The organism is Serratia sp. CY27727 (assembly GCF_052169275.1).
In the GTDB taxonomy this organism is placed as follows: domain Bacteria; phylum Pseudomonadota; class Gammaproteobacteria; order Enterobacterales; family Enterobacteriaceae; genus Serratia; species Serratia sarumanii.
In genome coordinates this window covers 54518-112188 of sequence record NZ_JBJNLB010000013.1, presented here as the reverse complement: position 1 = coordinate 112188, position 57671 = coordinate 54518, and the positions used below count along the sequence as shown (strand labels likewise).

The window sequence follows — 57671 nt, the reverse complement described above, 5'->3', positions numbered from 1 at the left end:
CTGCCATAAAGCCTATAGTTAATTCACGGTAATTGAGCGGTATTCCCGTGTTTCCAAGGAGACTGAATGAAAATAACCATTCTTGGTTGCGGCGCGCTCGGACAACTGTGGCTCTCCCGGCTGTATCAACAGGGCCACGATGTGCAGGGATGGCTAAGAGTGCCTCAGCCTTTTTGCGCCGTGAACGTGATAGAGCCGGAAGGCGTCTCGTTCAATCGCAATTTGCCCACCAACGATCCGGAGCACCTCGCGCAGAGCGAGCTGCTGCTGGTGACGCTGAAAGCCTGGCAGGTGTCCAGCGCGGTCAGCGCGCTGCTGCCGAAGCTGAACCCCCAGTGCGCCATTTTGCTGCTGCACAACGGCATGGGCACCCAGGAGGAGCTGCCGCCGAACGGCCAGCCGATCCTGCAGGGCACCACCACCCACGCCGCGCGCCACGAAGGCAGCACCATTATTCACGTCGCCACCGGCATCACCCACATTGGCCCCACCTCGCCGGCCGCCCAACACCTCAGCCACCTGGCGGAAGTGCTGCATCAGGCGCTGCCCGACGTCGCCTGGCACAACAACATCGCCTCGGCCAACTGGCGCAAGCTGGCGGTCAACTGCGCGATCAACCCGCTGACGGCGCTGTACGGCTGCCGCAACGGCGATCTGCAGCGCTACCCGGAGCAGATCGAAACGCTGTGCCGTGAAGTCGCCAGCGTGATGGCGATGGAGGGCTACCACACCTCCTGCGAAGGTCTGATGCAATACGTGATGGACGTGATCCACAGCACCGCCGACAACGTTTCGTCGATGCTGCAGGATATCCGCAGCCAGCGGCACACCGAGATCGACTACATCACCGGTTACCTGCTGCGCCGCGCACGCAGCCACGGCCTCACGCTGCCGGAGAATGCGCGGCTGTTTGAACTGATTAAACGAAAGGAAAATGAATATGAGCGTATCGGCGCTGGTCTGCCTGGCACCTGGTAGCGAAGAAATCGAAGCCGTCACCACCCTCGATCTGCTGGTGCGGGCGGGCGTAAAAGTCACTACCGCCAGCGTTGCCGGCGACGGCGAGCTGACTATCGTCTGTTCGCGCGGCGTCAAGCTGCTGGCCGACGCGCCGCTGGTGGCGATCGTCGATGAGCCGTTCGACGCCATCGTACTGCCCGGCGGCCTGAAAGGCGCAGAATGCTTCCGCGACAGCCCGCTGCTGGTGGAAAAGGTGCGGCAGATGCATCTGCAGGGCAATATCGTCGCCGCCATCTGCGCGGCGCCGGCGCTGGTGCTGCAGCATCACGATCTGTTCCCGATCGGCAACATGACCGGCTTCCCGGGCCTGAAAGACCAGATACCGGCGGATAAATGGATGGAGCGCCGCGTGGTGTACGACGCGCGCGTCAACCTGCTCACCAGCCAGGGGCCGGGCACCGCGATGGAGTTCGCACTGAAGCTGATAGACCTGCTGCTCGGCAAGGCCAAGGCGGCGGAGATCGCCGCGCAGCTGGTGCTGATCCCCGGGATGTACGATTATCGCGACAGTGAAGAAAACTGAATCAGCGATCGTAAACACGGGGCGCAGATCCGCGCCCCGTATCGCGTCAAAAACTGAGCTGGCTGGAGAAGCCCAAAACCAGACGCTCACTCGGCAGCGCGCCGGGTTTGATCACCGGCGTGCCGGCGAAAATGTCCGCAGCAAAACGCCCCTGATTCACCTTCAGGCCAATGACGCTCCCCGCCAACTGGCCGCCTTCCCCCTGTTGTTGGGCCAACTGCCCGTAGTCGAATCCAATATAGGGTTGCAGCATGTCACGTTCCAACGTCAGCGTATTGCGCAGATACCCTCCGCTGCTGCCGATCAATTTGCTGTCGCCGCTAAACCCGCGCACCGTAGAACGATCGCCGATAAACGACTTATCCTGGATCGGCTGTGCGGCGCTTGCCCATTGCCCCGATAACTCCCCGAGATAACGCAGACGATGACCAAATGCATTGAAGGGTTTCAGCATACTGCCGCCCGCTCGCAGCTGCTGTTCGGCATGTGAGCTCCCCTTCCCGACGCCGGCAAGGGCGTCGGCGGTCAGCGCGATTTGCGCACGGGCGCCATAATAAAGATGGCTGACGCCCAGCTTCAGGCTGGTTAGCCGTGCGCTCTGCAAGGCAATCTCCGTGTCATTGAGGTAATAGCGGTAATGACGTTGCAGCAGTTGCGCATTCAACGACGTTTTCTCATTCATCCCGCGCGCCAACGTATAGTCAACCTGCAGCCCCCAATACTGCGAACGGCCGTTATAGCGATAATCGGTGAAGTTGCCGGCGAAAGTCTGGTGATAGCGGCTGTCTCCGCCCAACGCGCTGAAGCGCCAGTATCCCCAAGGCAAGCTATAGTACAGGGCGCGGCTTTCATTGCCTTTGCCCGGCGGCGCCAGAATGCTGCGCGCCATCGACAGGTAAAAAACGTCGCCCAATGCGGTCAGATTATCGAGATACAGCGCGCCGCCGGTCTGATAACGCCCCGTAGAACGAACGCCGGCGTCATCCGCCCAGGCGGTAAAACGCCAATATTTATCCTGTTGGCGCAGGATCTCGATATCGCTTTCGCCAGCTCGTTCGCCCGGAGCAATGCGGATATCGCTGATGACGCCCGGTATCCCCCCCATGTTCTCCAGCCCTTGCTCGATACTACGCAAATTCAGCACATCGCCGGCCGCAATGGGAAAAAGCACATCGGGGCGGAAATAGGCGCTGCTGCCCGCCTGCATTTTCAGCTGACCGATGCGGCCATAATGCACACGAACCTTCAGTATCCCTGCCGGTACCTCTTGAACGTCGAGCTGCACCCGCGAAGTGATATAGCCTTGCGCTATCAGCGCGTTTTGCAGCTTTTTGCGCAACCTCGCCAACCCTTTCTCCCCCATACAGCGGCCACGGGCCGTATGCGCCAACTGTTTGAAAGCCGTGAGGCGTAGCGGCGCCGTCGCCGTTTCGACTTTATCGATCATCCAACACGGAGATTCGCTGATAAATATGTCCGCTTGCGCGTTTTGCTCCGGCTGCGGCGACAAAACAGGAGGGGTGGACGGTAACAGCTTGCGTTGCGTATCGCCGATGAGGCTTTCCTGGCTAACGCGTTGTTTGGCCGGCGCCGGCGTGGCTTCAGCGCGGCTGCAACAGCTGAACAGCACGCCCAGACAAAGAATAAGACATTCCCTTTTCATGCTCTCTCATCCATTCCCCCACCCTTGGGTGGGGGAAACGTTTGTCACATCCAATAAGACCAACCGTAAGGCCAGCCGAAACCGCCGTATCCCCAACCCCAGCTATTCGCGGGCTTGTTGATGTCGCGGCCGTTGTTGGTGACCGCGCCGGACGTGGAGCGCATCGTGCCTGAGTTGTTGAAAGAGACGCCGCGATGGCTGATATCGCCATAGGCTTCAATCCTGCCGTAGTTGCTGAAACTGGTGTCCGACAAGCTGATGGAAGAGGCGCGAGAAACGATGCTCCCGCGGTTGGTGATGGACGTTCCCTGGATCGCCGCGCCGTTTTGGGCTTCGATCACGCCATTGCCGGCGTTGAACAAGCTGGTGGCGTTGAGTTGTAAAGCCTGCGCGGATTGAATGCCGCCGGTATTGTCGACGCGGGTCGCCCGCAGTGTCAGCGCGCCGTTTTGCGTTTTGACGCTGCCGCGATTGTTCAGTTGGGTCGCATTCAGCCGTATTGCCCCGCCCTCGATGCGGCCGATATTGTCCAGCTGCGTTGCCGTCAGGGAGGCCGAACGCGCACTCACGTTCTTTTCATTTTGCAGCCGGGTAGCGCTGATGTTCAATTGCCCCTGTGAAGCGATATTTCCTTGATTGACCAGCGAGTCGGTACTGATGTCGGCGCCACCGTTTTTCGCCTGAATCTGACCGCGGTTGGCGATACCGACGGAAGCGCGAGATACGTTTTGAGCACCGTTGCCGATTTGCACGCGTTCATCACTTCCCGCGTCGGTTTGGATACTGACGATGCTGACATTGTTCAACGAGGCGCCGGCGTTGGAGCCCGCCCCATTGGCATTGCCGCTATTGACGCCTACGCCGTTTTCATTGGCGACCAGCCTAATCTTGTTGGCATACATTCCCCCCAACTCGGCGACGTCGATCAATACTTCAGGCTTATCTTTAGACGCTTCAACGCTATTGAAGCGGGATAGATCTGCCGAAACCGTTTTTTTCCCCGCCGAGACTAACAGGGCGTCCGCATGAACCGCCGCGCTGATTTCCGCCGTGCGCGCAATAACAGCCGTATAATCGACATCGCCCTTCGTCAAGCCCTCCCCCTCGACTCGAATATTGCCTTGATTAACGTGGTAGCCGTTAAAAGCACCGTCCTTGAACTGCAAATCGGCGGTAGTTAATACGCCGTTGCGGGCATTAATAAAACCGCAACCGTTGCAGGTAATGCCGGATTTATTGGCAATGACAACATCGGCACGTTGCCCGGCGACTTCTACCATCCCCTTCAAAATACTTTTATTTACCGAATTCACTTCATTCAGAATTACCTTAGCTGCACGGCCTTCTAACTGAGCGTTCCCCGCAACGGTTCCGGCCAATGACGTATTCGCGCCCGCAAGGCTGTTATTTAAAATAGCGCCCTGAGCGCCAACGTCGAACTGCGTGTAAACGTTATGCGAGACACCGTCCGCACCCGCACGATTGATATTCACCACCGGCACCTGATTGATATGGTCAACCGATGCGACCCCCGCCTGAGGTGCTATTTGCGCCAACAGCGGCGCGCTGGGCAACAGCAACGCCGCTGCCGACAACAGCAATGTCGTCTTATTCATTTTCATTAATCGCTCTCCTTAAATAACGTTGTCCATCCCTGCCAACCATTAACTGACGTTCAGACTAATAGCGAAAAACATTAATGGCCATAGGGATATCCTCCTTTGCAATGTGCATTACCCTGATAACCATAAAATACGAATGGCCTATGCTCAGCAAAAATATAATTTGCACGGTAAGAGAAAAAATATGCACAATCAAATGCCAAAACACAATTTCAATAGGGAATCTGCAGATAAACGCCGACAGGGCTGCCAGCGTTCGATAACAATAATATCCATACCATCAAATAAAAAAATCAATAGATATTTAATATATTGACCAAAGTTATTTTAATAAAAACAAAAACCAAGTTAAGTGTATTATTTAAAAACGGCGTAATAAGCAGGGTTATTTGGCGGGAAAATGCGCTTTGAAAGAAAACGGCCGGCGTCTGGCGACGCCGGCGGATAAATTACGGACGATAAACCTTCACGTTGCTGAAGCCTTGCTCCAGCAGGTACAGCGCCTGCAGGCGGCTCATCACGCCGCGCTCGCAGTACAGCAGGTAGGTTTTGCTCTGATCCAGATCGCCGAACTGGGTGCTCAGCTTGTAGAACGGCAGCGCTTTCACTTCAACCTGTTCCAACTGCAGCGGCTTCTCTTCCTGCTCGTCGTTGGAGCGGATATCCAGGATCACTTCGTCGGCACCGAAGGCCGCGACGGTTTCCACCTCGGTCACCTGCTCCTGAGCCTGCTCGGCGATGGAGCGGATATCGACGTTCTTCGCTTCGCTCACCACCCGGTCGAGAATGCTGAAATCGAAGTGGCTCTCTTCCTCTTCGATCTTGGCCTTGATGGCTTTCACCGTCGGGCTCTTCGAAATCACGCCGCAGTATTCCGGCATGGTTTTGGCGAAGTCTTCGGTGCCGATTTCGCGCGCCAGCTTGATGATGTGCTCTTTATCGTGCGAGATCAGCGGACGCAGGATCAGGGTATCGGACGCGTTGTCGATCAAGCGCAGGTTGGTCAGCGTCTGGCTGGAGACCTGCCCCAACGCTTCGCCGGTCACCAGCGCCTGCACGCCGTAGCGTTCGGCCACTTGCGAAGCGGCGCGCACCATCATGCGCTTGAGCACCACGCCCATCTGGCCGTCGTCAATCTTCTCCAGGATCTCACCCACCACCGGCTCGAAATCGATGGCGACGAAGCGCACCTTGTGCGAGCTGGCGAAGCGATTCCACAGGTAGTGCGCCACCTGCTTCACGCCGATCTCGTGCGCGGCGCCGCCCAGGTTGAAGAAGCAGAAGTGCACGCGACAGCCGCGACGCATCAGCATGTAGCTGGACACGCCCGAGTCGAAACCGCCGGAAATCAGCGACATTACGTCTTCCTGGGTGCCGACCGGGTAACCGCCGATGCCTTCGAGGCGGCGTTTGACCAGCATCAGCTTGTCGTCTTCGATCTCCAGGTTTACCGTAACCTGCGGGCGGGTCAGGTTAACGCGCGCGCTCTCGATATGCTGGTTCAGACCGCCGCCGACATAGCGCTCCACGTCCTGCGAGTTGAACGCCTGCTTGCCGCGGCGCTTGACGCGCACGCAGAAGGTTTTGCCTTCCAGCTGGGCGCGGTAGGCTTCCAGCGTCTGCTCGAAGATGTGGTGGATATCGGTATAAGCGCGATCTTCCACTTCCAGAATATGGTGGATGCCGGGAATGCGCGTCAGGGCGTCGGCGATGACCGGCCGCTGGTTTTCATCTTTGGCGCGAACTTCGATATGATCCCAGTGACGGACGACCGCCAGCGTTTCATCATACTGCTTCAGGACGTTGCGAATATTGGTCGAGAGAATCTTGATAAAGCGCAAGCGCACAGATTGGCTCTTGATGGTGATTTCCGGGAACAATTTAATGATAAACTTCATGGCGGTCTTTGTTGTCAGATAAGAATTACGGCGCGGAGTATATCACCATATCGCCGCGCTCTGCGCACAAAACCATACATGAGCGCCATGATTTGCTAATCAAGATCCGCTAGGATAGGCTCTGGCGCCACGGTTCACATGATGACGTAAAAAGAAAATTATGCCGAAAAAACCAGCACAATCAGCCAGTACAGAGCAAACAGCCAGCTTTGAAAGCGCCCTCGGCGAGCTGGAAAGCATCGTGACACGTCTGGAATCAGGCGAACTGCCGCTGGAAGACGCGCTGAACGAGTTCGAACGCGGCGTACAGCTGGCGCGTCAGGGCCAGCAGAAACTGCAACAGGCGGAACAGCGTGTGCAGATACTTCTTAACGACAGCGCCGACGACGCGGCGCTGGCGCCTTTCACACCGGATACCGAGTAACCGACATGTCTGAGATCGCCCCAGCGGCCGCTTTTGCCGATCAACTGCAGATTTTCCGCCAGCGCGCCGATCGCGCGCTGCTGGACTTCATCGCCCCACTGCCGTTCAACGACGGCAACATGGTGGCGGCGATGCGTCATGGCGCCTTGCTGGGCGGCAAGCGCCTGCGCCCGTTCCTGGTCTACACCACCGGCCAGATGTTCGGCGTGTCGTTGGCCAACCTGGACGCGCCGGCGGCGGCGGTGGAATGCATTCACGCCTACTCGCTGATCCACGACGATCTGCCGGCGATGGACGACGACGATCTGCGCCGCGGCCAGCCGACCTGCCACATTAAATTCGGCGAAGCCAACGCGATCCTGGCCGGCGATGCGCTGCAAACGCTGGCGTTTTCGATCCTGGCCGATGCCGAAATGCCCGACGTGGCCCTACGCGATCGGCTGTCGATGGTCTCCGAACTGGCGACCGCCAGCGGCGTAGCCGGCATGTGCGGCGGCCAATCGCTGGATCTGGAAGCCGAAGGCAAGCGCATCGACCTGCAGGCGCTGGAGCAAATCCACCGCCACAAAACCGGCGCGCTGATCCGCGCGGCGGTGCGTCTGGGCGCGCTGAGCGCCGGCGAAGCCGGGCGAGCGGCGTTGCCGCAGCTGGATCGTTACGCCGCCGCGGTTGGCCTGGCGTTCCAGGTGCAGGATGACATTTTGGACGTTGTCGGCGAGACTGAAAAAATCGGCAAGCGCCAGGGCGCGGACCAACAACACGGAAAGAGTACCTACCCGGCGTTGCTCGGGCTTGACAGCGCGAAAGCAAAAGCGTGGGATCTCTATCAGGAAGCATTAGCTGCATTAGACACTTTGGCAGCGCAATCTTATAACACAGCGCCATTGCGAGCGTTAGCCAGCTTCATTATTGAACGCGACAATTAACGTGTGACGTTAACTCCTCTGATATGAGTATCGAATGAGTCTTGATATAGCCAAATACCCAACCCTGGCGCTAGCGGAAAACCCCGAGGAACTCCGCTCACTGCCCAAAGAGAGCTTGCCGAAGCTGTGCGATGAGCTGCGGCAATACCTGCTGAACAGCGTCAGTCGCTCCAGCGGCCACTTTGCCTCCGGGCTGGGTACCGTCGAACTGACGGTGGCGTTGCATTTCGTCTACAACACGCCGTTCGATCACCTGGTGTGGGACGTCGGCCACCAGGCCTACCCGCACAAAATTCTGACCGGCCGCCGCGACCGTATCGCCACCATTCGGCAAAAGAACGGCCTGCACCCCTTCCCGTGGCGCGCCGAAAGCGAATACGACGTGCTGTCGGTCGGCCACTCGTCGACCTCGATCAGCGCCGGCCTCGGCATGGCGGTGGCGGCGGAACGTGAAGGCAAAGGCCGCCGCACGGTGTGCGTGATCGGCGACGGCGCCATCACCGCCGGCATGGCGTTCGAAGCGATGAACCACGCCGGCGACATCAACCCGGACATGCTGGTGGTGCTGAACGACAACGAGATGTCGATCTCGGAAAACGTCGGCGCGCTGAACAACCACCTGGCGCAGCTGCTGTCCGGCAAGCTTTACTCCACCCTGCGCGAAGGCGGCAAGAAAGTGCTGGCCGGCGTGCCGCCGATCAAGGAGCTGGTGAAACGCACCGAAGAGCACCTGAAAGGCATGGTGGTGCCGGGCACGCTGTTCGAAGAGCTGGGCTTCAACTATATCGGCCCGGTAGACGGGCACGACGTGCAGGGGCTGGTCGCCACGTTGAAAAACATGCGCGATCTGAAAGGCCCGCAGCTGTTGCACATCATGACCAAGAAAGGCCGCGGTTACGCGCCGGCGGAGAAGGATCCGATCAGCTTCCACGCGGTGCCGAAGTTCGATCCCGCCAGCGGCACGCTGCCGAAAAGCGCCGGCGGTCTGCCGACCTATTCGAAAATCTTCGGCGACTGGCTGTGTGAAACCGCCGCCAAAGACAGCTCGCTGATGGCGATCACGCCGGCGATGCGCGAAGGCTCCGGCATGGTGCAGTTCTCTCGTGACTACCCGCAGCAATATTTCGACGTGGCGATTGCCGAGCAGCATGCGGTCACCTTCGCCGCCGGGCTGGCGATCGGCGGCTACAAGCCGGTGGTAGCGATCTATTCCACCTTCCTGCAACGCGCCTACGATCAGCTGATCCACGATGTGGCGATCCAAAACCTGCCGGTGATGTTCGCCATCGATCGCGGCGGCATCGTCGGCGCCGACGGCCAGACTCACCAGGGGGCGTTCGATCTGTCGTTCATGCGCTGCATCCCGACCATGGTGATCATGACGCCGAGCGACGAGAACGAATGCCGCCAGATGCTGTACACCGGCTATCACTACAACGACGGCCCGAGCGCCGTGCGCTATCCGCGCGGCACCGGCACCGGCGCGGCGCTGGAGCCGCTCAACCTGCTGCCGATCGGTAAAGGCGTGGTGCGCCGCCAGGGGGAAAAGATCGCCATTCTCAACTTCGGCACCCTGCTGCCGGAGGCCGCGCAAGCGGCGGAGGCGCTCAACGCCACGCTGGTCGACATGCGCTTCGTCAAACCGCTGGACGAGCAGCTGGTGCTCGAATTGGCCGCCAGCCATGAAACGCTGGTCACGCTGGAAGAGAACGCCATCATGGGCGGCGCCGGCAGCGGCGTCAACGAACTGCTGATGGCCAAACGCCGTCCGGTGCCGGTGCTGAACCTCGGCCTGCCGGACAGCTTTGTCTCGCAGGGCAGCCAGGAAGAACTGCGCGCCGATCTGGGGCTGGACGCCGCCGGCATTCAGCGCCAAATCGAAACCTGGCTGGCGCAGTAATCGCCACTCGCGCCTGAAAAAACGCCTCCGCTCTCGGGGGCGTTTTCGTTTCCGCCCTCCGGGATCCGCGCTACAGTTACTGTCTGAGCTTTCGAATGGGAGGCAAGCATGAAGTACCTGAAACTGGGCAACACCGATCTGAACGTCTCGCGCATCTGCCTGGGCTGCATGACCTACGGCGAACCGAACCGCGGCAATCACGCCTGGACGCTGCCGGAAGAGAGCAGCCGCCCGCTGCTGAAACAGGCGCTGGAAGCCGGCATCAACTTTTTCGATACCGCCAACAGCTATTCCGACGGCAGCAGCGAGGAGATCCTCGGCCGGGCGCTGCGCGACTATGCGCGCCGCGAAGACGTGGTGGTCGCCACCAAGGTGTATTTCCCGCTGAGCAACCTGGAGCGCGGTTTGTCGCGCGCCAACATCATGCAATCCATCGACGACAGCCTGCGGCGCCTGGGTACCGACTATGTCGATTTGCTGCAGATCCACCGCTGGGATTACGAAACGCCGCTGGAAGAGACGCTGGAAGCGCTGCACGACGTGGTGAAAGCCGGCAAGGCGCGTTACATCGGCGCCTCCTCGATGTACGCCTGGCAGTTCGCCAAGGCGCTGTATACCGCCGATCTGCACGGCTGGACGCGCTTCGTCAGCATGCAGGATCAATACAACCTGATCCAGCGCGAAGAAGAGCGCGAAATGCACCCGCTGTGTACCGCCGAAGGCATCGCCGTGCTGCCGTGGAGCCCGCTGGCGCGCGGCCGCCTGACCCGCCCCTGGGGCGAAACCACCGCGCGGCTGGTTTCCGACCAGTTCGGCAAGAGCCTGTACGAGGAAACTGAAGGCATCGACGCCATCATCGCCGAGCGCGTCGCCAGCCTCGCCGACGAACGTGGCGTTTCACGCGCGCAGATCGCGCTGGCCTGGCTGCTGAACAAGCCGGCGGTCAGCGCGCCGATCGTCGGCGCTTCACGCAGCGAGCAGTTGGATGACGCCATCGCCGCGGTCGATTTGAGTTTGTCGCCACAAGAGGTCGCAGAACTGGAGACGGCTTACGTGCCACATCGGGTGACGGGATTTGAATAAGAGAAGCGGGCGCAAAACGGCGCGCCCGTCTGTCAGAACAGCCCGATCGGCCAGTGGTGCCCAATCAGGTAGATGATGCCGGCGGACAGCACGCCGGCGATGATATCGTCGACCATGATGCCCATGCCGCCATGCACGTTGCGGTCGAACCAGCGGATCGGCCACGGCTTCCACATGTCGAGAATGCGGAAGATAACGAAACCGGCGGCGACCCAGCGCCAGTCGTTGACCGGCAGCGCCATCAGCGTGATCCACATGCCGACGAACTCATCCCAGACGATGCTGCCGTGATCGTGCACCTTCATGTCTTTTGCCGTGCGGTGGCAAATATAGACGCCGATGCAGATGCTGAACATCACCGTCAGCGAGTAGAGCTGCCACGGCAGCTGGATCAGCAGCAGCCAAAACGGGATCGCCGCCAGCGATCCCATGGTGCCCGGCATCACCGGCGACAAACCGCTGCCAAACCCGGTGGCCAGCAGGTGCCACGGATTGCTCATCCGCAGCCGGCGCTTGGCTTCATCCATGGGTGCCCGGCTCCGCGTTGAAATGATCGAACCCAGCCCAGTCCAGCTCTACCGCCTCATCGTCGCGATAATAGCGGATGCCTTCAGACAGCGGGCCAATTTGGCCGATACAGGTGTAGTCGGCCCCGAGGTGGCTCAACGCCACTTCCAGCGCGCCGCGGTTGATCTCCGGCACGGTGAAGCACAGTTCGTAATCTTCACCGCCCGCCAGCGCCCAGCGCAGCGCCTGTTCGGCATCGGCGTGGCTGCTCAGCGCCTGCGACATCGGCAGCTCGTCCAGCACGATGCGTGCGCCACAGTCGCTGGCCTTAAGGATATGCTTCAAATCGGAAATCAGGCCGTCGGAGATGTCGATCGCCGAGCTGGCCAGATCGCGCAGCGCCTGCCCCTGCAACACCCGCGGCTGCGGCCGCAGATGGCGAGCGACCAAATAATCGCGCGCCGTCGTTTCCGTCACCGCCAAACGATCCTGCAGGATCGCCAACCCGGCGGCGCTGTCGCCCAGCGTGCCGGTCACATAGATCCAGTCGCCGATGCGCGCGCCGCTGCGAGTCAGGGCCCGGCCGGCCGGGATCAGCCCCTGGATGGTCAGAGTCATGCTCAGCGGCCCGCGCGTGGTATCGCCGCCGATCAGCTGCATGCCGTAATAGTTGAGCTGATCGAACAGGCTGTCGCTGAAGGCCTTCAGCCAGGATTCGTTCACTTCAGGCAGGGTCAGCGCCAGCGAAAGCCAGGCCGGATCGGCGCCCATCGCCGCCAGATCGCTCAGATTGACCGCCAACGCCTTATAGCCGAGATCGGCCGGATCGATGTCCGGCAGAAAGTGCACGCCCGCCACCAGCGTATCGGTACTGACGGCCACCAGCTGTTTTTCCGGCACTGCCAGCAGTGCGCAGTCATCTCCAATGCCCAACTGTACATCCCGGCGCACACGCTTGAACCGGTCAAAATAGCGGGCAATGAGGTCAAATTCGCCGCATGCCATATCGATATTCCACTAGAAGAAATTAAGGCCGGGAATGCCGGCCTTAATGTTTTACTTTTTCTTGCGAAGGGTTGGCGCCACTTTATCCAGCACCCCGTTCACAAACTTGTGGCTGTCTTCCGCGCCGAAGGTTTTCGCCAGTTCGATCGCTTCGTTGATCGCCACCTTGTAAGGGACATCCTCGCGCATTTTCAGTTCAAACAGCGCGACGCGCAGCACCGCGCGCTCCACCTGGCCCAGCTCTTCGAGCTGACGCGACAGGTAAGGCGCCATCAGTTCGTCCAGCATACCTGCATTCACTGCCGCGCCGGACAGCAACTCGCGAAAATAGGCGACGTCAACATCTTTGACATCCTGCTCCGTCAGGAACTGGTGTTCAACATCGGCAAGGTCGTTTTTAGACAACTGCCAAGAGTAAAGCGCTTGAACAGCGCACTCACGAGCGCGGCGACGAGCAGCAGGTTTCACGGAATTCCCCTTAACTAAATTCAGGCTTTAATAGCTTTGATAACATTAATCATTTCAAGTGCGGTCAGCGCGGCTTCAGCGCCCTTGTTGCCCGCTTTGGTGCCGGCGCGTTCGATCGCCTGCTCGATGCTTTCGGTGGTCAGCACGCCAAAAGCAACCGGGATTTCGGCATTCATCGCAACGTTGCCGATGCCGGAGCTGGCTTCGCCCGCCACATATTCGAAGTGCGCGGTGCCCCCACGGATAACGGTGCCCAGCGCGATAACCGCGTCGTATTTGCCGGTTTTGGCCAATACGCTCGCCGTCAGCGGCAGCTCGTAAGCGCCCGGGACCCAGACAACGGTGATGTTGTCGTCAGCAACCTGACCAATGCGTTTCAACGCGTCGATCGCGCCTTCCAGCAGGCTGTCGTTGATGAAATTGTTAAAACGTGCAATTGCGATCGCCACGCGGGCCTTTGGAGTAGCAACAACACCTTCGATAACTTTCATGGGCTTTCCTTAAAAATGGGTTCAATACCCCGCAGGGGGGCGGATTCTATCATATTCTTTCATCGCCTGCGCGGCGCTTTTGTAAAACCGGCGCGCGGGCGCGAGATTCAGTGTTTCGCCCGCAGGCGCAAACGCAGATCGGGGCCGACCTGGCGCACGTCGCTGAAGACGAACTCCGGCGCGTCGGCCAACCGCTCCAGGCCCGGCAGGTGGCACAGGCCACGGCCATTATCGCCCAACAGTTTCGGCGCGATGTACAAAATGAGCTCATCCACCAGGCCGGCCTGCAGCAGCGCGCCGGCCAGCGTTGCGCCCGCCTCCACCCAGATTGAATTCACCTGGCGCTTGGCCAACAGCATCATCATCACCACCAGATCGACGCCGCCGCCGTGCGCCGGGCAGATAAACTGCTCGACGCCTTGCGGCCAGGCCTGTTCATCCGCCTCCAGGCGCGCCAGCCAGGTGGCGCCCGGCTGCTGCACCACGCGGTGCTGCGGAGTAATGCGATTTTGGCTGTCGAGCAGGATGCGCAGCGGCTGGCGCAGATTGTCGCGCGGATAGAGGCGCTGCGTCTCGGCGTCCAATTCATCCCAACGCACCGTCAGCGACGGATCGTCCGCCAGCACGGTGGCGCTGGTGCTGAGAATGGCGGCACTCTGCGCACGCAGGCGCTGCACGTCCTGACGCGCTTCGGGTGAGGTGATCCACTGGCTCTCGCCGGAGGCCATCGCCGTGCGGCCGTCCAGCGACGCGCCCAGCTTCAGCTGCACGTAAGGGAAACCGGTGCGCATGCGCTTGAGGAAGCCCAGGTTGACCGCTTCGGCCTCGGCCAGCATCAGGCCGTGCCGCACCTCGACGCCGGCCTGCTGCAGCTTGTACAGCCCGCGCCCCGCCACCTGCGGATTGGGATCTTGCATCGCCGCGACCACCCGGGTTACGCCGGCGGCCACCAGCGCATCGGCGCAGGGCGGCGTGCGGCCGTGATGGCTGCACGGCTCGAGCGTGACATAGGCGGTGGCGCCGCGCGCCTTGTCGCCCGCCATGCGCAGCGCGTGCACTTCCGCGTGCGGCTCGCCAGCGCGCAGATGATAGCCTTCACCGACAATTTCGCCGTCGCGCACGATAACGCAGCCGACGTTCGGATTGGGTGCGGTGGTAAAACGCCCCAGCCGCGCCAGTTCGAAGGCGCGCGCCATATAAAGTTCGTCGTGATGCATGAAAGATCCTTTAGTCTTGCAGGCGGGCAATCTCTTCGCCGAACTCGCGCACGTCTTCGAAGCTGCGGTACACCGACGCGAAGCGAATATAGGCGACCTTATCCAGCTTTTTCAGCGCATCCATCACCAGATTGCCCACCAGTTTGGTCGGCACTTCGCGTTCGCCGGTGGCGCGCAGTTGGGATTTGATATGGTTAAGGGCGTTTTCCACGTCGTCCGAGCTGACCGGGCGCTTTTCCAGCGCTTTCAGCATGCCGCGGCGCAGTTTGTCTTCGTTGAACGGCTCGCGCACCTCATCGCTTTTAATCACTCGCGGCATCACCAGCTCAGCCACCTCGAAGGTGGTGAAGCGTTCATTGCACACCAGACACTGGCGGCGACGGCGCACTTGCGAACCGTCCCCCACCAGGCGGGAATCAATGACTTTGGTATCAACGGCGGCGCAGAAAGGGCAATGCATAACACGTCCTGATAAACGTTTTTTATAGATAAATGCAGTTTACCCCGAAGTGCAGCCACAACAAAGGGCGGCGGCCATTTGTTGCGACACACGGCCGAGAAGCGGCGCCGATATGACTTTCCCCTCCGGGCGGACTAAGCTGATAACAGGAGATTCAGCATAGGAAATCGCCGTCATGACAACCTGTTACCCCAAAATCGCCCTGCTCGCCGCCGCCGTGTTGCTGGCGGGCTGCGCGCATAACGCCGCCGTGCCCCAGCTGCGCCATCAGGTCGCCGCGCTGAACCAGAAAGTGAGCGTGCTGACCGATCAAACCACCGCGCTGGAGCGGCAGAATCAGCTCAATCAGCACTCCGACAATGGCGTCTATCTGCTGCCGGCGGCCCGAAGCGCCGCCCGTTTGCAGAGCGGTATCGGCGAACTGAGCGTTTCGCTGAGCCACATCAAGAACGAAGCCAACGGCACGCAGGCGCAGCTGCATGTACGCGTCCTCTCACAGGCCACGCTGCCGCCGTTCAAAGCCGTGGTGGAATGGGGCCAGTTGGACGACGCCACCGGCCGGCCGTTGACCGCCGAGGCGCTGTCACAACCGATCGCCAGCGCCGACTCGCTGCTGCCGAAGCCCGGCCAGGACTTCGAACTGCGCTTCAGCGGCCTGACACCGGAACAATTGGGCTATATCCGTCTACACAGTCTGGTTTCGACCGCCCAACCGGCGGTAGTGAAGCAGCACTGATCCCCGAGGCAAAAAAAGGAGCGCCATCGGCGCTCCTTCTCATATCGCTGAATACTGCGGTTGTTAAGGCAGAATCGAAGGCTGATCTGCGCCCTCTTTTTCCACTTTTTGCTGCAGCATGTGTTCGCGTTTCATCCCCAGCTTCAACGCCAGCGCGGACGCGACGTAGATCGAGGAGACGGTACCGATCGACACGCCGATCAGCATCGCCAGCGAGAAGCCTTGCAGCATCGCGCCACCGAAGATGTACAGCATCAGCACCACCATCAGGGTGGTCCCGGAAGTCATCAGCGTACGGCTCAGCGTCTGGGTCAACGACACGTTCATGATCTCGTAAGGCGTACCGCGGCGGATCTTGCGGAAGTTCTCACGAATACGGTCGGAAACCACGATGCTGTCGTTCAGCGAGTAGCCGATAACCGACATCAGGGACGCGACGATGGTCAGGTCAATCTCGATATGGAACAGCGACAGCACGCCCAGCGTGATGATCACGTCGTGCGCCAGCGCGATAACCGCCCCCAGCGCCAGGCGCCATTCGAAGCGGAAACCGACGTAGATCAGGATACAGATCAACGCCACCAGCAGCGCCATGCCGCCGGTTTGCGCCAGTTCGCTGCCCACGCTCGGGCCGACGAACTCGATGCGCTTCACGGTGGCATTTTTATCCACCGAGTCGTTGATCACGCCGATCACCTTGTTGCCCAGTTCCTGGCCTGCGGTGCCGGTCGCCGGTGGCATGCGCACCATCACGTCGCGGCTGCTGCCGAAGTTCTGGATGATCGGATCCTGGAACCCGGCCTTCTCCAGCGTATCGCGCATCAGGTCGAGATTAGCCGGTTTTTCCAGGTTGATTTCAATCACCGTACCGCCGGTGAAATCCAGACCCCAGTTAAACCCGCGCACCGACATGGTGGCGATCGACGCGACCAACAGCACCAACGAGATGCCGAAGGCCACGTAGTCCCAGCGCATAAAGTCGTAGACTTTACGGCCGTAGTTGAGTTGCTCAACAGTATAATCCTGTGCCACAACGCACTCCTCAGATAGACAGCTTGTTAATGCGTTTGCCGCCGTAAAGCAGGTTGACGATGGCACGGGTACCGACAATCGCGGTGAACATGGACGTCGCCACACCGATAGCGGTGGTGATCGCAAAGCCTTTGATCGAACCGGTGCCGACTGCGTACAGGATGATCGCGGTGATCAGCGTGGTGATGTTGGCGTCAACGATACTGGAGAACGCGCCTTTATAGCCCTCATGGATCGCCTGCTGAACGGACCTGCCGTTCTTCAGCTCTTCCTTGATACGTTCGTTAATCAGTACGTTGGCGTCGACCGCCACCGCCAGCGTCAACACGATCCCGGCGATGCCCGGCATGGTCAGCGTCGCCCCCGGCAACAGGGACATCACGCCGACGATCAGCACCAGGTTGGCGACCAGCGCCGTGGTGGCGATCACGCCGAACTTACGATACCAGACCACCATGAAGACGATGGACGCCACCAGGCCCCACAGACAGGCTTCCAGACCTTGGGTGATGTTCTGCTGACCCAGGGTCGGGCCGATGGTGCGCTCTTCGACGATCTGAATCGGCGCGATCAGCGCACCCGCACGCAGCAGCAGCGAAAGCTGACGCGCTTCGTTCGGGTTGCCGATACCGGTGATGCGGAAGCTGTTGCCCAGACGCGACTGAATGTTCGCCACGTTGATCACTTCTTCCTGTTTCACCAGCACCGCGCGGCCGTTGGCGTCTTTCTTGCCGCTGTCCTTATACTCCACGAACAGGGTCGCCATCGGCTTGCCGATGTTGTCCTTGGTGAAGTTGGACATGGACGTGCCGCCGGCGCTGTCCAGCGAGATGTTAACCTGCGGCTGGTTGTATTCGTCCGTGCTCGAGGTGGAGTCGGTGATGTGATCACCGGTCAGGATCACGCGCTTGTACAGCACGATCGGCTGGCCGTCACGGGTGTATTTCACCTCGGAGTCGCCCGGCACGCGGCCGTTGGCCGCCGCAGTGGCGTCCGCATTGGTGTTCACCAGACGGAACTCGAGGGTCGCGGTGGCGCCCAGAATTTCTTTGGCGCGCGCGGTGTCCTGAATGCCCGGCAGCTCGACCACGATGCGGTCGGCGCCCTGGCGCTGTACCAGCGGTTCGGCGACGCCGAGCTGGTTGACGCGGTTACGCAGGATAGTGATGTTCTGCTGGACGGCGTATTCGCGCGCTTCGCTCAGACGGGCGTCCGTCAGGCTGGCTTTCATGGTGTTGGCGCCGTTGGCGGACAGCACCAGATCGCGCTGACGCGGGCCGATGTAGCTGATGGCCTGGTCACGGGCCGCATTGTCGCGGAAGCGAACTTCCACGCCGTTGTTGTCCAGCTTGCGGATAGACGCGTAAGGAATGCCCTTCTCGCGCAGCTCGCTGCGCAGGGTATCCATGGTCTGTTCCTGCAGCTTGCTCAACGCGGTGTCCATGTCCACTTCCATCAGGAAGTGTACGCCGCCGCGCAGGTCCAGGCCGAGTTTCATCGGCTCTGCGCCCAGCATGGCCAGCCAGGTCGGCGTGGCCGGCGCCAGGTTCAGCGCCACGACGAATTTGTCACCCAGCTCGGTCACCAGCGCTTCGCGGGCGCGCAGCTGAACGTCAGGATCTTTAAAGCGAGCCAGGATGGCGCCATTTTCCAGCGCAATCGACTTGCTCGCGATGTTGTCTTTTTCTAATACGGTACGGACCTGGTCCAGCGTAGTTTCACTGGCGGCGACGCCGCGCGCGCCAGTGATTTGTACGGCCGGATCCTCACCGTAGATGTTGGGAAGCGCATAAAGCAGACCGACGAGGATCACCACGATCAACATCAGATACTTCCACAAAGGATAACGGTTTAGCACGGCAATTCCCTTCGGGAAAAAAGATTACAGGGCCTTCATGGTACCTTTCGGCAGAACGGCCGCCACGAAGTCACGCTTGATCATCACTTCCGTGGTGTCGTTCAGCGCGATGGCGATGATGCCGGTGTCGGCCACTTTGGTCACGCGACCGATCAGGCCGCCGGTGGTCAACACTTCGTCGCCTTTACCGATGGAGTCCATCAGCTTCTTGTGATCTTTAGCGCGTTTCTGCTGTGGGCGCAGGATCATGAAGTAGAAGATCAGGCCGAACACCACTAGCATAATGATCAGAGAGTACGGGCTTCCCTGAGCCGGAGCCCCTGCGGATGCGACGGCGTCAGAAATGAAAAAGCTCATTGAAATTCCCTCATTAAGTTATCAATTATTAGATCAAGCGTTTAAAGGCGGAATCGGCTTGCCGATCCGACCATAGAAATCCGCAACAAACTGCTCTAATTTACCCTCTTCGATAGCCTGGCGTAAACCCGCCATCAGGCGTTGGTAGTGACGCAGGTTATGAATCGTGTTCAGTCGAGCACCCAATATTTCGTTGCAACGGTCGAGATGGTGCAAGTAGGCGCGGCTGTAATGGCGACAGGTGTAGCAATCACAGTCCTTATCCAGCGGAGAAGTATCATCCTTGTGCTTGGCATTACGGATTTTTACCACACCGTCAGTCACGAACAGATGGCCGTTGCGGGCGTTGCGGGTCGGCATGACGCAGTCGAACATGTCGATGCCGCGACGCACGCCTTCCACCAAATCTTCCGGCTTGCCGACGCCCATTAAATAGCGTGGCTTATCTTCCGGAATTTGCGGGCAAACGTGTTCAAGAATGCGATGCATATCCTCTTTCGGCTCGCCTACAGCCAAGCCGCCCACAGCGTACCCGTCAAAGCCGATATCCACCAGCCCTTTGACTGAAACATCACGTAAATCTTCGTAAACGCCGCCCTGAATGATGCCGAACAGCGCATTTTTATTTTCCAGCTCGTCGAATCGCTTGCGGCTGCGCTCCGCCCAGCGCAGCGACATTTCCATCGAACGCTTGGCGTAGTCCCAGTCGGCCGGGTACGGCGTACATTCATCAAAGATCATCACGATGTCGGAACCCAGGTCGTACTGGATTTCCATCGATTTCTCCGGGCTCAGGAACACCTTGTCGCCGTTGATCGGGTTGCGGAAGTACACGCCTTCCTCTTTGATCTTGCGCATCGCCCCCAGGCTGAACACCTGGAAACCGCCGGAATCGGTAAGGATCGGCCCATGCCACTGCATGAAATCGTGCAGGTCGCCGTGCATCTTCATGATCTCCTGGCCCGGGCGCAGCCACAGGTGGAAGGTGTTGCCCAGCAGGATCTGCGCGCCGGTTTCTTTCACTTCTTCCGGCGTCATGCCCTTGACCGTGCCGTAGGTGCCGACCGGCATAAAGGCCGGGGTTTCCACCACGCCGCGGTCGAAGATCAGGCGGCCGCGACGCGCGCGGCCATCGGTAGTTTGTAGTTCGTACTTCACAAAGCCTCCAGCATCAGAGAAACAGTCTGATGTCGTTGAAACGGGGCCGCGCCGTGCGCGCAGCCCGGGAAATTAATCGCCGACGGACTCGTTTTCCGCCTGCGGGTTACGGCTGATGAACATCGCATCGCCGTAGCTGAAAAAGCGATACTGCTCGGCCACCGCCTGCTGATAGGCGTTCATGGTATTTTTATAGCCGGCGAAGGCCGACACCAGCATGATCAGGGTCGATTCCGGCAGGTGGAAATTGGTCACCAGCGCGTCGATCACCTGATAGTGATAGCCCGGATAGATAAAGATGCTGGTGTCGCCGAAGAACGGCGCAATCAGCGCTTCTTTGCTGGCCGCCGCGGCGCTTTCCAGCGAGCGCACCGAGGTGGTGCCCACCGCCACCACGCGCTTGCCGCGCGCCTTGCAGGCCAGCACCGCATCGACCACCTCCTGCGGCACTTCGGCGTATTCGGCGTGCATCACGTGATCTTCGATGGTTTCCACGCGCACCGGCTGGAAGGTGCCGGCGCCGACGTGCAGCGTCACGAACGCCATTTCCACGCCCTTGGCGCGCAGCGCCGCCAGCAGCGGCTCGTCGAAGTGCAGGCCGGCGGTCGGCGCGGCAACCGCGCCGGGCTTCTCGCTGTAGACCGTCTGATACAGCTCGCGGTCGGCGTCTTCATCCGGGCGGGCGATATAAGGCGGCAGCGGCATGTGGCCGGCGGCGTTGAGGATAGTGAACACGTCGCGCTCGTCGTTGAAGCGCAGCTCGAACAGCGTCTCGTGGCGCGCCACCATGGTGGCGGCGATGCTCTCGTCATCCCCCAACAGCAGCTCGGCGCCCGGCTTCGGCGCTTTCGACGCGCGCACGTGCGCCAGCACGCGATGGTCGTCCAGCACGCGCTCCACCAGCACCTCAATCTTGCCGCCGCTGACCTTGCGGCCGAACATGCGCGCCGGGATCACGCGGGTATTGTTGAACACCAGCAGGTCGCCGGCTTCCAGCTTATCCAGCAGATCGGTGAATACGCCGTGCGTCAGCGCCCCGCTCGGCCCGTCCAGCTGCAGCAGGCGGCATGCGCTGCGTTCGGCCTGGGGATAGTGGGCAATCAGGGATTCGGGAAGTTCAAACGAAAAATCAGCGACGCGCATGGGTATTCACTTCTTCAATTTAGGGCTGGTTGGTAAAAAACAGGCGGCCTAGTCTAAAGCCGGGGGCGGTCAGCGGCAAGAAATAAGGAGGATTTGCCTGACTTCGGGTATAGTTGAGGGATGAATTTTCTCGCTCATCTTCACTTGGCCATGCTGGCGGACAGCTCGCTGCTGGGCAACCTGCTGGCCGATTTCGTGCGCGGCAACCCCGCCGCCGACTACCAGCCCGAGGTGGTGGCCGGCATCATGATGCACCGCCGCGTCGACGTGCTGACCGACAGCCTGCCGCAGGTCAAAGCCAGCCGCGACTATTTCAGCGCCCCCTACCGCCGCGTGGCGCCGATCACCCTCGACGTGGTGTGGGACCATTTTCTGGCGCGCCACTGGCAGCAGCTCGAGCCTTCGCGCGACCTGCACCAGTTTACCCAGGAAGCCCGCAGCCAGATCGAACCTTTTCTGCCGCTCACGCCGCCGCGCTTTCAGAACCTGAACGGCTACCTGTGGCCGGAACGCTGGCTGGAGCGCTACGCCGAATTGCCGTTCATCGCCCGGGTGCTGCAGGGCATGGCCAGCCGCCGCCCGCGCCTCGAGGCGCTGGCCGGTTCGTTCGCCGACGTCGAGCAACATTATCATCAGCTTGAAACACAGTTCTGGCAGTTTTACCCGCAAATGATGCGGCAGGCGAAGGACAAAGCGCTCTGAGGTCAAGCTCAAGCCCTTGAAATTGCAACGCCTTGCAAGAATTTACGTTATGCCGCTTGCCCTTTTGTGGGAAAAGGTTATTTTTAAAGCTCGCTAAATTATATCAACGACTTTGATAGGTGAAAGCTATCTCATCGATTGGTCTTTTACCCTTTATTCACCAAGTCGCGGCCCCTATACTGGCCCTTGTTTTTACATCCACCCTTTAACACCTATTACAGGAGTAATTATGGTCCTGGTAACTCGTCAAGCCCCTGACTTCACTGCAGCTGCCGTACTGGGTAGCGGCGAAATCGTTGAAAACTTCAACCTGAAGAAGCACCTGAACGGCAAACCGGCCGTGCTGTTCTTCTGGCCAATGGACTTCACCTTCGTATGCCCTTCCGAGCTGATCGCTTTCGATCACCGCTATGAAGAGTTCCAGAAGCGTGGCGTTGAAGTGGTTGGCGTTTCCTTCGACTCAGAGTTCGTTCACAACGCATGGCGTAAAACCCCTGTCGACAAAGGCGGCATCGGTGAAGTGAAATACGCAATGGTTGCTGACATCAAGCGTGAAATTCAGAAAGCTTACGGCATCGAACACCCGGAAGCCGGCGTTGCGCTGCGCGGCTCCTTCCTGATCGACAAAGACGGCATCGTGCGTGCTCAGGTTGTTAACGACCTGCCAATCGGCCGTAACATCGACGAAATGATCCGTACCGTTGATGCGCTGCAATTCCACGAAGAGCACGGTGAAGTGTGCCCGGCTCAGTGGGAAAAAGGCAAAGCAGGTATGGGCGCTTCCCCAGACGGCGTTGCAAAATACCTGTCTGAAAACGCTGCCAAGCTGTAATTTCAGCCTGATAGTGAATCAACCGGCCCACGCGGCCGGTTTTTTTATGCCCCTTTATGGGGCAGACCGCCCACTTTCAGTGCTTTATTTCCCTGTTTCCGCTCACATTTCCCACCCTGCTCGCCGCGCGTGCGCCCATCTGCGGCTACTATCAATAACGCTGGCTCGCGCTTTGCAAGCGAACAGCGGCAAGCAAACACAACACAATAAAAAACTGACAGGGTAGGAATAACTATGTTTTTACAGAAATGGAGCAACCCCCTGACCATAGCGGCGCTGCTGGTCAGCGGCAGCCTGTATGCGGCATCCAACCCCGCGGTGGAAGCCAAAAACGGCATGGTGGTCACCTCGCAACACCTGGCCTCGCAGGTCGGCGTGGATATCCTGAAGATGGGCGGCAACGCCATCGACGCCGCCGTGGCGGTGGGCTATGCGCAGGCGGTGGTTAACCCCTGCTGCGGCAACATCGGCGGAGGCGGCTTTATGACCGTCCACCTGGCGGACGGCACCGACACCTTCATCAACTTCCGTGAAACCGCGCCGGCGGCGGCCAGCGCCAACATGTATCTGGATGCCGACGGCAAGGTGAAGAAAGACGCCAGCCTGTACGGCTATCTGGCGGCGGGCGTGCCGGGCACCGTGCTGGGGATGGAAACCGCGCGTGAGAAGTACGGCAAGCTGAGCCGTGAACAGGTGCTGGCGCCGGCGATCAGGCTGGCGCGCGAAGGCTTTGTGCTGACCCGCGCCGATACCGATATCCTCGACACCACCGTCGCGCGCTTCAAACAGGATCCCGAGTCGGCCAAAATCTTCCTGCGCCCGGACGGCAGCCCGCTGCAGCCGGGGGACAAACTGGTGCAAACCGATCTGGCCAATACGCTGGAAGCCATCGCCAAAGGGGGAACCGACGCCTTCTATAAAGGCAAGATCCCGCAGGCGGTGGAGGCGGCGGCCAAACAGGGCGGCGGCATCTTGACCGCCGCCGACTTCGCCAATTACAAGGTCACCGAAACCCCGCCGATTACCTGCAGCTATCGCGGCTACAAGTTCGTGTCGGCGCCGCCTCCCAGCTCCGGCGGCGTGACGCTGTGCGAAATCCTCAACGTGGTGGAAGGCTACGACCTGAAAAGCATGGGCTTCAACTCGGCGGCGGCCATTCACACCATGACCGAAGCGATGCGCCATGCCTACATGGACCGCAACACCTACCTCGGCGACCCGGAGTTCATCAAAAACCCGATCGACCGGCTGGTGAGCAAGAGCTACGCCGAGCAGATCCGCAAGAAAATCGTCGCGGACAAGGCCACGCCGTCGGAAAACGTGCAGCCCGGCATGGAACCGCATGAGAAACCGGAAACCACCCACTATTCGATCGTCGATCACGACGGCAACGCGGTCTCCACCACCTATACCGTCAACGGCCGCTTCGGCGCCGTGGTGATCGCACCAGGCACCGGCTTCTTCCTCAACGACGAGATGGACGACTTTACGGTCAAAGTGGGCGAGAAAAACCTGTACGGGCTGGTGCAGGGCACCGCCAACAGCATTGCCCCCGGTAAGCGCCCACTATCGTCGATGAGCCCGACGCTGGTGACCAAGGACAACAAGATCTTTATGGTGCTGGGCTCGCCGGGCGGTTCGCGCATCATCACCATCACCCTGCAGACCGCGTTGAACGTGATCGACCACGGCATGGCGCCGCAGGAAGCGGTGGACGCACCGCGCATCCATCACCAATGGTTGCCGGATGAGGTGTACTACGAACAGCGCGGCGTTTCCGCCGATACGCTGAAGCTGCTGAGCGGCATGGGCTATAAGATGGTCGAGCAAACGCCGTGGGGCGCCGCCGAACTGATTCTGGTCGGTTTGCCGGGCGCGGCGGGCGTCAGTCCGGCCAACTCCGGCAACGACTCGGCGGTTTCCGGCAAGGTGCGCGAAGGCTATCTGTACGGCGCCAACGACGTGCGTCGCCCGGCAGGTTCTGCGGTCGGTTACTGATGTAAACGCCTACTCACCTTTATCGCGGGGGCCCTTCGGCCCCCGCAGTGTCTTTAGCCTTCACAGCGCCACACGGTGGCCGTCTCTTCCGCCAGCTGCAGGCGCAGCCCGCCTGCCGTTTCGCTCAACTCTCCCCGCCCTTCCACACGCCGCCACGGGCCGCGCGCCAACAGCGGGTTGTACGGCAGCTGCGCCTGGCCGCTGCCGTCGCGCTGCAGCGCCACCAGCACCTGCTCCTGCTGATACAGGCGCACGAACACCAACGTTTCCCCGCTGGCGTACAGCACCTGACAACCGCCGCGGCGCAATGCCACGCTCTGTTTACGCAGCGCCGCCATGCGCTGGAACAGCGCCAGCAGCGGCCGGTCCCAGTCGCCGACGTCCCACGGGAACGGCTTGCGGCAGAACGGATCGTTGCCGCCGTCCAGACCAATCTCATCGCCGTAATAGAGGCAAGGCACGCCTATCCAGCTCAGCAACCACACCGCCGCCATCTGCATGCGCGCCGCGTTCCCCTGCAACAGCGTGAGAAAACGCGCAGTATCGTGGCTGTCCAACTGGTTGAACTGGATCAGCTGGCGGCCGTGCGGCAGCCCGGCGCGGTAACCGTCCATCCACTGCGCGCACCCGGCGGCGTCCAGCCGCACCGGGTGATAGGCCACGTCCAGCCCCGCCAAAAATGCCCGCACCGGCAGCGCGAACCCCATGTAGTTCATCGCCGCATCCTCCACGCCGGCGTGCAGCCAGCGGCGCGCGTCGCCGAAGTGCTCGCCCAATACGTAGGCCTGCGGATTCTCCTGCTTCACCGCCTGATAGATGCCAGCCAGGTGGTGCAGGTTGCCGGTGGCGCCGCCGTTCTCCCCCAGCATGTGCATCACGTCCAGCCGCCAACCGTCGATGCTGTACGGCGGGCGCAGCCAGTGGCGCACCACGCTGCCTTCCCCGCGATAGATCGCTTCCGCCACCTGCGGCTCGGCGAAGTTGAGCTTCGGCAAGCTGGCGTTGCCCTTCCAGTCGAGCGCGCGGCCGTCCGGGTAAAAGTTGAACCAGCCGCGATACGGCGAATCGGGGTGGTGACAGGCACCGTTTTCGCCCTGACGATGGCGGTCGAACCACGGATGCGAGTCGCCGGTGTGGTTGAATACCCCGTCCAGCACCAGTTTCATGCCCACCTTGTGAGTGCTCACTCGCAAACGCTGCAGCGCCGCGTTGCCGCCGAAGTGCGGATCGACCTGGTAATAGTCCTCGGTATCGTACTTATGCACGCTCGGCGCGGTAAAAATCGGGTTCAGATACAGCGCCGTCACGCCCAGTTGCTGCAGGTACGGCAATTTGGCGCTGATGCCGTCCAGATCGCCGCCGTAAAAGGTCGAGGCGGCGTGGCGATCCTCCAGCGGATGCTGCCAGTCGCGCCGAATCACCTCGGCGCCGGCCGCGTGATGGCGGTAGCTGCCGCTCTGGATGCCGTGCTCACCGCCGCTGCTGGCGAAGCGATCGGGGAAAATCTGGTAGAACAGCTGATCCGCCACCCACTCGGGGCCATTGTCAGGATCGTCGACGGCGAACTGCGCCAGCTGGCCCGGCGGCGTTGGCGACCAGCCCTGCGGGCCGAACCACTGCTGGCGATCGGCCCACAGCAGCTTGAAGCAGTAACGCCGCGTCGGCTCGCCCTCATTCAGCGTCAGGCTGGCCTGGTAGCGCCGCATCCCCTCGTGGCGCTGCGCTTTCATCGCCAGCAGCCACTCTTCGTTGTCCGGTTCGGCGCGCAAAAACACCCGTTCCGGCAGTTCATCCCCCTGTAACCACAGCGTGATATCCAAACGTTGCCCTTGCTTTACCACAAAAGGCGGGACCGGTTGATGCCAGGCGTTAAGCATACTGTTCTCCTGCTGTACCAAACGAAATCGACGGCGTTCTTCAAGAAGCGAACAATGCCACGTTAAGTGCAACTCCCCCTCATCTCTGGCCGCAAAACCCGGGGATGAGCCGGGGGGCGGAGACCGAAAAATAACGCTAACCCGATGTAAAAAAAGGTAAACAGGTACAAATCCTGCACGTTACCCCTTAGGCTAACGCGTTTTAAGTTTACAGGATATTTTTTGCGCATTTTTTAAGGAGCGGTAATGCAACAACAGATAACGCGCTGGCTGGAACAGTTTGGTTTGGAATTCGGCGGAGTGATGTCGCTGTTGATGGTATTGGGGTTGATTGTCCTGATCTCGGTCGCGATCCACCTGGTGCTGCACCGGGTGGTGCTGGCCGCCCTTCAGCGCCGCGGCCAGCAATCGCAGCGCGTCTGGCAACAGGCCATCACCCAATACAAACTGTTCCAGCGCGTGGCGCTGCTGCTGCAAGGGGTGATCATCAGCATCCAGGCGACGCTGTGGTTACAGAGCGGCAGCCAGACCCAGGCGGTGATCGTCACCGCCGCGCAGGTGTGGATCCTCGCCTTCACCCTGCTGTCGCTGTTCTCGCTGCTGGATACGCTGCTGGCGCTGCTGCGCCAAAGCCCGATCTCCAATCAGCTGCCGCTGCGCGGCATTTTCCAGGGCCTGAAACTGGTGGCGGCGATCCTGATTGGCATCATGATCGTTTCGCTGCTGATGGGCAAATCGCCGCTGCTGCTGCTCAGCGGCCTGGGCGCCATGACCGCGGTCCTGATGTTGGTGTTCAAGGATCCGATCCTCGGCCTGGTGGCCGGCATCCAGCTCTCCGCCAACGATATGCTGAAGATCGGCGACTGGCTGGAAATGCCGAAATACGGCGCCGACGGCGCGGTCACCGACATCGGCCTGACCACGGTCAAAGTGCGTAACTGGGACAACACCGTCACCACCATTCCCACCTACGCGCTGATCTCCGACTCGTTCAAAAACTGGCGGTCGATGTCGGAATCCGGCGGGCGCCGCATCAAGCGCAGCCTGAATATCGACACCGGCAGCGTGCACTTCCTGTCGGAAGAGGAACAGCGCCGCCTGCAGCGCAACCCGCTGCTGCACAGCTACCTGAACGATAAAACCCAGGAGCTGAGCCGGCACAATCAGGAGATTGCCATCGATCTGGCCTCGCCGCTCAACGGCCGCCGCCTGACCAACCTCGGCACGCTGCGCGCCTATCTGGAAGCCTACCTGCGCGCTCACCCGCGCATTCACCAGAACATGACGCTGATGGTGCGCCAGCTGGCGCCGACGCCGGAAGGCCTGCCGCTTGAAATCTACGCCTTCACCAACACCACGGTCTGGGCGGAGTATGAAAGCATTCAGGCGGATATTTTCGATCATATTCTGGCGGTGATCGACGAGTTCGGCCTGCGCGTGCATCAAACGCCAACCGGCAATGACCTGCGCGGCATGCTGCTACAAAACGCCAACGCTTCCTGACGTCGGCTGACGTAACTGTGTCTGCTGGTAATGATGTTCTTTCAATTGCCAGCAGATATCTCCATCCCCTTCTTTTCCCCGGTGAAAACGGCGTTAATGCGCCATCACCTTCACCACCGAGAGGGAAAGCCCTTGCTGAAACGCTTACGTCACCGGCTGTTTACCCTGATGGCCACCCTGCTGTTTATCGGCTGCCTGCACAGCGCTTCGCTGGACGAAAGCCGCATGCCCCGCAACCTGCAACCTTCGCTGAGCGCCCTGAGCAGCAATATGCAAGACATTCGCGAGGTGCTGGCGCGCTGCGCCGGCGAGGAAGAGGAGGAACGCCTTAACGGCGGCGACATCCGTATCGAAGCGCGCGTCGCCGGGGAGGATGAAGCGGAAGACAAACGCTAAAAAAACACCGGCCTTGGCCGGTGTTTTTCCATTTAGTCTTGCTGCGTCGCCAACGGTGCGCGTTTTTTCTGATGGTTGACCTTGAACCAGTACCCCGCCAGCAGCAATACCACCCAGACCAGGCCGGCGTACAGCGAGACGCGCGTGGTCGGGAAATAGCCGATCAGGCCGATGATGAACACCAGGAACACGATCGCCACCACCGAGGTGAATACCCCGCCGCGCAGCGGGAACGCCAGCTGCTTCACCTGTTCTTTGCTCAGGCTGCGGCGGAAGGCGATTTGGGAGAACAGGATCATGATCCACACCCACACGGTGGCGAAGGTCGCCAGGGACGCGATCACCAAGAACACGCTCTCCGGCATGATGTAGTTGAGGTATACCGCCAGCAGCAGCGCCAGCATCATCACCACCACCGTCACCCAGGGAATACCGCGCTTCGACACCTTGCTGAACATCTTCGGCGCATGGCCCTGCTCGGCCATGCCGTGCAGCATGCGGCCGACGCCGAACACGTCGCTGTTGATCGCCGACAGCGAAGCGGTGATCACCACGAAGTTGAGGATACCTGCCGCCACGGTGATGCCCATATGCTGGAAGGTCAGCACGAACGGGCTGCCGTTGGTGCCCACCTGGTTCCACGGGTAGATAGACATGATGACGAACAGCGTGCCGACGTAGAACACCAGAATGCGCCACGGTACCGAGTTGATGGCCTTCGGAATCGATTTTTTCGGATCTTTGGCTTCGCCGGCGGTGATGCCGATGATTTCAATTCCGCCGTAAGCGAACATCACCAGCTGCAGCGACAGGATCATGCCGATAAAGCCGTTGCTGAAGAAGCCGCCGTTCGACCACAGGTTATGAATGCCGGTCGGTTGCCCGCCGTTGCCGATGCCCCAGATGATGATGCCGATGCCGGCCGCGATCATGATGATGATGGTGGCGACCTTGAAGAACGAGAACCAGAACTCCAGCTCACCGAACACCTTGACGCTAATCAGGTTGATGGCGCCGATGATCAGCACCACGCTCAGCACCCAGATCCAGTGCGGCACTTCCGGGAACCAGACCCCCATATAGATGCCGAAGGCGGTCACGTCGGCGATGGCGACGATCAGGATTTCAAAGCAGTAAGTCCAGCCGGTGATGTAACCCGCCATCGGGCCGAGGTAGTCCTGCGCGTAGCGGGAAAACGAGCTGGCCTGTGGGTTGTTGACCGACATCTCCCCCAGGGCGCGCATGATGATAAAGGCCACGATGCCGCCGATCAGGTAAGCCAGCAGCACGCTCGGGCCGGCCATTTTGATGGCGTCCGCCGAGCCGTAGAACAACCCGGTGCCGATGGCCGATCCCAGCGCCATAAAGCGGATATGACGCGTACTGAGGCCGCGTTTCAGCTTATTGTCGGGGGCAGTGGTGGGTGACTGTTGTTGCATGAAAATGACCCATAGTTTTAAACGTAAAAAAGCCACGGACATGTCCGTGGCCCTGGATTAAGCCGGGGGATTATCAGTGCGCGGTCACTTGGGAACGCGTGCACACCCGATCATAAATCGCGACCAGCGCCAGCATCAGCAGCGAAGGCGGCAACCATGCCAACCCCTGCTCCGCCAGCGGCAGGTGAGTGGTCCAGGCCGGCAGCAGCTGCTGGAAACTGGAGGCTTTCACCGCGTCAAGGATACCAAACAACAGGCTGACAAGCATCACCGGCGCGATGATGCGCGGGGCACTGTGCCACCAACGCAGGGTGAAGCTCAGCACCACCAGCACGATGCACGGCGGGTAAATCGCGGTCAGCACCGGAATGGAGATCTGGATCAGGTGGCTCAGGCCGAGGTTGGACACCACCATCGAGAACAGGCCCAGGATAAACACCAGCGTCTTGTACGAGAACGGCAGGTATTGCGCGAAGAACTCGGCGCAGGCGCAGGTCAGGCCTACCGCGGTCACCATACAGGCGATGAAGATCAGCGCCGCCAGGAAGAAGCTGCCCAGGCCGCCGAAGGTGTTCTGAACGTAAGCGTGCAGGATCACCGCGCCGTTGGTGGCATCCGGCACCAGCGCGCCGCTGCCGGAGCCCAGCTTGAACAGGCTCAGGTAAACCAGCGTCAGGCCCACGCCGGCGATTAAACCGGCCAAGATGGTGTAGCGGGTCAACAGACCGGCGTCTTTCACGCCGCGCGAGCGCGCCGCGTTGACGATAACGATGCCGAATACCAGCGCGCCCAGCGTATCCATGGTCAGGTAGCCGTTAACGAAGCCGGAAGAGAAAGGCACGCTCTGGTAAGCCGCCGTCGCCGGAATCGGCGCGCCGGCAGGCCACAGCAGCGCGGCGATGCCCAGTACGCCCAACGCCACAATCTTCAGCGGCGCCAGCACATGGCCGACGGTGTCGAGCAGGCGGCCCGGATACAGGGAGATGCCGATCACCAGCGCGAAGTACACCAGGCTGTAGATGAACAGCGGCATGGCGCCGTCGCCGGTCAGCGGGGCGATGCCCACTTCAAAGGACACGGTGGCGGTGCGCGGCGTGGCGAACAGCGGGCCGACGGCCAGGTAGCAGACGGTCGCCAGCAGCAGGCCGGCGCCGCGGCCGATCGGCGAACTGAGGGCATCGATGCCGCCGCCGACGCGCGCCAGCGCGATGACGGTGATGACCGGCAGACCGACGGCGGTGATCAGGAAGCCCAGCGCCGCGATCCAGACGTGTTCACCGGACTGCAAGCCGACCATCGGCGGGAAGATGATGTTCCCGGCCCCAACGAATAAGGCAAAGGTCATGAAGCCCAGTGCCAGGATATCTTTTGACGTTAAACGATGACTCATACGATGTCGTGTTGCCTGTTCAAATGAAAAAAATTGTCCGATAGCGTGGTGGCGTGACGCCCCACCGGTTGCCGGCATGCCCGATCGTCGCAGCGCCAAATAAGCACCCTAAACGCAGTCGATCCGGCGTTTATGTCCCTATTCGAAAGTGGCCGCTCATGAAGATGGGCAAAATTTTAGGAGTTATAAAAATGGAGGTTTAATCCGACAACGAGGGCTAAGGTAAACGTTTATAGCGCTTCAAGGCAAGACGCACGGCGAAAAGCAGAGCTATCGACCATATAAACTTTAGCCACCAGTCGATCATATTGGCTATCAATAAATATACACTACATGATTTGTATCATTTTTGAACAATGGATTCACGAAACGTGAAACATATACCGCTTTACCGCGCGAAAACGCCAATAAATGCCCGGTTTTCGCGTGGTATAAGCTCCGTTTGGCCGTTAAAAAAGGCGAAAATTACGCCGCTTTTTGTCGCTTATTGCACCGTGGCAGCCGCGAGCGGCTGCAGCCCGAGCGCCTGGCGGGTCCTCTGCAGGGCGCCCGGCGGCAGCGGCAGATAGCCGTCGTGATTGACAAGGTTCTGCCCTGCGTTCGACAGCACGCGATCGAGGAACGCAGCGGTCAGCGGCTCCAGCGGTTGATTGGGGGCTTTGTTGATGTAGATATAGAGATAGCGCGACAGCGGGTAGCGATCGTTGCGCACGTTGGCGGCGGTAGGCGCGACATAGTCCTCTCCCGATTCCGCCAACGGCAGCAGCCGCACGCCGCTGGCGCGAAAACCGATGCTGGCGTAGCCGATGCCGTTGAGCGAACCGGCCACCGCCTGCACCACCGAGGCCGAACCGGGCAGCTCATTGACGCGCGGCATAAAATCGCCGCCGCACAGCGCGCGCAGTTTGAAATAGCCGTAGGTGCCGGACGCCGAGTTGCGGCCGAAGCGCTGCAGCGAGCGCGTCGCCCAGTCGCCGCTCAGCCCCAGCTCGCCCCAACGCGTCAGCGGCTTGCTTTCACCGCAGCGCCGGGTGGCGGAGAAAATGCGATCGAGCTGCTGCAGATTGAGGCCGCGCAGCGGGTTGTCCTGATGCACCAACACCACCAGCGCGTCCACCGCCACCGGCACCGCCAGCGGCGCATAGCCGTAACGGTGTTCGAACGCCGAAACCTCGGCCGCCTTCATCGGCCGGCTCATCGGGCCCAGCTGCGCAGCGCCCGCCGCCAACGCGGTCGGCGCGGTCGACGAGCCGGCGGCCTGGATCTGCAGGTTAACGTTGGGATAATGCCGGCTGAAATCCTGCGCCCACAGCGCCATCAGATTCGCCAAAGTATCGGAACCGACGCTGGACAGGTTGCCCGCCAGCATGCCGTCGGGCTGCGCCAGCGCGCCGCGTCCGGCCAGCAGCGCCAGGCAAAGCAACAGCCCTCGGGTTATTCGGGTCATACCGGTGTCTCGCGTTAATTTTTCACCGCATTCTCTGATAAAGCGGCGGGAACAATCAACCGGTTGGGTAAGGTAAAGATAAAGCGGGTGCCGATCCCCGGCTCGCTGAGGATCTCCAGCCGCGCGTCGTGATGGCTGAGCGCATGCTTGACGATCGCCAGCCCCAGCCCGCTGCCGCCGGTCTGGCGCGAACGGGCCTTGTCGACGCGGTAAAAACGCTCGGTCAGGCGCGGCAGGTGTTCGGCGGCGATGCCCGGCCCGTTGTCGCTGACCTGGAACTGCGCGCCCTGCGCCGTCTGCTGCCAGCTCACTTCGATATGGGTGCCCTTCGGCGTGTGGTTGACCGCGTTGTACACCAGGTTAGACACCGCGCTGCGCAACTGGTCTTCATTGCCGAACACGTTGAGCTGTTCGTTCACCCGGAAAGTGATCTCGTGATTGCCGCCGCTCAGCGATTGCGCCTCGCGCTGCAACACCCGCAGCATCAGCGGGATATCCACCCGCTCGTTCATGTCGACATTGGGCGCCGCCTCGATGCGCGACAGCGTCAGCAGCTGCTTGACCAGCCCGTCCATCCGGCGGGTCTGCTCCTGCATGGTGCCGAGCGCCTTGCTGCGCAGCGAACCGTCCTGCTCTTCGTCGCCCATCATCTCCAGATAGCCCTGCAGCACCGTCAGCGGCGTGCGCAGCTCATGGCTGACGTTGGCGAAGAAGTTGCGCCGCGCCCCCTCCAGCTGGCGCATTTGGGTGACGTCGCGCGCCACCATCAGCAACTGCCCTTCGGAATAGGGCATCACGCGGAATTCGACGTAGTGTTCGTTGTTCAGCTGCAGCGTCAGCGGGCGCGAGAACTCCTGCTGTTGCAGATAGTGGCTGAATTCCGGATAACGCAGCAGGTTGAGGATGTGCTGGCCGTTGTCTTCCGGCCAGCGGAAGCCGAGCAGATGCTGCGCCAGCCCGTTGCACCAGAAGATGTTGCCTTCAACGGTGGTCATCACCACCGCGTCAGGCAGCGATTCGGCCCCGCTGCGAAAGCGCTTGATCAACAGCGCCAGCTCGCGCCGGCGGCGGCGATTGCGCTGCTGCATCTGATACAGGCCATAGAACAACGGCTCCCAACTCCAGCGGCCGGGCGGCGGCGTCATGCTGCGATCGATCCACAGCCAATGGGAGAGTTTGAGCTGGTTGTAGAAATTCCACACCAGCGCGGCCAGCGCGGAGGCCAGCAGGAACCAGGGCAGATAACCGAAAATCAGCCCCAGCAGTAAGGCGGGCAAACAGAAAAGAGCCAGCTCCAGAGCCAGCCTCTTCCACGACAGACGTTCTAACACGGCATATTCTCCAGCGCAGCGCGATCAGTAGCGCGTTGAGAACCGGTAGCCGGTGCCCCGAACGGTTTGAACCATTTTATCATGCCCACTGGTTTCTAATGCCTTGCGGAGCCGACGGATATGCACGTCAACGGTACGGTCTTCCACATAAACGTTAGTGCCCCAGACGTGATTAAGCAACTGCTCACGGCTATAAACCCGCTCCGGGTGGGTCATAAAGAAGTGCAGCAGCTTGAACTCGGTCGGCCCCATGTCCAGCGCCTGATCGTTCGCCATCACGCGGTGGGAGGACGGATCCAGGCTCAGCCCTTGCATTTCAATCACTTCTTCCACCGCCATCGGTGAAATGCGGCGCATGACCGCTTTGATGCGCGCCACCAGTTCCTTGGGCGAGAACGGCTTGGTGATGTAATCATCCGCCCCCACTTCCAGGCCGCGCACCCGGTCTTCCTCTTCGCCGCGCGCGGTCAGCATCATCACCGGAATATCGCGGGTCAGCGCTTCGCGCTTCATATGTTTGATAAACTGAATGCCGGAACCGCCGGGCAACATCCAGTCGAGCAACACCAAATCAGGGAACGGCTCAGACAGGCGCGTCACGGCGCTGTCATAATCCTCGGCTTCCAACGGTTGGTAACCATTCTGTTCCAACACAAAGCACACCATCTCACGGATCGGCGCTTCGTCTTCCACCACCAGTATGCGTCTTGCCATCGTCAATCCTGCCAATGTGTTAGCGACTTTGCGGGCGCCATTATGCGTCAGTTTTGTGACACTTTTATGAAAAAAAGCGGCTGTTATAGGCAGTAAGCATAGCGATTATTTCCCGGCGCAAAGAAAAATCATCCGGTTGTCATCATCATTGCGCCGGGACAGCCGCCGCCGCGGCCTTTATAATCATCGCCATTACCTTTGCATCCGGGAGTGTCATGCGCCTGATCCACACCTCTGACTGGCACCTTGGCCAGTACTTTTTCACCAAAAGCCGCGCCGCTGAGCACCAGGCTTTTCTGAACTGGCTGATCGAGCAGATCGAGCAGCAGCAGGTGGATGCGCTGATCGTCGCCGGGGATCTGTTCGATACCGGCTCGCCACCCAGCTACGCCCGCGAGCTGTACAACCGCTTCGTGGTGGAGCTGCAGCGCACCGGCTGCCAGCTGGTGGTGCTGGGCGGCAACCACGATTCGGTAGCGACGCTGAACGAATCGCGGGAACTGCTCTCCTGCCTGAATACCACGGTGATCGCGAGCGCGCAGGGCTCCCTTGAGCAGCAGATCGTGGTGCTGAACCGGCGCGACGGCCAGCCGGGCGCGGTGCTGTGCGCCATTCCTTTTCTGCGGCCGCGCGATCTGCTCACCAGCCGCGCCGGCGAATCCGGCGCGCAAAAACAGCAGGCGCTGCAGGAAGCCATCGCCGAACATTACCAGGCGCTGTATCAGGCGGCCTGCGAACGCCGCGATCGGCTGGGCCTGCCGCTGCCGATCGTCGCCACCGGCCACCTGACCACCGTCGGCGTCACCACCTCCGACTCGGTGCGCGACATCTATATCGGCACCCTCGACGCCTTCCCGGCGCAGGCCTTCCCGCCCGCCGACTATATCGCGCTGGGCCACATTCACCGCGCGCAGAACGTCGCCAAATCAGAGCATATTCGCTATAGCGGCTCACCGATTCCGCTCAGCTTCGATGAACTGGGCAAAGCCAAAAGCGTCTTCCTGGTCGATTTCGCCGGCGGCGCCCTGCAGCAGGTAGAAGCGTTAACGATCCCGCAGTTCCAGCCCATGCAGCTGATCAAAGGCGATCTGGCCGAGATCGAACGGCAGCTGCAGCAATTTGCCGACTATGCCGGCGAGCTGCCGGTGTGGCTGGATATCGAAGTGGCGACGCAGGACTACCTCAGCGATATCCAGCGCCGCATCCAGCTGATGGCGGATGAGCTGCCGGTGGAAGTGGTGCTGCTGCGGCGCAGTAAAGAGCAGCGCCGCCAGGCGATCGCGCAGCAGGATAAGGAAACGCTCAACGAACTGAGCGTCAACGAGGTGTTCGAACGGCGCCTGGCGCAGGAGGCCGACATGCCAGAAGCGCGCCAACGGCGGATGCACCAACTGTTCCGCCAGGTGGTCGAGGCGGTGCAGCACAATCCTGAGGAGACCAATCCATGAAGATCCTCAGCCTGCGGTTAAAAAACCTCAACTCGCTGCAGGGCGAGTGGAAAATTGACTTCACCGCCGAGCCGTTCGCCAGCAACGGCCTGTTCGCCATTACCGGCCCGACCGGCGCGGGCAAAACCACCCTGCTGGACGCCATCTGCCTGGCGCTGTACCACCAGACGCCGCGTCTCAACGTCACGCCGAGCCAGAATGAACTGATGACCCGCCACACCGCCGAATCGCTGGCGGAGGTCGAATTCGAGGTCAAGGGTGTCGGCTATCGCGCCTTCTGGAGCCAGCGCCGCGCCAAAAACGCGCCGGACGGCAACCTGCAGGCGCCGAAGGTGGAACTGGCGCGCCGCGAGGACGGCAAGATCCTGGCGGACAAGGTGCGCGACAAGCTGGAGATCACCGCCGCCATCACCGGGCTGGACTTCGGCCGCTTCACCAAATCGATGATGCTGTCTCAGGGGCAGTTCGCCGCGTTCCTCAACGCCGACGCCAACGATCGCGCTGAGCTGTTGGAAGAGCTGACCGGCACCGAAATCTACGGGCGGTTGTCCGAACAGGTGTTCGAATCGCACAAGCAGGCCAAAACCGACCTGGATGGGTTGCACCAGCGCGCCAGCGGCATCGAGCTGCTGAACGATGAACAGCGCCACTCCCTGACTGAACAGCTGACGGCGCTGAGCGCGCAGGAAAGCGCCCTCGGTAAGCAAACTCAGCAACAGCAACAGGCGCTGAGCTGGCTGCAGCAATGGCAACGCCTCCAGCAACAGCAAAACGAGGGTCAACGGCGGCTGGAAACCGCCCAGCGCGAGCAGACGGAGGCCGCCCCGCAGCTGCAGCGGCTGGCGCTCAGCGAACCGGCCGAGAAATTGCGGCCGCTGCGCGGTGAACGCGATCGCTGCCGCGCCGAGCTGCAGACGATACAACAGCAGGCAGCCCAGCTGACGCAGCAACAGGAACAGCACTCGGCGCAGCTGGCGCCACTGCAGCAGGCGGTGGAAAAGGCCCGTCTGGCGCAGCAAGCCCATGCCGAGCATATGCGGCAGCAGCAACAGCTGATCGATGACCAGGTCGCCCCGCTCGACCACCAAATAGCCCAACTGCAGTCGACGCAGGCCGAGCGGCGACAGGCCGGCGATGCCGCCGCGCAGCAGTGTGCCAAACAGAAAACCACGCTGGAGCAGCTCACCGCCGAGCGCAGCCAACTGACGGCGCAGGCCGCACAGCATCAGCAGCGGTTGAACGCGCTGACCGAAGCGCTGGCCGTTCAGCAGCAACAGCAACAGGCGCTGGCGGCGCAAACGCCGCTGGCCCCGCTGCGCCAGCGCCTGAGCGCCCTGGCGGATCTGCGCCCGACGCGCCAGCAGTTATTTACGCTCGCCTCTTTATCGCAACAAGTTGTTAAACGGCTGGAACAGCAGCGGCAAGAGCTAAACATCGGTCAAAATGAACTGACCCAGTTGGAGCCACAGTTAGAGCTCATCCGTCAGCAATTTAAGCAGCAGAAAGCCCACCAGGCCGATGTTGAAAAAACCTATGCGCTGGAACAACGGATCGTGGGTCTGGAAGCCGAGCGCGCCCGTTTGCAACCCGGCGCCCCCTGCCCGCTGTGCGGCTCATGCGAGCACCCGGCGGTAGAACAATACCAAGAGGTAAAACTGTCAGAAACTGCGCAACGTCTGGAGCAAATGAAAGTCCAGACCGAAGCATTGCAAAAACAAGGCGTCGAGCTGCGAGCCCGTTACGACAACCTGCAACAGCAATTGCAACGCCAACAGCAGGCTATCGCGCAGGATGAGCAGCAGCTGGCTGCCCAACAGCAGCAGTGGCAGCAGCTCAGCGCGCCGCTGGCATTCGACTTTACGTTGGCCGAGGGCGAGCGGCTCAGCGCCTGGCTGAGCGGCTGCGACGATGAAGAGCGGCGCGGGCAACACGCGCTGCAGCAGCATGAACAGGCGGCGCAGGCGGTACAGCAGGCAAAAGACGCGCTCGCCGCTCTGCAAACGCAGCAGCAGCAGGCGCAGCAACGGCTGGCGCTGCTCGAAGAGCGCTTTACGCTGCTGCAGAAAACCCATGCTGACAGCCTGCAACAGCAGCAAGACCTGCAACAACGCTGGCAAGAAGGCGAGAAGACCCTCGCCGAACGGCGCGCGCAGCGGCTGGCGCTGTTCGGCGAACAGCAGGTCGCCGAGGTGCGCGAACAGCTGCGCGCCAAACAAACCGCCTGTGAACAGGCCAGCTTGCAGGCCGCCGAGCAGTGGCAAAAAGCGCAGGAACTGCGCGAGCGCCTGGCCGGCCAGCAGGCCGGATTGCAACAACAGCACACCCAAATGCAGGAACGGCTGCAGCAGGCGCAGCAGCTGTGGCAGCAGGCGCTGGCCGACAGCGAATTCGCCGATGAAACCGCCTTCGCCGCCGCGCTGCTGGACGACGCCCTGCGCCGCGAATTGCAGCAGCGTAAAGAGCAACTGCAACAGCGCCAGGTGGAGGCCGCCGCCCTGCTGACGCAGGCGACGCAAACGCTGGAGCAGCATCGGCAAAGCCGCCCTGAAGGGGTGGATGAAGCCAACGCGGATCTCGACGCACTCACCCAATCGCTGGCCGAGCTGGCGCAGCAGTTGAAAACGTTGCAGCTGCGCCAGGGTGAACTGCGCAACCAGCTGGAAAGCGATGCCGCCCGCCGCCTCAATCAACAGGCGCTGTTCGAGCAAATCGCCCGCAGCCAGCAAGACTACGACGACTGGAGCTACCTCAACCAGCTGATCGGCTCGAAAGAAGGCGACAAGTTCCGCCGCTTCGCTCAGGGGCTGACGCTCGATCATCTGGTTTATCTGGCCAACCTTCAGCTCGGCCGGCTGCACGGGCGCTACCTGCTGCAGCGCAAAACCAGCGACGCGCTGGAGCTACAGGTAGTGGACACCTGGCAGGCCGACGCGCTGCGCGATACCCGTACTCTGTCCGGCGGCGAGAGCTTCCTGGTCAGCCTGGCGCTGGCACTGGCGTTGTCCGATCTGGTCAGCCACAAAACCAGCATCGATTCGCTGTTCCTCGACGAAGGCTTCGGCACGCTGGACGCCGAAACCCTCGATACCGCGCTGGACGCGCTGGACAGCCTGAACGCCTCCGGCAAAACCATTGGCGTGATCAGCCACGTCGAGGCGATGAAAGAGCGTATTCCGGTGCAGATCAAGGTGAAAAAGGTCAACGGACTCGGCGTCAGCCGGCTGGAGGCGCACTTCAGGCTGGAGTGATCCCGCCGCGCGCGGCGCAGAAGTGTGACCGCGGCGGCACTCCGCGGTGAAAAGCGTTGAGCCGCGGCGAGCACGGGTTATTATGCAGGCATAACAGGATTGTTACTGTATCCCCTCCGCCGCTCAGGCCGCAGGACAGAAACATAAAATACAGGCAAAACCTGGCGCCCGGGATCGCTCCCGGGCGTCAGGTTTTTTCGTTTTCAGGATGCTGAAACACCGGGAAAGACCATGAAAATCGCTAAAATACTCAATAATAACGTGGTGATTACGCTGGACGACCGTCAGGAAGAGACGGTGGTAATGGGAAAAGGAATCGGCTTTAAAAAGAAGCCCGGCGACACGCTGGACGAAAGCCTGATCGAAAAAGTGTTCACCCATAACGGCGGTGAAATCGCCGAGCGCTATAAAGAGCTGCTCTCCGAGATCCCGCTGGCCTGCGTCACCACCGCCGACCGGATTATTACCCTCGCCCGCGAACGGCTGCCGGGCAAGTTGCATAACATCGTCTATATCACGCTGACCGACCACATCCATTTCGCTCTGCAGCGCCACGCGGAAGGATTGGATATCAAAAATGCGTTGCTGTGGGAGATTAAAAAGCTCTATCAGGCCGAGTTCGCCGTCGGGCTGGAGGCGCTGGCCTTGATCGCCGAGCGGCTGAATACCGCGCTGCCGGAAGACGAGGCCGGATTTATCGCCCTGCATCTGGTCAACGCCCAGCTTAACGACGAGATGCACAACACGCTGCACATCACCCGCGTGATGCAAGAGATCCTCAACCTGGTCAAATACCACTTCCGCTTTGATTACAACGAGGAAGCCCTGAGTTACCACCGTTTCGTCACCCATTTGAAATTCTTTGCCCAGCGCCTGCTGGGGAAAAACTACGTCGACAGCGACGACGACTCGCTGTATCAGGTGGTGAAAGAGAAATACCGTGAGTCATTCGCCTGCGCCGGCAAGATCAACCGCCACATCGAAAAGCATTATCAGCACCAGCTCACCACGGAAGAGATGATGTTCCTGACCATTCATATCGAACGGGTGCGCAGCGAAAGCGAGGAGAAACCGGCTTAACGGCGGGCGTCCGCCACCCGCACGCCGTATTGCGGAAACACCGCGTCGGCGGAGATCAGCGTCAGCCCCTCGGCCTGCGCCTGTGCGATCAGCATGCGATCGAAAGGATCCTGATGATAGGGCGGCAGCTGCCCGGCCTGTTGGCAATGAAAGGCGTCCATCGGCAGCGCCAGAAAATCTTCGGCCTCTATGATCGCAAAGATGTCTTCCGGCAGCGCCAGCTTGCCCAGCGCCTGCTTGATCGAGATCTCCCAAATGCTGGCCGCGCTGACGTACACCGCATTGCCCGGATCGGCGATCTGCCTTTTGGCGTTCGCGCCCAGGCAGGCGTCATCAATCAGCCACCACAGCAACGCGTGGGTATCCAGCAGCAGGCGCTTCATGCATCGCCCTCAAACAGCGCCGCAATGGCCGCATCCCCCGCGTTGAAATCCGCCGGCACGGTAAACTTGCCCTTGGCGGCGCCGGGCCGGCGCGCTTCGCCCTGGATGGCGACCAGCTGTACGTACGGCTTCCCTGCTTTTGCAATAATCACGGTTTCTCCCTCCGCGGCTCTGTCCGCCAGCTGGCTCAGATTGGATTTGGCTTCGTGCATATTGGCCTGAATCGGCATACGCGTCCTCCTTAGCTAAGTTAGCTAAAGCATAAAGCGCCGTCCAGTTTTTGTACAGGGAAGGGTTTAAAGCGCGAGCAGCCTCGCGCTTTGCTGCAACGCTTAGCGCTGCTGTTGCGGCCATAACCAGGCCGCGCCGCGTACGCCGCTGGAGTCGCCGTGCACCGCCTTGCGGATCGGCGTTTCACACTCGCCGCCGAACACCCAATCTTTCACCCGCTGCGGCACCGTGCGGTACAGGCGATCCACGTTGCTCATGCCGCCGCCGAGCACCACCACGTCCGGATCCAGAATGTTGATCACGTGCGCCAACGCTTTCGCCAGCCGCATTTCGTAGCGCACGATCGCCTGCTCCGCCAGCGCATCGCCCCGCTCGCTCAGCGCCACGATCTCGTGCCCTTGCAGCGCGTTGCCGCCCAGGCGCGCATAGTCGGTGGCGAAACCGGTGCCGGAAATAAAGGTTTCGATGCAGCCCGGTTTGCCGCAGTAGCACGGCACTTCGCGGGCGTAGCGCAGCTCATCGTCATCCTGCCACGGCAGCGGATTGTGGCCCCACTCGCCAGCGATGCCGTTGCCGCCGGAATGCGCCTGCCCATTCAGCGCCACGCCGGCGCCGCAGCCGGTGCCGACAATGACCGCAAACACGGTTTGCGCGCCGGCGCCTGCGCCGTCGGTGGCTTCCGACACCGCCAGGCAGTTGGCGTCGTTGGCGATACGCACCTCGCGCGCCAACAGCGCCGAGAGATCCTTGTCCAGCGGTTGGCCGTTGAGCCATACCGAGTTGGCGTTTTTCACCCGCCCGGTAAACGGCGACAGCGTGCCGGGAATGCCGATCCCGACCGATCCCCGCTCGCCGGTATGATCTTCCGCCAGTTTCACCAGCCCGGCGATCGCCGCCAGGGTTTGCCCATAGTCATGGCGCGGCGTGGCGATGCGATGGCGAAACAGCTCCCGGCCGTCGTCCGCCAACGCAATCACTTCAATTTTTGTCCCGCCCAAATCGATGCCAATGCGCATGTATTTTTCTCCTCGATGCCGCGCAGCGTTGCCACAGCCTAATGTAAGTGCGCGGATGAATCACCTGTTTCCCTCTCCCCCGCCCGGCCTTTTCCGCTGCGGTCGGCGACGCAATTCGGAGAGAATGGGGCGATTTTTCAGCGTCAATTCGTTATCATGCCGCCCTGCTTTTGACGAATCAGCGTGCCAAGCGCACGCCCAGCCAGGGATAACATTATGCTGTGGTTTAAGAATTTGATGGTTTACCGTTTGAGCCGCGAAGTGGCGTTAAACGCGGATGAAATGGAAAAACAACTCAGCGCGTTCGCCTTCACGCCGTGCGGCAGCCAGGACATGGCCAAGACCGGCTGGGTCTCCCCGATGGGCTCGCACAGCGATGCGCTGACGCACGCGGTCAACGGCCAAATCGTCATCTGCGCGCGCAAGGAAGAGAAAATCCTGCCGTCGCCGGTCATCAAGCAAGAGCTGCAGGCCAAAATTGAGCGCCTGGAGGCGGAACAACATCGCAAACTGAAGAAAACCGAGAAAGACGCGCTGAAGGACGAAGTGCTGCACAGCCTGCTGCCGCGCGCCTTCAGCCGCTTCAACCAGACCTTCATGTGGATCGACACCGTCAACGATCTGATCATGGTCGATGCCGCCAGCGCCAAACGCGCCGAAGATACGCTGGCGCTGCTGCGCAAAAGCCTCGGCTCGCTGCCGGTGGTGCCGCTGACCATGGAAAGCCCGATCGAACTGACGCTGACCGAATGGGTGCGTTCCGGCGAGATGCCGGCTGGTTTCGCCATTCAGGATGAAGCGGAACTGAAAGCGATTCTGGAAGAAGGCGGCGTGATCCGCTGCAAGAAACAGAATCTGATCAGCGACGAAATCGCGGTGCATATCGAAGCCGGCAAGCTGGTGACCAAGCTGGCGGTGGATTGGCAGGAGCGCATTCAGCTGATGCTGTCGGACGACGGCTCGCTCAAGCGCCTGAAATTCGCCGACACGCTGCGCGAACAGAACGACGATATCGATCGCGATGACTTCGCCCAGCGCTTTGACGCCGACTTTATCCTGATGACCAGCGAGCTGGCGGCGTTGATCAAAAACACCATCGAAGCGCTCGGCGGCGAAGCCCAGCGTTAATCCCGCCGCAGAAATGACCAGGGCCCAGCATCCGCTGAGCCCTGCGTTTCCCTAACGAACAAAATTTATTTGCTCAGGTAGCGGCACAGATAGGCGGTCGCGTCGGCCACCTGCAGGTTGAACTCGCTGTGCCCCGGCACGAAGAACTTCTCGCCCGGCGTAAACACCTGCCAGTCCGGCGCCCCCGGCAGCAGCACTTTCAGCGCCCCGGTGATCACCGTCATTTCTTCCGGCTGCGCGGTGGAGAAGGTGTATTCCCCCTCTTCCATCACGCCCACGCTGGTAAGACCGATGCTGCTACTGTCAAAACCGATAGACTTCACTTTTCCGGCAAAATACTCATTCACTTTCAGCATAGACTGGCACCCGCGTAATCATCTTGATGGAAAATCCATATTGGGGGATTGCGGTTGATCTGTCACTGGTTTTTCGCGCGAAATGCGATCGCGGCGCAGAGGAAAACGCCGCCGGGCCTCTCTCCGGCAGTCAGGGCTGCTGAAACCCGGGGATACCCGCGAGCGCAAAGCGCCCGAGGCCGCGCCGAGCGGTGATTTATGGCTATTTGAATCAGCCGATTAACTCTGCGGCCAGCTTGGCGACCAGAACGTTCGACAGCAGCACCGGCACCGACAGACGCGCCTGCAAAAAAGCGCGGTGGCGCTGGTGATAACCGATGCAATCGAGCACCACCACCTCCGCCCCCTGCCGCAGCAGTGCGCAAGCCGCCTGCTCCAGCGCGGCGTCATCCGCCAGATAAGGACTGGCGACGGCATAGCTCGGCGGCGTCGCCAGCTGCCGCCATTTGCGCGCCTGCTGCCCAACCTGTTTCGCCACCGGCACCACGATGCCGACGCGGTGTTCGCCGACGATCGCGGAGATCAACGGCGGGATGATGCGATCCGGCTCCAGCAACAGCGCCTGCTCCGCCTGCAATCGGCCGAATTCGCCGGTGCACAGCAGCAGAATCACCTGGCATCCCGCCGCCTCCAGCTCGCGGATCTTCTGCTGCAACCCGCTTTCGACGCGAGCGGCACAGAGCGTCACCTGCGTGCCGTCCAACAGGCGCGACACCAGCAGCTTATCGCCCCGTTGCGGCGCATAACGCTCGGCGATCTGCCCGGCATCCAGGCCGTCCAGCAAACCGACGTGCCTCACCCGCTCCGCCGGCAGATAAGCAGACAGCAGCGGCATGATATCGCTGCGCGGCGCCTGGCCGATGGTCAGCGTGGCGAATGAAGCCGTCATGGGGCTATCTCCTTTTTTGCAGGTGACTCAGACTGCCGTACAGCGCCAGCAGCTGGCCATATTCGGCGGCATCGTAGAACCGGCAGGTGCCGCGGCCGAATTCTTTGGCGACTTCCACCGCGAATTTGACCGCCAGCGCGATATCCGTTTCGTGGCTGGCTCCGGTGCCGCAGCCCGGCACCACCGATTCGCTGCAGATCGCCACGCCGACCACCGGCGCCGCGGTAGCGGTCGAGGGCTGCAGGATGCTGTTGAGGTGATGCACGCCGTTGCCGTAAGGGGTGATGTCCTGCGTGGTGATCGGGAAGGTCACCGCCGGGCGGCCGCTGGTCATCTCCATGATGCGCAGCAGATCTTCCGCCACCCGCAGGATGTAGCCCTCTTTCACCGTCGGCGATAGCGCATAGCCTTTGTGGTTGATGATGCGGTTGCCTTTGGTGGTGTCGATCGACAGGATGGCGTCAGCCTCCGGCACCACTTCATTATCGTTCATCGTCACGTCATCGATCGGCGAATCCATAAAATCGACCGGATCGTGCGGCCGGGTCGGTGCGTTCGGGCAAATATGGGTGGTGACGATCACATCCCCCGGCAGCGTGTCGCCCTTGCGCTGCATCTCCGCCAGCTTCAGCGCGGCGGCAATGGCGGCGATCGCGCCGTCGCCGTCGGACACCAGCCCGATACGCGTCGGCCGCGCGCCGATGCCGCCCAGGCGGCCGATAATGCCCAGCGTCGGCGCCGCACCGCCAGCGAATTTGCCTGCGCTGCCGGGGATCTCGATGCGCACGAAATCGGTGCCGCCCTTCGGCCCCTCGGCGCGCAGGGTGCTGGCGCGGATCGCCGGGTAAGGCGCAAACAGATCGACGACGTCCTGGCCGCTGACGAATGCGCTATCAATCAATTCAAAAACCTGCAGCGTTTGTTGCAAACTCATGGTCGTTTTACCTCACCAATGTCATCGGCAGGGGCTATTTGCCCTTGCTGGAAAAAATCGAGCTGAAGAAGTTGTAGAGCGCGTCGCCGGCGATAAATCCGGCCGCCATGATCTCCATCGGCGTGCGGCCGCGATCGCCCCAACGGCGCAGGATCGCCACGCGCAGCGCGATGCCCACCAGCACCGCCCACCCGGCCAAGGCGTTGTTGATCAGCAGGCCGGTTGCCAGCAGCACGCCGAGCTGGCGCTTGGGGCCGCCGATCAGCTGCACCACGGCGCCGGGGATCGCCCAGATCAAAAGGCTCCAGGCGATGCCCGGCTGCGCACCGGCCTCGATGGTCTTGGCGTAAACGCGCGCGACCGGCGGGATCAGGTCCTGCAGGAAATAGCTGTGGTAAGAGAGGTAAACCACCGGAATGGCGATGAGGAAGGCGATCAGCGCCGCAAACAGTTGAATGCGGCGCCCCAGCAGTTCCTGCCGCAGATCCTCGCCGTAGCCGCGCAGGATGAAGCCGGCTTTCAAGTCAAAGCCCATGTCGGCGAAGGCCGGCCCGGTGGCGGCGGTAAAGCCGGTCAGGATGCACAGCGCCAGCGGTGGGAAACCGATCAGGATACCGACGATCAGGGTGATCAACGCCACCGCGAACGCCGGAAACCAGCCGGAGTGCATGGCGGCGATACCGACGATCAGCTCATGAACGAAAGCGGCGAACGCCGCGTAAATCACGAACAGCGCCAGCATCGGCAGCGACATCTCGCTAAACAGCCCGCCGACCAGAGCCAAAAACGCGGCGATGGCGATGTAGCCGACCGCGCCCAGGCCGAGCGCTTTGCTTACCGCGCTGTCCGGTTGGGTATAACCGGCGCTATCGGCGCGGCGGCTGCGGATCACCTGCGCGACCTGGATCAGCGCCACCAGGCCGGCGCCGACCATCACCCCGTGCGGAATAAAATGGGCATTGATATCGAAACCGTCCACCGGCTCGGCGTAGGCCCGCAGCAATAGCCCGACGCCGAACATGCTCAGCGCCCAGATATTGCCGATAAAGGCGGTGCCGAAGGCCGCCATGGGGATCTTGAGCATTGATCCGGCGATGCCCACCCCTACGCCCACCACCAAAAGCCAGGCCTGCTTGCCGCCGCGATCGCCGGCTTTAATCGCCTCCGCGGCGGCGACGCCCGGCGGCCAGGCATTGGCGGCGGGGAACACTTTGGTATCGAACAGGCGATAAAGCAGATAGGCGTCGAGCAGCATCGCCGCCGCCACGCCGCAGAACATCGGCAGAATAAGCTGCGGTTGCCCCATCACGTAAGGCACCGCAATCGGCATCAGCAGACAGTTGGCCGCGCCGAAGGTGGCGGAGGAGATCACCGTCTGCGCCAGGTTCTGGGTGTGCACCGAGCGGTAGCGTTGAAACATTTGCAGCGGAATGCGTGCCAGCAGCATGGCGATCAGCGCACCGATGATCGAGGTGTTGGGCGTCACGCCCAGCGTGGTGATCAGCTGAACGCCGATGATCGCCCCCACCACCGAAAGCAGCGCCATGACCAACAGCGTGCCGGCCTCTTTTAGCGGATTATTTGATTTCATACTTGGTATCCCTGAATATTTCCTGCCGCATGCCGGAAATAACGCCCGACGATAGTTCGCCGCGGCAGTTCCATTATTTGGAACTGCCGGCGTCATAACGTGATTATTTTCTTATTTAGCCTGTCTATTTCTCACCAATAAAATACGGTGAAATATAATTAATGAGTTCCCTGGTGTCGGCGCTCGTTAATGATGATGAAACGTTATAGCTCCGGCGCGTTAGTTGATCTGCTGCCAATAATCATCGCCATATTTTTCCGCCAGTTGGCGGCTGACTGCGGTTAATTCGGCCAGAACTTCCGGTACAAACGGCTGTTCCTCGCCCTGCGAAGGGAAGGATAGACACAGCCCCACCGTCTCGCTGCCGTGCTTGTTCACCAGCGCGGTCGCCAGCGAACTGATGCCGTTCAAGGTTTCATTGCGCGCCAGCGACCAGCCCTGGCGCCTCACCTGCTGCAACTTCTGCAGCAGCGCATCCAGCGTTTGCGGCGCATTGGGCGAAGCCGCCCGGTAACCGCCGGCGTAACGCGCCCGAACCTGCTCGTCGCTTTCACGCGCCAGTATCGCCCGGCCGACCGAGGTTTCCGCCGCCGGTGAACGGTAGCCCGCCGGGGTGACCACCTGCAAAAAGTGGCGGCCGGGGAACATGCGCATCACCATGATCTCCTGCCCCTCCAGCACCGAGAGGTAGCCGGTACACGCCGTCTGGCGGCACAGCTGCGCCATGCTGGCCGCCAGGTTGTCCACCAGCGGCATCGACAGATAGTGGCTGGATGCCGCCAGCAACAGCGCGCCGATGCGGTAACGCCGGCTATCGGGATCGCGCTCCAGCATGCCCTGATTTTCCATGCTCTGCAGCAGGCGCGATACCGTGCTTTTCGGCAGCGCCAATTGATCTACCACGTCGCTGAATGCAATGCCCGGTTGGCCATGCATCACGCGTTGTTGAGAAAAGAGTTTTAATACCGCAGCGGCATTTTCCAGCGTTGTCATGATCCGCCTTGTTCCACTATATGGAACTCAGTTCCTATTTTATAATTAAAAACTAAAACCCGAACTCCGCAGCGTCAAGCTGTTTATTTTTTGTCAGCCGAAAAATAAAAGGCATTCGTGCTTTTTAAATGAAAATATCGCGCAGAACGCTGACTCCGCCGCGCCAAATAAAATAACGATACGCTTTGAAAATAATGAATGGCAGGACAAGCTGCTGAAAAATGATTTTATCAGGGAGAGATATTGTCGCGGCTCAAAAACTTGCGCCGCGCAAACTGAAATCGATCGGCAACGTCAATTCCACCGTGCCGTTGACGTAGGCGTCCGCCGGCGGCGTAGGCAACGGCGAAGCGCGCTTGACCAGCGCCTGGATTTCGCGATCCAGCGACGGCAACCCGGCGCTGCTGACCAGCGTCACTGCCAACACATGGCCCTGCCTGTCCAGGGTGAAACGCACCTGCCCGACGCCCTGGCGCTTCAGCCGCAAGGCGTCTTTGGGATAACGCTTAAAGCGATTAAGGCGGCCGTTGATGCGGCTGCGCCAGCTATCTTCCCCCGCCTGTGCATAGGGCGTCAGGCGGGTTTGCGGCGCGGCCGCTTTATCCGCCCGGCCCGGCGGCGGCGCGCCGACGCTTTGCTCCTGAATTCTCGGCGGCGCGATCGTTTTCTCCTGCGGCGGCGTGCGCGGCAGGGGGATTTTCTTCACCGGCTTTGGCAGTTTTTTCTGCTTCGGCGGTACGGCGATGTTCGGCCGTACGGCTTCAGGCACCTTCACCGTCGGCAAGGGTTCCGGCGGCGCCGGCGGTTCAACCTGAGGCGGCGGCGTCCTTTGCCCCGGCGGTTGTTTTACCTCGGCCGGAGCCTGCGGTGCGGCGGCCATCACCACCATGACCGCCGGCGGCGGCACCCACGGCGGCTCGGCCTTGTCTCGCCAGGGCCAGAGCAGCGCTGCGGCCAGCAGGTGCAGCGCCAGCACCAGCACCAGGCAACGGCGCCAGGGCATGGCATCGCCGGGCGCGGCGAAAGGCAGCGGCGAAACCGACATGCTCACTCTTCCGTCAGCGCCAGATGAAGGCGATCGGTCAGCGGTTTGAACAGGTAGTTCATCATCGAACGTTCGCCGGTGCGGATGAACCCTTCGACCGGCATCCCCGGGCGGATTTCCAACCCGTTCAACCGCTGCAGACCCGCTTCGCTGACCTTGGCGCGCACGCTGTAATAGGGCGCGCCGCTTTTCTCGTCGGTCAGGCGATCGGCCCCGACCAGCGTCACTTCACCCTCGACGCGCGGCGTGGTGCTTTGGTTAAACGCCGAGAACAACAGCTCGACCGGCAAGCCCACCTGCACCTTGTCGATCAGCTCGACCGGAATACGCGCCTCCACCTGCAGCCCCCGATCGCTGGGCACGATCTCCATCAGCTGCTGACCGGCGCCGATCACGCCGCCTTCGGTGAACACGCTCAGCCCCACCACGGTGCCCGCCACCGGCGCTTTCACCTGCGTATGACCCAGATCGGCCTCCGCCTTGGCCAGGCGGTTATCCAGCTCGTCCAACTTCATCCGCACCTCGGCCAATTGGCTGCTGACCTCTTTTTGATACTCTTCCCGCCGCTGGATCGCCCGCAGCTTCAGCTCCAGGATCTGGCGCCCCAGGCGGCCGATATTGCCGGTGTCTTCGGACGCCTGGCCGTCGATCTGCGCATACTGCCCTTCCAGATCCAGCAGCCGGTTGCGCGCCACATACCCTTGCGCCGCCAGCTTGCGCATGCCGCTCAGTTGCTCCTGCAACATGGCCTTTTGCCGCTGCTTGCTGACGTAAGACTGCCGGATCCCTTCCAGCATCGCCTGCGATCCGGCGATGCTCTCCGCGATCGCCGCCAGCTCGCTCTGCAACGCCGCGCGGCGGCTGGTGAAAAGCTGCTGTTGCAGCAGCATCAACGACATCACCTCCGGCTCCTCCCGCCGCGCCTGCAGCAATGCCGGGAAAGCGATCGCCTGCAGGCCGTCGCGCTCGGCCTGCAGCCGCGCCCGCTGCGCGGCGTTGCTCAACTGCTGGCTGCGCAGCGCATCGCGCTGGGTGCGGCTGTCGACGGTATCCATCAGCAGCAGCACCTGTCCGGCGCTGACCCGGTCGCCCTCATGCACCTGAATTTGCGACACCACGCCGCCGCTCGGGTGCTGTACCGCCTTGCGGTTGCCGGCCACCACCACGCTGCCGGAGACCGGCACGCCCTTATCCAGCGGCGCCAACAGCCCCCACAGCAGGAAACCGCCAAACCCCAACAGCACCAGCCAACCACCGAGCCGCAGGTGGCGCCCTTCGTCGAACTGCCGGGAAAGCGCGTCGATATCGCCGGGGATCACACTCTGATTGCTCATACTTTTCGTTCACCGCTGGCCGTTTTGGCAAAATTGGCGTAGTTGACGTTGAAACCGCCGCCGCTGCTGCGGCCGGCGTTGGCCGGTACGGCCGCGGGCGTAAAACCAGGCAGTTTTTTCAGAATGGCGTCGCTGGGGCCGAAGTGCTGCACCTGGCCGGCGGCCAGCACCAGCAATCTGTCGGTCGTCGCCAGGATCGCCGGTTTGTGGGTCACCAACACGATGGTGGTGCCGCGCTTTTTCAGCGCTTCGATCGCCCGCTGCAGCGCCTCTTCCCCTTCGCGATCGAGGTTGGCGTTCGGTTCGTCCAATACCACCAACGCCGGAGAGCCATACAGCGCGCGCGCCAGCGCCACCCGCTGACGCTGGCCGCCGGACAGGCCGCTGCCACCCTCGCCCAGCTCGGTTTCATACCCTTTGGGCAAATGCAGGATCAGTTGGTGCACGCCGGCCAGCGCGGCGGCGGCCACCACCTTCTCGGCGTCAACCTGGCCAAAGCGGGCGATATTTTCCGTCAGGGTGCCGGCGAACAGCTGGATATCCTGCGGCAAGTAGCCGATATGCGGCCCCAGTTGCTGTTTGTCCCACTGCCGAAGATCCGCACCGTCCAGCCGCACGTCGCCGCTGAGCGGCGTCAGCGCGCCGACCAGTTGGCGCATCAGCAGCGTTTTGCCGGAGCCGGACGCGCCAATGACGCCCAGCACCTCCCCGGCCTCCAGACGAAAACTGACGCCGTGCAACACCGGCGCGCTCCCGCCCGGCGCGCCGGCGGTCAGCTGATTCACGGCCAATGCGCCGCTGGGCGCCGGCAGCGGCAGGCTCGCCGCATGCGGCGGGTTGGCGGCCAGCATCACCTCCAGCCGCTGCAGGGACTGGCGCGCCGACGACCACTGCTTCCAGGCGCCTATCAACTGATCGATCGGCCCCAGCACCCTGCCGATCAGGATCGATCCGGCGATCATCATGCCCGGCGTAATGTCGCCGTTGACCGCCAGCAGCGCGCCACAGCCCAACATCAGCGACTGCAGCGCCAGCCGCACGGTTTTCGACCAGGCGGTGACGGCGGCGATTTTCTCGCTGGCGCGGTTCTGCAACAGCAGGAACTGCTGATGCTGCCGCAGCCAGCGCAGGCGCAAGTCGGTCAGCATCCCCATGGCGGCGATGGCCTCCGCATTGCGCAGGTTGCCGTTGGCCTGCTGCGTGGCGCTCAGCGCGACCCGGCCGGCCTCCGCGAGCGGCGCCTGCGACACCCGCTGGTTGAGCCAGGCCAGCAGCACCAGCACGATCACCCCGGCGCTGGCCAACGCGCCAAGCCAGGGGTGGAGCAGAAAAACCACCAGCAGATAAACCGGGAACCATGGGGCATCGAAAAAGGCGAACAGCGCATTGCCGGTGGCGAACTGGCGCAGGTTGGTCAGATCGTTCAGCGCCTGCCCCGCCAGCGGGTTGCCGGTTTTCAGGTTGGTTTCGAAGGCGGCGTCGTAGACCCGCTGATTCAGGCGCATATCCATCTGGGCGCCGAGGCGGATCACCACCTGGCTGCGCACCCACTCCAGCAGCCCCATAAACAGGTAAAGGCCGACCACCATCAGGGTCAACATCGCCAGCGTCATGCGGTTGCCCGACGGCAACACGCGATCGTAGACCTGCAGCATGTACAGCGCCGGTGCCAGCATCAGCAGATTGATCACCGCGGTAAACAGCGCGATGCCCCAAAATCCGCGCCGGTATGCGGCCAGCACGCTCATCACTTCTCCGCGCCTGACGGCGTTTTTCATGGCGTTTTCCATCGGCTAAAAACGAGAAAATGCCCGCCGGGGCGCGCGGCGCCGGCGGGCAAACGGCCGCGATCAGGCCGCCAGCAGTTCCGGGCTGTCGGCGTGCTGCACGCCCACCGCCGTCGCCGCCGCCACCTGATCGAAGGTGGAGTTGACGCTCAGGCCGTAGTCGTCGAGGATGCCGTTCAGCGCGGTTTCCAGCGCGCCGGTATCGCCGGACATCAGGCCGTACACCACCTGGTGCACCACGCCATCGTGGCCCTGCGCCTGCAGGCTGCTGAGGTTCAGGCCGCCGAAGCTGACGTCAGGCACCTGAATGCTGTACGGTGATGTATCACCACCGCTCAAACCGTCGCCGAACGACAGGGAATCCAGCTGGCCGTACAGGGTATGCGCCGGTTCATTGAACAGCGTGTAGGTCAGGTTGCCACCCGCCACGACCGACGTGACATGGTTGTCCGTACTGGTCACGGCGTATTGGCTACCGGACAACCGGCCGCCGTAGAAGCCACCGCTGTTTGAGCCTTCGACGACATTGCCGTTGGTATGGTTGATATCACCGAATGTCGAAGCCCATTGGCCCAGATAGTCATGAATGCTGTAACCGCCAAAGCTGCTGTCATAGTTAACTGAAAATGCCATTTCTCTATCTCCATTGATGAACGGCGCCCCTTGCGAGGCAGCCCTTGTGCTCAAGGATGAGCAACGCCCTTTTACTGCTTAAAAACGGTATTCCACCCCGCCCTGCACGGTGCGGCCGCGCCCCAGGGTATTGGCCAGCGTCTCCCCATAGCTGACGACGTAGGCGCGGTTGGTCAGGTTCTCCACCGAGCCGCGCAGCGTCAGGCTGTCGGTCAGCTTGTAGCTGGCGTACAGATCGAACAGGGTGTACTTCGGCCAGTCGGCCAGGTACGGATAGTTGGATGGCACCGAGCTGTCCTGATAGCCCGGCGCAAAGCGCACGGTCACCCCGGCGTCCAGCTTGCGATCGAAGGCGCGGCCGCCCAGCGTCACCGAGCCGCGATCGCCCGGCAGGTAGGCGGCGGAGCCGAACTGCGTCCCCCCGTCACACGTGACGAAGTCATTGGAAGCGGCATCCGGCTCAACATAGAAGTTGCCGCGGCGCGATCCGTCGCCGTAGCGCAGACGCCCTCCCAACCAGGCCTTGTTCGAGCAGAACTCGTTTTTGCCGATCATGTGGGTATAGGTCAGGTCGGCGTAGAACACCCCGGCGTCATAGTTGAGCTGGTACTCCAGCCCGCGGAAGCGGGTTTTAGACAGGTTGTTGACGTAAGCGGCATTGCCGATGCTCGGCTGCACCAGCCCCGGTTTATTGCGGTCTATCGCCAGGTTGATGTAGTTATCCACTTTGGTGTCGAAGTAGGCCACCTTGGCCACCAACCGATCGCCCTCAAACCACAGATCCGGCTGCTGCACGTTGAACCCGACTTCCCAGGCGCGCGAGCGCTCGGGCTGCAGGAACGGGTTGGGGTATTGCGTGGAAGAACTGTGTGCGCTGCCGTTAGTCAGCGTTTCGGTGATCGCCGGCGGCCGCCAGGATTTGCCGTAGGTGGTATACAGCTCAAGCCACTCCACGCCGGGGCGCACCGCCACCGCCAGCGTCGGCGACAGCTTGCCCTGATCGCGATCCACGTCCCAATCTTCGCGGGTCGTGGTTGAACAGCCGGTCAGACGCAACGCTTTGCAAGGATTGTCAATCGTGTAGCGTTGCCCATCCTTGGCCAAATCCGGATAGCTCAGGCCGGTCTGGCCGCGCAGGCGATAGCGGTCGTAACGCAGCCCGCCCTCCAGCGTCAGCCAGCCGTCATAGTCGTAGGTCAGGTTGGCGAACAGGCTGCCGACCGAACGGTTGCCGGCCGGCGTCACCCCTTCCATACCCTCACGGGAAGAGTCGCTGGTCACTTTGTCGTAATAGAACTCCAGCCCGTAGTTGGCGCGGAAGTCATGCCCCGGCGCCAGGCTGAAACGCGAGGTGTTTTGCGCCTGCGCGCCATAGGTGCGCAGGCGGGTGCGCGTCGCGTAGCCGTTGTCCAGCAGCGAGCTGGTGCTGTAGGTGTCGCTGTCGTCCTGAGTATCGACGTAGTACAGCTTGGCCTGAAAATCGAGCCAGTCGACGCCTTCCGGCGCCAGGCTGTAGTCGAACGCCGCGTTGCGCGCCATCACGTCGCTGTAACCGGTGCGCTTCCAGCCCAGTTCATAAGGCGGCCGGGTGCCCAGGTTGGTCAACGTGCCGGCGATCGGCGACGCGGTCTGGGTCTGCAGATAGCTCAATTGCAGGCGTTGGTTGGCGGGCAGGTTCCAGCCCACCTTGGCCAGCCGCGAGTGCATGCGGTAATTAGTGTCGGGGATTTTGTTGTTCTTGATGCTCTCGGCGTAGCGATCGTAATTGCCGGTGTCGTTATTGATGCGAATGTTGCCGATGTCGCCCTTGTTGCCGGGCCAATAGTCGCCGAGGTGGCGTTCGCTGGCGGCCAGCAGGATATCGCCGGTTTCGTTACCCAATGCCAGTATGCCGCTGCCGATGAAGTGGGTGCCGTTATCGCCGGTGCTGGCGTGCAGCTTGCCGCCCAGCTCTTTGCCCGGCGCCAGGAAATCGCTCGCGCTGACGGTATTGAAGGTGGCGATGCCGCCGAGCGTGCCGGCGCTGCCCATACCGCCGGTGGTGCCCTTGTCGATGGTTACGCCGGACAGCAGTTCGGAATCGATGTACATGGTGCCGTTACGCTGGCCATGGCCGCTCTTTTGAAAATTCTGCCGCATGCCGTCGATGTTCATGTTCACCCGGCCGTAGTCTTGTATGCCGCGGATGTTGACCGACAGCGCCGGATCTTGCTGGCTGACGCTGGAATAGGCCCCCGTCGTCTGCTCCAGAATATCGGCCGCGTGTCGCGCCGGGCGGTTGTCCATCTGTTCGCGGCTGATGACGCTGACCGAGCGCGGTTCGTCGTAAACCCAATCGTTGGCGTTGATGCCGCCGGCGCCCAGCACCGTCAGGCTGTCCAGCGCCAGCGCACCGCCGTCGCCGTTCGCCGTCGGCAGCCGGCTCAATACGATCTGCCCCTGCGGCTGCAGGCGGAAAGCCACCGGATTGCCGCCGATCAAGCGCCGCAGGCCCTGTTCAACGCTCATGCTGCCGTTCAGCGCCGCCGCCTGCATGCCATCGAGCTTCACCTCGTCGAAAAATACCTGCATGCCGGCCTGCTCGGCGAAGCGCAACATGGCGCTTTGCAGCGGCTGCGCCGCAATGTTGAAATGCTTTTGCTGTGCAGCCTGCGCGCCGTTCGCCTCAGCCTGGGCGGCGAGCGCCACAGCCGGCTGAGTCAACATCATCGCCGCCAGCGCGGCGCGTACCGCCGTGGCCAATCGGCCGGCCGGCGTGGTTCCCTTGTGAATAAACATGCGTGTGTGTTCCACCCGAAAGAATGCCAAACCAAGTGATAATGGAAATCAATCTCGTTTAAACATAAGGACGTTCCGGGAGGCAAAAACCCGTAAAGATTTTTTACAGAAAGTGAAAATAGCGGCGAAACGGGCATCCCGGCCCGCCTGCGCCGCTCAGTAAAGCAGCGTGATGCCGGGGAGATTCAGTTGGCGGGCGGAGAGTTCCTGACGAATGGCGCCGACGCCATCGTCGAGCTTATTGAGCGCAAACACGCCGCTCACCGTGCGCGCTCTTAGCGCGGGATTGACCGCCACGATGCGGGTCGCGCGATAGCGGTTGAGCTGCGAGAGCGCCTGCGGCAGCGGTTGGCGGTCGATCACCAGCCAGCCGCGCCGCCAGGCGTCATCGCCGGCCGTTTGCCGCGTCAGCTGCAGCTGCCCGTTGCGGTAATGCGCCGCCTGGCGTTGCGCGACCACCAACGAGCGCTCGCCGCGCTCAAGCGTCACCCGCACGCTGTGCTGATGCACGCTGATGTCCACGCCCCGTTCAGTGCGCGCCACGCTGAACTCGGTGCCCAGCGCCTGGGTGACGCCGTTTTCCGCCTCCACCCTGAATGGGCGGCTTTCCGCCCCACCTAACGGCGCGACGATAAAATAGGCGGCGCCGCTCAGCAGCCGCACCTTGCGTTCGCCTGCGGAATACGCCAGTGCGATCGCGCTGCCGCTGTCCAGCGCCACCCGGCTGCCGTCCGGCAATGCCACTTCGCGCACCTCGCCGCGAACGGTTTGATAATCCGCCTGCATGCCGATCCACAGATCCGGCCCGCGATAAACGCCGAAGGAAACGGCGATCGCCACCGCCGCCGCCACCGCCCAGCGGGGCCATCGATGGCGAGATGGCGTTTTCAGCGCCGCCACCTGCGGTTGTAACGCCTGCCGCTGCTCTGGCGGCAGTTGCCCCAGCGTCGTCCACAGCAGGCGAGCCTGACGCAGCGCCGCCGGATGCTGCGGATCGGCGGCCAGCCAGGCGTCCAGCGCTCGCCGCCGATCGGCCGGCAGCGCCCCTTCGGCCAGGCTCACGGCCCAGGCGGCCGCCTGCTGTCGCGCCTGTGCGGTTAGCGGTTTCATAATGGCATAGACCTCTGTTTTTTCTGGTTATAGGTTAAGACGTCTGAGCGCGGATAAACCCGTAAAAAAATTGCCATTATTGTTCTTCCATCCGCGCCATCAGCCGCTCGAGCGCGCTGGCCAAGTGTTTTTCCACCGTGCTGAGCGACACGCCCAGCTGCGCCGCCACCTGCGCCTGGGTCAGGCCATCGAGCCGGTTAAGGCGGAAAATCTGCTGCGTGCGCGGCGGCATGTCCGCCAGCGCCTGTTGCAACAGCTGCAGCAATTGGCTATCGATCGCCAGTTGTTCAAGCGCCGGTTCACCGGAGGGATACTGCGCCAGAACGTCGTCTTCGACCGCTTCGGTCTGCCGCCGCTGTTGCTGGCGCAGATGGTCGAGCATCAGGTTTTTGGCGGTTTTGTACAGGTAGGCCTCGATATCGAGAATATTACCCTGCGGATACTGCTCGGTCAGGCGGGTAAAACTTTCCTGCGCCAAGTCCGCAGCCAGCTGAGGGTCGCGCAGTTTGGCGTTCAAATAGGCTTGCAGCGGCCGCATATGGCGCAGAAACAGCGCCTGCAACTCGG

At 61.4% G+C, this 57671-nt stretch carries 51 protein-coding genes (1 of these 51 cut by a window edge); 16 read left to right on the top strand and 35 right to left on the bottom strand.

Annotated elements, in window-relative coordinates; all coding sequences use genetic code 11:
- Nucleotides 1-66 precede the first annotated feature (66 nt).
- Nucleotides 67-978, top strand: a complete 912-nt coding sequence (gene panE / locus ACJ8HB_RS22560; RefSeq protein WP_047569028.1) for a 2-dehydropantoate 2-reductase — start codon at nt 67-69, stop codon at nt 976-978.
- Complete coding sequence (gene yajL, locus ACJ8HB_RS22555; RefSeq protein WP_033647310.1) at nt 941-1543, top strand: protein deglycase YajL; 603 nt, start codon at nt 941-943, stop codon at nt 1541-1543. The genes panE and yajL overlap by 38 nt, the downstream gene beginning before the upstream one ends.
- Before the next feature lie 46 nt (nt 1544-1589).
- Here yajL and ACJ8HB_RS22550 read toward each other — a convergent pair whose 3' ends face one another.
- The 3 genes from ACJ8HB_RS22550 to thiI form a co-directional block, all read right to left on the bottom strand.
- On the bottom strand, nt 1590-3206 hold the full coding sequence (locus ACJ8HB_RS22550; RefSeq protein WP_047569031.1) for a ShlB/FhaC/HecB family hemolysin secretion/activation protein: 1617 nt from the start codon (nt 3204-3206) through the stop codon (nt 1590-1592).
- A gap of 44 nt (nt 3207-3250) precedes the next feature.
- The gene (locus ACJ8HB_RS22545; protein WP_052133460.1) at nt 3251-4828 is read right to left on the bottom strand and encodes a filamentous hemagglutinin N-terminal domain-containing protein; all 1578 of its coding nucleotides are present in this window, start codon (nt 4826-4828) and stop codon (nt 3251-3253) included.
- A 449-nt stretch (nt 4829-5277) separates the two neighbouring features.
- Nucleotides 5278-6726, bottom strand: a complete 1449-nt coding sequence (gene thiI, locus ACJ8HB_RS22540; RefSeq protein WP_047569033.1) for a tRNA uracil 4-sulfurtransferase ThiI — start codon at nt 6724-6726, stop codon at nt 5278-5280.
- Between the two features lie 160 nt (nt 6727-6886).
- On the opposite strand from thiI, the gene xseB reads away from it, so the two are divergent.
- From xseB to ACJ8HB_RS22520, 4 genes are all read left to right on the top strand, one after another.
- On the top strand, nt 6887-7150 hold the full coding sequence (gene xseB / locus ACJ8HB_RS22535; RefSeq protein ID WP_033642062.1) for an exodeoxyribonuclease VII small subunit: 264 nt from the start codon (nt 6887-6889) through the stop codon (nt 7148-7150).
- 5 nt (nt 7151-7155) lie between these two features.
- Nucleotides 7156-8076, top strand: a complete 921-nt coding sequence (gene ispA / locus ACJ8HB_RS22530; protein WP_047569036.1) for a (2E,6E)-farnesyl diphosphate synthase — start codon at nt 7156-7158, stop codon at nt 8074-8076.
- Between the two features lie 34 nt (nt 8077-8110).
- The gene (dxs, locus tag ACJ8HB_RS22525) at nt 8111-9976 is read left to right on the top strand and encodes a 1-deoxy-D-xylulose-5-phosphate synthase (RefSeq protein WP_033637303.1); all 1866 of its coding nucleotides are present in this window, start codon (nt 8111-8113) and stop codon (nt 9974-9976) included.
- 108 nt (nt 9977-10084) lie between these two features.
- On the top strand, nt 10085-11059 hold the full coding sequence (locus ACJ8HB_RS22520; protein WP_033637302.1) for an aldo/keto reductase: 975 nt from the start codon (nt 10085-10087) through the stop codon (nt 11057-11059).
- Nucleotides 11060-11091: 32 nt separating this feature from the next.
- Here ACJ8HB_RS22520 and pgpA read toward each other — a convergent pair whose 3' ends face one another.
- From pgpA to nrdR, 6 genes are all read right to left on the bottom strand, one after another.
- Entirely contained in the window at nt 11092-11586 is a 495-nt protein-coding gene (gene pgpA, locus ACJ8HB_RS22515) for a phosphatidylglycerophosphatase A (RefSeq protein ID WP_033634010.1), read from the bottom strand.
- Complete coding sequence (gene thiL / locus ACJ8HB_RS22510) at nt 11579-12571, bottom strand: thiamine-phosphate kinase (protein ID WP_033637301.1); 993 nt, start codon at nt 12569-12571, stop codon at nt 11579-11581. Before thiL ends, pgpA begins: the two co-directional genes overlap by 8 nt.
- Nucleotides 12572-12622: 51 nt before the next feature.
- Nucleotides 12623-13039 (bottom strand): transcription antitermination factor NusB, encoded by a 417-nt coding sequence (gene nusB, locus ACJ8HB_RS22505; protein WP_004940384.1) that lies wholly within the window; start codon nt 13037-13039, stop codon nt 12623-12625.
- 20 nt (nt 13040-13059) lie between these two features.
- Nucleotides 13060-13530 (bottom strand): 6,7-dimethyl-8-ribityllumazine synthase, encoded by a 471-nt coding sequence (gene ribH / locus ACJ8HB_RS22500; RefSeq protein ID WP_033637299.1) that lies wholly within the window; start codon nt 13528-13530, stop codon nt 13060-13062.
- Nucleotides 13531-13637: 107 nt separating this feature from the next.
- Nucleotides 13638-14747, bottom strand: coding sequence for a bifunctional diaminohydroxyphosphoribosylaminopyrimidine deaminase/5-amino-6-(5-phosphoribosylamino)uracil reductase RibD (gene ribD / locus ACJ8HB_RS22495; protein WP_047569038.1), 1110 nt, complete (start codon nt 14745-14747; stop codon nt 13638-13640).
- A gap of 10 nt (nt 14748-14757) precedes the next feature.
- The gene (gene nrdR / locus ACJ8HB_RS22490; RefSeq protein ID WP_004940387.1) at nt 14758-15207 is read right to left on the bottom strand and encodes a transcriptional regulator NrdR; all 450 of its coding nucleotides are present in this window, start codon (nt 15205-15207) and stop codon (nt 14758-14760) included.
- Nucleotides 15208-15382: 175 nt separating this feature from the next.
- Between nrdR and ACJ8HB_RS22485 the strand changes: the two genes are divergently transcribed.
- Entirely contained in the window at nt 15383-15943 is a 561-nt protein-coding gene (locus ACJ8HB_RS22485) for a DUF3251 domain-containing protein (RefSeq protein WP_033653274.1), read from the top strand.
- Between the two features lie 63 nt (nt 15944-16006).
- Here the strand turns inward: ACJ8HB_RS22485 and secF are convergent, their stop codons facing one another.
- The 5 genes from secF to queA form a co-directional block, all read right to left on the bottom strand.
- Nucleotides 16007-16975: a protein translocase subunit SecF gene (secF, locus tag ACJ8HB_RS22480; protein ID WP_019454209.1), complete on the bottom strand. Its 969-nt coding sequence runs from the start codon at nt 16973-16975 to the stop codon at nt 16007-16009.
- Between the two features lie 10 nt (nt 16976-16985).
- Nucleotides 16986-18833 (bottom strand): protein translocase subunit SecD, encoded by a 1848-nt coding sequence (gene secD, locus ACJ8HB_RS22475; RefSeq protein ID WP_072008390.1) that lies wholly within the window; start codon nt 18831-18833, stop codon nt 16986-16988.
- Between the two features lie 24 nt (nt 18834-18857).
- Nucleotides 18858-19190, bottom strand: coding sequence for a preprotein translocase subunit YajC (gene yajC / locus ACJ8HB_RS22470; RefSeq protein WP_004940391.1), 333 nt, complete (start codon nt 19188-19190; stop codon nt 18858-18860).
- A 33-nt stretch (nt 19191-19223) separates the two neighbouring features.
- Entirely contained in the window at nt 19224-20348 is a 1125-nt protein-coding gene (gene tgt / locus ACJ8HB_RS22465) for a tRNA guanosine(34) transglycosylase Tgt (protein WP_047569042.1), read from the bottom strand.
- Between the two features lie 72 nt (nt 20349-20420).
- Nucleotides 20421-21491: a tRNA preQ1(34) S-adenosylmethionine ribosyltransferase-isomerase QueA gene (queA, locus tag ACJ8HB_RS22460; RefSeq protein WP_047569043.1), complete on the bottom strand. Its 1071-nt coding sequence runs from the start codon at nt 21489-21491 to the stop codon at nt 20421-20423.
- Nucleotides 21492-21611: 120 nt separating this feature from the next.
- On the opposite strand from queA, the gene ACJ8HB_RS22455 reads away from it, so the two are divergent.
- The 3 genes from ACJ8HB_RS22455 to ggt all read left to right on the top strand — a co-directional run bounded on the left by ACJ8HB_RS22455 (nt 21612) and on the right by ggt (nt 25023).
- Nucleotides 21612-22193: an ACP phosphodiesterase gene (locus ACJ8HB_RS22455; RefSeq protein ID WP_047569046.1), complete on the top strand. Its 582-nt coding sequence runs from the start codon at nt 21612-21614 to the stop codon at nt 22191-22193.
- 229 nt (nt 22194-22422) lie between these two features.
- A complete protein-coding gene (locus ACJ8HB_RS22450; protein WP_019454212.1) occupies nt 22423-23025 on the top strand; it encodes a peroxiredoxin C in 603 nt (200 codons plus the stop codon).
- Nucleotides 23026-23259: 234 nt separating this feature from the next.
- Entirely contained in the window at nt 23260-25023 is a 1764-nt protein-coding gene (gene ggt, locus ACJ8HB_RS22445; RefSeq protein ID WP_047569048.1) for a gamma-glutamyltransferase, read from the top strand.
- Nucleotides 25024-25076: 53 nt separating this feature from the next.
- On the opposite strand, the gene malZ is transcribed toward ggt, so the two are convergent.
- A complete protein-coding gene (gene malZ / locus ACJ8HB_RS22440) occupies nt 25077-26900 on the bottom strand; it encodes a maltodextrin glucosidase (RefSeq protein WP_047569050.1) in 1824 nt (607 codons plus the stop codon).
- A 246-nt stretch (nt 26901-27146) separates the two neighbouring features.
- Here malZ and ACJ8HB_RS22435 point away from each other — a divergent pair, with 246 nt between their 5' ends.
- Entirely contained in the window at nt 27147-28403 is a 1257-nt protein-coding gene (locus ACJ8HB_RS22435; RefSeq protein ID WP_033637290.1) for a mechanosensitive ion channel family protein, read from the top strand.
- Nucleotides 28404-28535: 132 nt separating this feature from the next.
- The gene (locus ACJ8HB_RS22430) at nt 28536-28799 is read left to right on the top strand and encodes a hypothetical protein (RefSeq protein ID WP_047569058.1); all 264 of its coding nucleotides are present in this window, start codon (nt 28536-28538) and stop codon (nt 28797-28799) included.
- Nucleotides 28800-28831: 32 nt separating this feature from the next.
- Here the strand turns inward: ACJ8HB_RS22430 and proY are convergent, their stop codons facing one another.
- From proY to phoB, 5 genes are all read right to left on the bottom strand, one after another.
- The gene (gene proY / locus ACJ8HB_RS22425) at nt 28832-30238 is read right to left on the bottom strand and encodes a proline-specific permease ProY (protein ID WP_047569060.1); all 1407 of its coding nucleotides are present in this window, start codon (nt 30236-30238) and stop codon (nt 28832-28834) included.
- Nucleotides 30239-30311: 73 nt separating this feature from the next.
- On the bottom strand, nt 30312-31628 hold the full coding sequence (brnQ, locus tag ACJ8HB_RS22420; protein ID WP_033637288.1) for a branched-chain amino acid transport system II carrier protein: 1317 nt from the start codon (nt 31626-31628) through the stop codon (nt 30312-30314).
- 484 nt (nt 31629-32112) lie between these two features.
- Nucleotides 32113-33075: a PstS family phosphate ABC transporter substrate-binding protein gene (locus tag ACJ8HB_RS22415; RefSeq protein WP_047569062.1), complete on the bottom strand. Its 963-nt coding sequence runs from the start codon at nt 33073-33075 to the stop codon at nt 32113-32115.
- A gap of 14 nt (nt 33076-33089) precedes the next feature.
- On the bottom strand, nt 33090-34406 hold the full coding sequence (phoR, locus tag ACJ8HB_RS22410; protein WP_033653283.1) for a phosphate regulon sensor histidine kinase PhoR: 1317 nt from the start codon (nt 34404-34406) through the stop codon (nt 33090-33092).
- Nucleotides 34407-34430: 24 nt separating this feature from the next.
- Nucleotides 34431-35120, bottom strand: a complete 690-nt coding sequence (gene phoB, locus ACJ8HB_RS22405) for a phosphate response regulator transcription factor PhoB (RefSeq protein WP_004940438.1) — start codon at nt 35118-35120, stop codon at nt 34431-34433.
- A 215-nt stretch (nt 35121-35335) separates the two neighbouring features.
- On the opposite strand from phoB, the gene sbcD reads away from it, so the two are divergent.
- The 3 genes from sbcD (at nt 35336) to licT (ending at nt 40896) form a co-directional block, all read left to right on the top strand.
- A complete protein-coding gene (sbcD, locus tag ACJ8HB_RS22400; protein ID WP_047569064.1) occupies nt 35336-36568 on the top strand; it encodes an exonuclease subunit SbcD in 1233 nt (410 codons plus the stop codon).
- Nucleotides 36565-39816 (top strand): exonuclease subunit SbcC, encoded by a 3252-nt coding sequence (gene sbcC, locus ACJ8HB_RS22395; RefSeq protein WP_047569066.1) that lies wholly within the window; start codon nt 36565-36567, stop codon nt 39814-39816. Before sbcD ends, sbcC begins: the two co-directional genes overlap by 4 nt.
- Nucleotides 39817-40047: 231 nt before the next feature.
- On the top strand, nt 40048-40896 hold the full coding sequence (licT, locus tag ACJ8HB_RS22390; protein ID WP_041033609.1) for a BglG family transcription antiterminator LicT: 849 nt from the start codon (nt 40048-40050) through the stop codon (nt 40894-40896).
- On the opposite strand, the gene ACJ8HB_RS22385 is transcribed toward licT, so the two are convergent.
- From ACJ8HB_RS22385 to mak, 3 genes are all read right to left on the bottom strand, one after another.
- The gene (locus ACJ8HB_RS22385; protein ID WP_033637281.1) at nt 40893-41279 is read right to left on the bottom strand and encodes a type II toxin-antitoxin system VapC family toxin; all 387 of its coding nucleotides are present in this window, start codon (nt 41277-41279) and stop codon (nt 40893-40895) included. The genes licT and ACJ8HB_RS22385 overlap by 4 nt on opposite strands.
- The gene (locus ACJ8HB_RS22380) at nt 41276-41509 is read right to left on the bottom strand and encodes a type II toxin-antitoxin system Phd/YefM family antitoxin (protein ID WP_033637280.1); all 234 of its coding nucleotides are present in this window, start codon (nt 41507-41509) and stop codon (nt 41276-41278) included. Before ACJ8HB_RS22380 ends, ACJ8HB_RS22385 begins: the two co-directional genes overlap by 4 nt.
- A gap of 102 nt (nt 41510-41611) precedes the next feature.
- Nucleotides 41612-42526 carry a fructokinase gene (gene mak, locus ACJ8HB_RS22375; protein ID WP_039567006.1) on the bottom strand — a complete coding sequence of 305 codons (915 nt, stop codon included), beginning with the start codon at nt 42524-42526 and terminating at the stop codon, nt 41612-41614.
- Between the two features lie 216 nt (nt 42527-42742).
- Here mak and rdgC point away from each other — a divergent pair, with 216 nt between their 5' ends.
- Complete coding sequence (gene rdgC / locus ACJ8HB_RS22370; protein ID WP_004940461.1) at nt 42743-43654, top strand: recombination-associated protein RdgC; 912 nt, start codon at nt 42743-42745, stop codon at nt 43652-43654.
- A gap of 65 nt (nt 43655-43719) precedes the next feature.
- On the opposite strand, the gene ppnP is transcribed toward rdgC, so the two are convergent.
- From ppnP to ACJ8HB_RS22310, 12 genes are all read right to left on the bottom strand, one after another.
- Nucleotides 43720-44010, bottom strand: a complete 291-nt coding sequence (gene ppnP, locus ACJ8HB_RS22365) for a pyrimidine/purine nucleoside phosphorylase (RefSeq protein WP_004940463.1) — start codon at nt 44008-44010, stop codon at nt 43720-43722.
- A gap of 211 nt (nt 44011-44221) precedes the next feature.
- A complete protein-coding gene (locus ACJ8HB_RS22360; protein ID WP_442520196.1) occupies nt 44222-44899 on the bottom strand; it encodes an AroM family protein in 678 nt (225 codons plus the stop codon).
- A 4-nt stretch (nt 44900-44903) separates the two neighbouring features.
- A complete protein-coding gene (locus tag ACJ8HB_RS22355) occupies nt 44904-45833 on the bottom strand; it encodes a DUF1177 domain-containing protein (protein ID WP_033647333.1) in 930 nt (309 codons plus the stop codon).
- Nucleotides 45834-45867: 34 nt separating this feature from the next.
- A complete protein-coding gene (locus tag ACJ8HB_RS22350; RefSeq protein WP_047569069.1) occupies nt 45868-47424 on the bottom strand; it encodes an OPT/YSL family transporter in 1557 nt (518 codons plus the stop codon).
- Nucleotides 47425-47643: 219 nt separating this feature from the next.
- The gene (locus tag ACJ8HB_RS22345) at nt 47644-48417 is read right to left on the bottom strand and encodes an IclR family transcriptional regulator (protein ID WP_033647338.1); all 774 of its coding nucleotides are present in this window, start codon (nt 48415-48417) and stop codon (nt 47644-47646) included.
- Nucleotides 48418-48670: 253 nt separating this feature from the next.
- Nucleotides 48671-49462 (bottom strand): energy transducer TonB, encoded by a 792-nt coding sequence (locus ACJ8HB_RS22340; RefSeq protein WP_047569070.1) that lies wholly within the window; start codon nt 49460-49462, stop codon nt 48671-48673.
- A 2-nt stretch (nt 49463-49464) separates the two neighbouring features.
- Complete coding sequence (locus ACJ8HB_RS22335) at nt 49465-50796, bottom strand: HlyD family type I secretion periplasmic adaptor subunit (RefSeq protein ID WP_047569072.1); 1332 nt, start codon at nt 50794-50796, stop codon at nt 49465-49467.
- Nucleotides 50793-52574: a type I secretion system permease/ATPase gene (locus ACJ8HB_RS22330; protein WP_039567131.1), complete on the bottom strand. Its 1782-nt coding sequence runs from the start codon at nt 52572-52574 to the stop codon at nt 50793-50795. Before ACJ8HB_RS22330 ends, ACJ8HB_RS22335 begins: the two co-directional genes overlap by 4 nt.
- A gap of 72 nt (nt 52575-52646) precedes the next feature.
- The gene (locus tag ACJ8HB_RS22325; RefSeq protein WP_033647344.1) at nt 52647-53216 is read right to left on the bottom strand and encodes a heme acquisition protein HasA; all 570 of its coding nucleotides are present in this window, start codon (nt 53214-53216) and stop codon (nt 52647-52649) included.
- 78 nt (nt 53217-53294) lie between these two features.
- Nucleotides 53295-55994, bottom strand: a complete 2700-nt coding sequence (locus tag ACJ8HB_RS22320; RefSeq protein ID WP_047569074.1) for a TonB-dependent receptor — start codon at nt 55992-55994, stop codon at nt 53295-53297.
- 156 nt (nt 55995-56150) lie between these two features.
- A complete protein-coding gene (locus ACJ8HB_RS22315; protein ID WP_047569076.1) occupies nt 56151-57104 on the bottom strand; it encodes a FecR family protein in 954 nt (317 codons plus the stop codon).
- 76 nt (nt 57105-57180) lie between these two features.
- Nucleotides 57181-57671 carry the 3' portion of an RNA polymerase sigma factor gene (locus ACJ8HB_RS22310; protein ID WP_033653296.1) on the bottom strand. 10 nt of this gene lie beyond the right edge of the window, so 491 of the gene's 501 nt are visible here — the last part of the coding sequence; the start codon falls outside the window, past its right edge — the gene reads right to left on this strand; it ends in the stop codon at nt 57181-57183.

Bases quoted from the DNA above. Each gene is read 5' to 3' on its own strand.
- ispA (WP_047569036.1), top strand. From the start codon at position 7,156: ATGTCTGAGATCGCCCCAGCGGCCGCTTTTGCCGATCAACTGCAGATT.
- ACJ8HB_RS22355 (WP_033647333.1), bottom strand. From the start codon at position 45,833: ATGAGTTTGCAACAAACGCTGCAGGTTTTTGAATTGATTGATAGCGCA.
- phoB (WP_004940438.1), bottom strand. From the start codon at position 35,120: ATGGCAAGACGCATACTGGTGGTGGAAGACGAAGCGCCGATCCGTGAG.
- nrdR (WP_004940387.1), bottom strand. From the start codon at position 15,207: ATGCATTGCCCTTTCTGCGCCGCCGTTGATACCAAAGTCATTGATTCC.
- thiL (WP_033637301.1), bottom strand. From the start codon at position 12,571: ATGGCATGCGGCGAATTTGACCTCATTGCCCGCTATTTTGACCGGTTC.
- brnQ (WP_033637288.1), bottom strand. From the start codon at position 31,628: ATGAGTCATCGTTTAACGTCAAAAGATATCCTGGCACTGGGCTTCATG.
- ACJ8HB_RS22485 (WP_033653274.1), top strand. From the start codon at position 15,383: ATGACAACCTGTTACCCCAAAATCGCCCTGCTCGCCGCCGCCGTGTTG.
- mak (WP_039567006.1), bottom strand. From the start codon at position 42,526: ATGCGCATTGGCATCGATTTGGGCGGGACAAAAATTGAAGTGATTGCG.
- yajC (WP_004940391.1), bottom strand. From the start codon at position 19,190: ATGAGCTTTTTCATTTCTGACGCCGTCGCATCCGCAGGGGCTCCGGCT.
- sbcC (WP_047569066.1), top strand. From the start codon at position 36,565: ATGAAGATCCTCAGCCTGCGGTTAAAAAACCTCAACTCGCTGCAGGGC.
- ACJ8HB_RS22335 (WP_047569072.1), bottom strand. From the start codon at position 50,796: ATGAGCAATCAGAGTGTGATCCCCGGCGATATCGACGCGCTTTCCCGG.
- ACJ8HB_RS22315 (WP_047569076.1), bottom strand. From the start codon at position 57,104: ATGAAACCGCTAACCGCACAGGCGCGACAGCAGGCGGCCGCCTGGGCC.
- ACJ8HB_RS22325 (WP_033647344.1), bottom strand. From the start codon at position 53,216: ATGGCATTTTCAGTTAACTATGACAGCAGCTTTGGCGGTTACAGCATT.
- ACJ8HB_RS22350 (WP_047569069.1), bottom strand. From the start codon at position 47,424: ATGAAATCAAATAATCCGCTAAAAGAGGCCGGCACGCTGTTGGTCATG.
- ACJ8HB_RS22450 (WP_019454212.1), top strand. From the start codon at position 22,423: ATGGTCCTGGTAACTCGTCAAGCCCCTGACTTCACTGCAGCTGCCGTA.
- ACJ8HB_RS22380 (WP_033637280.1), bottom strand. From the start codon at position 41,509: ATGCCGATTCAGGCCAATATGCACGAAGCCAAATCCAATCTGAGCCAG.
- ACJ8HB_RS22455 (WP_047569046.1), top strand. From the start codon at position 21,612: ATGAATTTTCTCGCTCATCTTCACTTGGCCATGCTGGCGGACAGCTCG.
- ppnP (WP_004940463.1), bottom strand. From the start codon at position 44,010: ATGCTGAAAGTGAATGAGTATTTTGCCGGAAAAGTGAAGTCTATCGGT.
- queA (WP_047569043.1), bottom strand. From the start codon at position 21,491: ATGCGCGTCGCTGATTTTTCGTTTGAACTTCCCGAATCCCTGATTGCC.
- ACJ8HB_RS22520 (WP_033637302.1), top strand. From the start codon at position 10,085: ATGAAGTACCTGAAACTGGGCAACACCGATCTGAACGTCTCGCGCATC.
- thiI (WP_047569033.1), bottom strand. From the start codon at position 6,726: ATGAAGTTTATCATTAAATTGTTCCCGGAAATCACCATCAAGAGCCAA.
- dxs (WP_033637303.1), top strand. From the start codon at position 8,111: ATGAGTCTTGATATAGCCAAATACCCAACCCTGGCGCTAGCGGAAAAC.
- ACJ8HB_RS22330 (WP_039567131.1), bottom strand. From the start codon at position 52,574: ATGAAAAACGCCGTCAGGCGCGGAGAAGTGATGAGCGTGCTGGCCGCA.
- malZ (WP_047569050.1), bottom strand. From the start codon at position 26,900: ATGCTTAACGCCTGGCATCAACCGGTCCCGCCTTTTGTGGTAAAGCAA.
- ACJ8HB_RS22345 (WP_033647338.1), bottom strand. From the start codon at position 48,417: ATGACAACGCTGGAAAATGCCGCTGCGGTATTAAAACTCTTTTCTCAA.
- panE (WP_047569028.1), top strand. From the start codon at position 67: ATGAAAATAACCATTCTTGGTTGCGGCGCGCTCGGACAACTGTGGCTC.
- pgpA (WP_033634010.1), bottom strand. From the start codon at position 11,586: ATGGATGAAGCCAAGCGCCGGCTGCGGATGAGCAATCCGTGGCACCTG.
- ACJ8HB_RS22435 (WP_033637290.1), top strand. From the start codon at position 27,147: ATGCAACAACAGATAACGCGCTGGCTGGAACAGTTTGGTTTGGAATTC.
- ACJ8HB_RS22385 (WP_033637281.1), bottom strand. From the start codon at position 41,279: ATGAAGCGCCTGCTGCTGGATACCCACGCGTTGCTGTGGTGGCTGATT.
- sbcD (WP_047569064.1), top strand. From the start codon at position 35,336: ATGCGCCTGATCCACACCTCTGACTGGCACCTTGGCCAGTACTTTTTC.
- licT (WP_041033609.1), top strand. From the start codon at position 40,048: ATGAAAATCGCTAAAATACTCAATAATAACGTGGTGATTACGCTGGAC.
- ACJ8HB_RS22550 (WP_047569031.1), bottom strand. From the start codon at position 3,206: ATGAAAAGGGAATGTCTTATTCTTTGTCTGGGCGTGCTGTTCAGCTGT.
- ACJ8HB_RS22340 (WP_047569070.1), bottom strand. From the start codon at position 49,462: ATGTCGGTTTCGCCGCTGCCTTTCGCCGCGCCCGGCGATGCCATGCCC.
- ribD (WP_047569038.1), bottom strand. From the start codon at position 14,747: ATGCATCACGACGAACTTTATATGGCGCGCGCCTTCGAACTGGCGCGG.
- ACJ8HB_RS22360 (WP_442520196.1), bottom strand. From the start codon at position 44,899: ATGACGGCTTCATTCGCCACGCTGACCATCGGCCAGGCGCCGCGCAGC.
- ribH (WP_033637299.1), bottom strand. From the start codon at position 13,530: ATGAAAGTTATCGAAGGTGTTGTTGCTACTCCAAAGGCCCGCGTGGCG.
- proY (WP_047569060.1), bottom strand. From the start codon at position 30,238: ATGCAACAACAGTCACCCACCACTGCCCCCGACAATAAGCTGAAACGC.
- ACJ8HB_RS22320 (WP_047569074.1), bottom strand. From the start codon at position 55,994: ATGTTTATTCACAAGGGAACCACGCCGGCCGGCCGATTGGCCACGGCG.
- ggt (WP_047569048.1), top strand. From the start codon at position 23,260: ATGTTTTTACAGAAATGGAGCAACCCCCTGACCATAGCGGCGCTGCTG.
- ACJ8HB_RS22415 (WP_047569062.1), bottom strand. From the start codon at position 33,075: ATGACCCGAATAACCCGAGGGCTGTTGCTTTGCCTGGCGCTGCTGGCC.
- rdgC (WP_004940461.1), top strand. From the start codon at position 42,743: ATGCTGTGGTTTAAGAATTTGATGGTTTACCGTTTGAGCCGCGAAGTG.
- ACJ8HB_RS22545 (WP_052133460.1), bottom strand. From the start codon at position 4,828: ATGAAAATGAATAAGACGACATTGCTGTTGTCGGCAGCGGCGTTGCTG.
- yajL (WP_033647310.1), top strand. From the start codon at position 941: ATGAGCGTATCGGCGCTGGTCTGCCTGGCACCTGGTAGCGAAGAAATC.
- xseB (WP_033642062.1), top strand. From the start codon at position 6,887: ATGCCGAAAAAACCAGCACAATCAGCCAGTACAGAGCAAACAGCCAGC.